The organism is Microbispora rosea (assembly GCF_044460045.1).
Lineage (GTDB): Bacteria > Actinomycetota > Actinomycetes > Streptosporangiales > Streptosporangiaceae > Microbispora > Microbispora rosea.
In genome coordinates, this window is sequence record NZ_JBITJO010000017.1 from 1 (window position 1) to 53,617 (window position 53,617).

At 72.9% G+C, this 53,617-nt stretch carries 59 protein-coding genes and 2 pseudogenes (1 of these 61 cut by a window edge); 31 read left to right on the top strand and 30 right to left on the bottom strand.

Annotated features, from left to right (window positions below):
* Positions 1-186 (top strand): hypothetical protein (locus ACIBK1_RS38805; RefSeq protein ID WP_396740615.1); only part of this gene is annotated, 186 nt, incomplete at its 5' end.
* A 16-nt stretch (positions 187-202) separates the two neighbouring features.
* On the opposite strand, the gene ACIBK1_RS38810 is transcribed toward ACIBK1_RS38805, so the two are convergent.
* Positions 203-1,156 (bottom strand): tyrosine-type recombinase/integrase, encoded by a 954-nt coding sequence (locus tag ACIBK1_RS38810; protein ID WP_396740617.1) that lies wholly within the window; start codon positions 1,154-1,156, stop codon positions 203-205.
* Between the two features lie 97 nt (positions 1,157-1,253).
* On the opposite strand from ACIBK1_RS38810, the gene ACIBK1_RS38815 reads away from it, so the two are divergent.
* A complete protein-coding gene (locus ACIBK1_RS38815) occupies positions 1,254-4,421 on the top strand; it encodes a BTAD domain-containing putative transcriptional regulator (RefSeq protein WP_396740619.1) in 3,168 nt (1,055 codons plus the stop codon).
* A 5-nt stretch (positions 4,422-4,426) separates the two neighbouring features.
* Here ACIBK1_RS38815 and ACIBK1_RS38820 read toward each other — a convergent pair whose 3' ends face one another.
* Complete coding sequence (locus ACIBK1_RS38820; RefSeq protein WP_396740621.1) at positions 4,427-4,855, bottom strand: glutaredoxin domain-containing protein; 429 nt, start codon at positions 4,853-4,855, stop codon at positions 4,427-4,429.
* Between the two features lie 203 nt (positions 4,856-5,058).
* Here ACIBK1_RS38820 and ACIBK1_RS38825 point away from each other — a divergent pair, with 203 nt between their 5' ends.
* The 5 genes and pseudogenes from ACIBK1_RS38825 (at position 5,059) to ACIBK1_RS38845 (ending at position 7,416) form a co-directional block, all read left to right on the top strand.
* Positions 5,059-5,943, top strand: a complete 885-nt coding sequence (locus tag ACIBK1_RS38825) for a DUF2268 domain-containing protein (RefSeq protein ID WP_396740623.1) — start codon at positions 5,059-5,061, stop codon at positions 5,941-5,943.
* 10 nt (positions 5,944-5,953) lie between these two features.
* Entirely contained in the window at positions 5,954-6,712 is a 759-nt protein-coding gene (locus ACIBK1_RS38830; RefSeq protein WP_396740625.1) for a MerR family transcriptional regulator, read from the top strand.
* Positions 6,684-6,788, top strand: a pseudogene (locus tag ACIBK1_RS38835) (mycothiol transferase); the annotation flags it as partial. The gene ACIBK1_RS38830 and the pseudogene ACIBK1_RS38835, both read left to right, overlap by 29 nt.
* Before the next feature lie 117 nt (positions 6,789-6,905).
* A pseudogene (locus tag ACIBK1_RS38840) lies at positions 6,906-7,103 on the top strand (Tn3 family transposase); the annotation flags it as partial.
* A 115-nt stretch (positions 7,104-7,218) separates the two neighbouring features.
* On the top strand, positions 7,219-7,416 hold the full coding sequence (locus tag ACIBK1_RS38845; protein WP_197042865.1) for a Tn3 family transposase: 198 nt from the start codon (positions 7,219-7,221) through the stop codon (positions 7,414-7,416).
* A gap of 42 nt (positions 7,417-7,458) precedes the next feature.
* Here the strand turns inward: ACIBK1_RS38845 and ACIBK1_RS38850 are convergent, their stop codons facing one another.
* From ACIBK1_RS38850 to ACIBK1_RS38865, 4 genes are all read right to left on the bottom strand, one after another.
* Positions 7,459-7,953 carry a TetR/AcrR family transcriptional regulator gene (locus tag ACIBK1_RS38850; RefSeq protein ID WP_396740627.1) on the bottom strand — a complete coding sequence of 165 codons (495 nt, stop codon included), beginning with the start codon at positions 7,951-7,953 and terminating at the stop codon, positions 7,459-7,461.
* 232 nt (positions 7,954-8,185) lie between these two features.
* Entirely contained in the window at positions 8,186-8,749 is a 564-nt protein-coding gene (locus ACIBK1_RS38855; RefSeq protein ID WP_030511265.1) for a carboxymuconolactone decarboxylase family protein, read from the bottom strand.
* Positions 8,750-8,771: 22 nt separating this feature from the next.
* Positions 8,772-9,149 carry a hypothetical protein gene (locus tag ACIBK1_RS38860; RefSeq protein ID WP_396740630.1) on the bottom strand — a complete coding sequence of 126 codons (378 nt, stop codon included), beginning with the start codon at positions 9,147-9,149 and terminating at the stop codon, positions 8,772-8,774.
* 531 nt (positions 9,150-9,680) lie between these two features.
* Positions 9,681-10,337 carry a TetR/AcrR family transcriptional regulator gene (locus ACIBK1_RS38865; RefSeq protein ID WP_396740632.1) on the bottom strand — a complete coding sequence of 219 codons (657 nt, stop codon included), beginning with the start codon at positions 10,335-10,337 and terminating at the stop codon, positions 9,681-9,683.
* 89 nt (positions 10,338-10,426) lie between these two features.
* Between ACIBK1_RS38865 and ACIBK1_RS38870 the strand changes: the two genes are divergently transcribed.
* The 4 genes from ACIBK1_RS38870 to ACIBK1_RS38885 all read left to right on the top strand — a co-directional run bounded on the left by ACIBK1_RS38870 (position 10,427) and on the right by ACIBK1_RS38885 (position 13,843).
* A complete protein-coding gene (locus ACIBK1_RS38870; protein WP_396740634.1) occupies positions 10,427-11,386 on the top strand; it encodes a ketopantoate reductase family protein in 960 nt (319 codons plus the stop codon).
* A gap of 140 nt (positions 11,387-11,526) precedes the next feature.
* Positions 11,527-12,294 carry a TetR/AcrR family transcriptional regulator gene (locus tag ACIBK1_RS38875; RefSeq protein WP_030511261.1) on the top strand — a complete coding sequence of 256 codons (768 nt, stop codon included), beginning with the start codon at positions 11,527-11,529 and terminating at the stop codon, positions 12,292-12,294.
* A 128-nt stretch (positions 12,295-12,422) separates the two neighbouring features.
* Positions 12,423-12,974 carry a DUF2243 domain-containing protein gene (locus tag ACIBK1_RS38880; protein WP_030511260.1) on the top strand — a complete coding sequence of 184 codons (552 nt, stop codon included), beginning with the start codon at positions 12,423-12,425 and terminating at the stop codon, positions 12,972-12,974.
* A 14-nt stretch (positions 12,975-12,988) separates the two neighbouring features.
* Positions 12,989-13,843: a cytochrome c oxidase assembly protein gene (locus ACIBK1_RS38885; protein ID WP_231514111.1), complete on the top strand. Its 855-nt coding sequence runs from the start codon at positions 12,989-12,991 to the stop codon at positions 13,841-13,843.
* A gap of 91 nt (positions 13,844-13,934) precedes the next feature.
* On the opposite strand, the gene ACIBK1_RS38890 is transcribed toward ACIBK1_RS38885, so the two are convergent.
* The gene (locus ACIBK1_RS38890; protein ID WP_030511258.1) at positions 13,935-15,095 is read right to left on the bottom strand and encodes a cation:proton antiporter; all 1,161 of its coding nucleotides are present in this window, start codon (positions 15,093-15,095) and stop codon (positions 13,935-13,937) included.
* 9 nt (positions 15,096-15,104) lie between these two features.
* Positions 15,105-15,587 carry a cation:proton antiporter regulatory subunit gene (locus ACIBK1_RS38895; RefSeq protein ID WP_030511257.1) on the bottom strand — a complete coding sequence of 161 codons (483 nt, stop codon included), beginning with the start codon at positions 15,585-15,587 and terminating at the stop codon, positions 15,105-15,107.
* A 118-nt stretch (positions 15,588-15,705) separates the two neighbouring features.
* Between ACIBK1_RS38895 and ACIBK1_RS38900 the strand changes: the two genes are divergently transcribed.
* On the top strand, positions 15,706-16,320 hold the full coding sequence (locus ACIBK1_RS38900) for a helix-turn-helix domain-containing protein (protein ID WP_396725342.1): 615 nt from the start codon (positions 15,706-15,708) through the stop codon (positions 16,318-16,320).
* Here ACIBK1_RS38900 and ACIBK1_RS38905 read toward each other — a convergent pair.
* The 8 genes from ACIBK1_RS38905 to ACIBK1_RS38940 form a co-directional block, all read right to left on the bottom strand.
* Positions 16,295-17,083, bottom strand: coding sequence for a class I SAM-dependent methyltransferase (locus ACIBK1_RS38905; RefSeq protein ID WP_396740637.1), 789 nt, complete (start codon positions 17,081-17,083; stop codon positions 16,295-16,297). The genes ACIBK1_RS38900 and ACIBK1_RS38905 overlap by 26 nt on opposite strands.
* 63 nt (positions 17,084-17,146) lie before the next feature.
* The gene (locus ACIBK1_RS38910; RefSeq protein ID WP_030511254.1) at positions 17,147-17,998 is read right to left on the bottom strand and encodes an SRPBCC family protein; all 852 of its coding nucleotides are present in this window, start codon (positions 17,996-17,998) and stop codon (positions 17,147-17,149) included.
* A complete protein-coding gene (locus ACIBK1_RS38915) occupies positions 17,991-18,560 on the bottom strand; it encodes a winged helix-turn-helix domain-containing protein (RefSeq protein ID WP_030511253.1) in 570 nt (189 codons plus the stop codon). Before ACIBK1_RS38915 ends, ACIBK1_RS38910 begins: the two co-directional genes overlap by 8 nt.
* Before the next feature lie 80 nt (positions 18,561-18,640).
* Positions 18,641-19,903 (bottom strand): RNA polymerase sigma factor, encoded by a 1,263-nt coding sequence (locus ACIBK1_RS38920; RefSeq protein WP_396740639.1) that lies wholly within the window; start codon positions 19,901-19,903, stop codon positions 18,641-18,643.
* A gap of 109 nt (positions 19,904-20,012) precedes the next feature.
* Positions 20,013-20,384, bottom strand: coding sequence for a YciI family protein (locus tag ACIBK1_RS38925; RefSeq protein ID WP_030511251.1), 372 nt, complete (start codon positions 20,382-20,384; stop codon positions 20,013-20,015).
* Positions 20,385-20,432: 48 nt separating this feature from the next.
* Positions 20,433-21,107 carry a DUF998 domain-containing protein gene (locus tag ACIBK1_RS38930; protein WP_030511250.1) on the bottom strand — a complete coding sequence of 225 codons (675 nt, stop codon included), beginning with the start codon at positions 21,105-21,107 and terminating at the stop codon, positions 20,433-20,435.
* A gap of 228 nt (positions 21,108-21,335) precedes the next feature.
* A complete protein-coding gene (locus tag ACIBK1_RS38935) occupies positions 21,336-22,601 on the bottom strand; it encodes a sensor histidine kinase (RefSeq protein WP_051762427.1) in 1,266 nt (421 codons plus the stop codon).
* A gap of 73 nt (positions 22,602-22,674) precedes the next feature.
* Positions 22,675-23,334, bottom strand: a complete 660-nt coding sequence (locus tag ACIBK1_RS38940) for a TetR/AcrR family transcriptional regulator (RefSeq protein WP_396740642.1) — start codon at positions 23,332-23,334, stop codon at positions 22,675-22,677.
* Positions 23,335-23,518: 184 nt separating this feature from the next.
* On the opposite strand from ACIBK1_RS38940, the gene ACIBK1_RS38945 reads away from it, so the two are divergent.
* The 3 genes from ACIBK1_RS38945 to ACIBK1_RS38955 all read left to right on the top strand — a co-directional run bounded on the left by ACIBK1_RS38945 (position 23,519) and on the right by ACIBK1_RS38955 (position 25,753).
* Entirely contained in the window at positions 23,519-23,656 is a 138-nt protein-coding gene (locus tag ACIBK1_RS38945; protein ID WP_396740644.1) for a hypothetical protein, read from the top strand.
* A gap of 4 nt (positions 23,657-23,660) precedes the next feature.
* Entirely contained in the window at positions 23,661-24,578 is a 918-nt protein-coding gene (locus ACIBK1_RS38950) for a LysR family transcriptional regulator (RefSeq protein WP_197042859.1), read from the top strand.
* Between the two features lie 311 nt (positions 24,579-24,889).
* Positions 24,890-25,753: a pentapeptide repeat-containing protein gene (locus tag ACIBK1_RS38955; RefSeq protein WP_051762440.1), complete on the top strand. Its 864-nt coding sequence runs from the start codon at positions 24,890-24,892 to the stop codon at positions 25,751-25,753.
* A gap of 65 nt (positions 25,754-25,818) precedes the next feature.
* On the opposite strand, the gene ACIBK1_RS38960 is transcribed toward ACIBK1_RS38955, so the two are convergent.
* Positions 25,819-26,667, bottom strand: coding sequence for an NAD(P)H-binding protein (locus ACIBK1_RS38960; protein WP_030511245.1), 849 nt, complete (start codon positions 26,665-26,667; stop codon positions 25,819-25,821).
* An 88-nt stretch (positions 26,668-26,755) separates the two neighbouring features.
* On the opposite strand from ACIBK1_RS38960, the gene ACIBK1_RS38965 reads away from it, so the two are divergent.
* Positions 26,756-27,562, top strand: a complete 807-nt coding sequence (locus ACIBK1_RS38965; protein WP_030511244.1) for a helix-turn-helix domain-containing protein — start codon at positions 26,756-26,758, stop codon at positions 27,560-27,562.
* Positions 27,563-27,623: 61 nt separating this feature from the next.
* Here the strand turns inward: ACIBK1_RS38965 and ACIBK1_RS38970 are convergent, their stop codons facing one another.
* Positions 27,624-29,684 (bottom strand): AfsR/SARP family transcriptional regulator, encoded by a 2,061-nt coding sequence (locus ACIBK1_RS38970; RefSeq protein ID WP_396740647.1) that lies wholly within the window; start codon positions 29,682-29,684, stop codon positions 27,624-27,626.
* A gap of 113 nt (positions 29,685-29,797) precedes the next feature.
* Between ACIBK1_RS38970 and ACIBK1_RS38975 the strand changes: the two genes are divergently transcribed.
* The gene (locus tag ACIBK1_RS38975; protein WP_396740648.1) at positions 29,798-30,676 is read left to right on the top strand and encodes an alpha/beta hydrolase; all 879 of its coding nucleotides are present in this window, start codon (positions 29,798-29,800) and stop codon (positions 30,674-30,676) included.
* A 26-nt stretch (positions 30,677-30,702) separates the two neighbouring features.
* Here ACIBK1_RS38975 and ACIBK1_RS38980 read toward each other — a convergent pair whose 3' ends face one another.
* Together ACIBK1_RS38980 and ACIBK1_RS38985 are read right to left on the bottom strand one after the other, a co-directional pair.
* Positions 30,703-30,882, bottom strand: a complete 180-nt coding sequence (locus ACIBK1_RS38980; RefSeq protein WP_030511241.1) for a DUF3099 domain-containing protein — start codon at positions 30,880-30,882, stop codon at positions 30,703-30,705.
* A gap of 90 nt (positions 30,883-30,972) precedes the next feature.
* Entirely contained in the window at positions 30,973-32,502 is a 1,530-nt protein-coding gene (locus ACIBK1_RS38985; RefSeq protein WP_396740650.1) for an alpha/beta fold hydrolase, read from the bottom strand.
* 275 nt (positions 32,503-32,777) lie between these two features.
* On the opposite strand from ACIBK1_RS38985, the gene ACIBK1_RS38990 reads away from it, so the two are divergent.
* Together ACIBK1_RS38990 and ACIBK1_RS38995 are read left to right on the top strand one after the other, a co-directional pair.
* The gene (locus ACIBK1_RS38990; protein WP_396740759.1) at positions 32,778-33,191 is read left to right on the top strand and encodes a YciI family protein; all 414 of its coding nucleotides are present in this window, start codon (positions 32,778-32,780) and stop codon (positions 33,189-33,191) included.
* The gene (locus ACIBK1_RS38995; protein WP_396740652.1) at positions 33,188-34,432 is read left to right on the top strand and encodes an RNA polymerase sigma factor; all 1,245 of its coding nucleotides are present in this window, start codon (positions 33,188-33,190) and stop codon (positions 34,430-34,432) included. Before ACIBK1_RS38990 ends, ACIBK1_RS38995 begins: the two co-directional genes overlap by 4 nt.
* A gap of 139 nt (positions 34,433-34,571) precedes the next feature.
* Here ACIBK1_RS38995 and ACIBK1_RS39000 read toward each other — a convergent pair whose 3' ends face one another.
* The 3 genes from ACIBK1_RS39000 to ACIBK1_RS39010 form a co-directional block, all read right to left on the bottom strand.
* Complete coding sequence (locus tag ACIBK1_RS39000; protein WP_396740654.1) at positions 34,572-35,276, bottom strand: hemerythrin domain-containing protein; 705 nt, start codon at positions 35,274-35,276, stop codon at positions 34,572-34,574.
* 150 nt (positions 35,277-35,426) lie between these two features.
* Entirely contained in the window at positions 35,427-35,816 is a 390-nt protein-coding gene (locus ACIBK1_RS39005; RefSeq protein ID WP_030511236.1) for a VOC family protein, read from the bottom strand.
* On the bottom strand, positions 35,813-36,586 hold the full coding sequence (locus tag ACIBK1_RS39010; protein WP_396740657.1) for an arsenate reductase/protein-tyrosine-phosphatase family protein: 774 nt from the start codon (positions 36,584-36,586) through the stop codon (positions 35,813-35,815). Before ACIBK1_RS39010 ends, ACIBK1_RS39005 begins: the two co-directional genes overlap by 4 nt.
* Positions 36,587-36,723: 137 nt before the next feature.
* On the opposite strand from ACIBK1_RS39010, the gene ACIBK1_RS39015 reads away from it, so the two are divergent.
* From ACIBK1_RS39015 to ACIBK1_RS39050, 8 genes are all read left to right on the top strand, one after another.
* A complete protein-coding gene (locus ACIBK1_RS39015; protein ID WP_396740659.1) occupies positions 36,724-37,398 on the top strand; it encodes a pyridoxal 5'-phosphate synthase in 675 nt (224 codons plus the stop codon).
* A 71-nt stretch (positions 37,399-37,469) separates the two neighbouring features.
* Positions 37,470-38,756 carry an APC family permease gene (locus ACIBK1_RS39020; protein WP_396740661.1) on the top strand — a complete coding sequence of 429 codons (1,287 nt, stop codon included), beginning with the start codon at positions 37,470-37,472 and terminating at the stop codon, positions 38,754-38,756.
* A gap of 40 nt (positions 38,757-38,796) precedes the next feature.
* Positions 38,797-39,540: a MerR family transcriptional regulator gene (locus tag ACIBK1_RS39025; RefSeq protein WP_396740663.1), complete on the top strand. Its 744-nt coding sequence runs from the start codon at positions 38,797-38,799 to the stop codon at positions 39,538-39,540.
* 72 nt (positions 39,541-39,612) lie between these two features.
* On the top strand, positions 39,613-40,005 hold the full coding sequence (locus ACIBK1_RS39030) for a GntR family transcriptional regulator (protein WP_030511231.1): 393 nt from the start codon (positions 39,613-39,615) through the stop codon (positions 40,003-40,005).
* Positions 40,002-40,892 (top strand): ABC transporter ATP-binding protein, encoded by an 891-nt coding sequence (locus ACIBK1_RS39035; RefSeq protein ID WP_030511230.1) that lies wholly within the window; start codon positions 40,002-40,004, stop codon positions 40,890-40,892. Before ACIBK1_RS39030 ends, ACIBK1_RS39035 begins: the two co-directional genes overlap by 4 nt.
* Positions 40,889-41,947 carry an ABC-2 transporter permease gene (locus ACIBK1_RS39040; RefSeq protein ID WP_030511229.1) on the top strand — a complete coding sequence of 353 codons (1,059 nt, stop codon included), beginning with the start codon at positions 40,889-40,891 and terminating at the stop codon, positions 41,945-41,947. Before ACIBK1_RS39035 ends, ACIBK1_RS39040 begins: the two co-directional genes overlap by 4 nt.
* Entirely contained in the window at positions 41,944-43,386 is a 1,443-nt protein-coding gene (locus ACIBK1_RS39045) for a S41 family peptidase (protein ID WP_030511228.1), read from the top strand. Before ACIBK1_RS39040 ends, ACIBK1_RS39045 begins: the two co-directional genes overlap by 4 nt.
* Before the next feature lie 46 nt (positions 43,387-43,432).
* Complete coding sequence (locus ACIBK1_RS39050) at positions 43,433-44,623, top strand: alpha/beta hydrolase family protein (protein ID WP_396740666.1); 1,191 nt, start codon at positions 43,433-43,435, stop codon at positions 44,621-44,623.
* A 15-nt stretch (positions 44,624-44,638) separates the two neighbouring features.
* On the opposite strand, the gene ACIBK1_RS39055 is transcribed toward ACIBK1_RS39050, so the two are convergent.
* The 4 genes from ACIBK1_RS39055 to ACIBK1_RS39070 all read right to left on the bottom strand — a co-directional run bounded on the left by ACIBK1_RS39055 (position 44,639) and on the right by ACIBK1_RS39070 (position 48,649).
* Positions 44,639-45,595, bottom strand: coding sequence for a phosphotransferase family protein (locus tag ACIBK1_RS39055; protein WP_396740668.1), 957 nt, complete (start codon positions 45,593-45,595; stop codon positions 44,639-44,641).
* A gap of 114 nt (positions 45,596-45,709) precedes the next feature.
* Complete coding sequence (locus ACIBK1_RS39060) at positions 45,710-46,594, bottom strand: fructosamine kinase family protein (RefSeq protein WP_396740670.1); 885 nt, start codon at positions 46,592-46,594, stop codon at positions 45,710-45,712.
* A gap of 77 nt (positions 46,595-46,671) precedes the next feature.
* Positions 46,672-47,484, bottom strand: coding sequence for a putative protein N(5)-glutamine methyltransferase (locus ACIBK1_RS39065; RefSeq protein WP_396740672.1), 813 nt, complete (start codon positions 47,482-47,484; stop codon positions 46,672-46,674).
* 166 nt (positions 47,485-47,650) lie between these two features.
* The gene (locus ACIBK1_RS39070) at positions 47,651-48,649 is read right to left on the bottom strand and encodes a sigma-70 family RNA polymerase sigma factor (protein ID WP_396740674.1); all 999 of its coding nucleotides are present in this window, start codon (positions 48,647-48,649) and stop codon (positions 47,651-47,653) included.
* 64 nt (positions 48,650-48,713) lie between these two features.
* Between ACIBK1_RS39070 and ACIBK1_RS39075 the strand changes: the two genes are divergently transcribed.
* Entirely contained in the window at positions 48,714-49,439 is a 726-nt protein-coding gene (locus tag ACIBK1_RS39075; RefSeq protein ID WP_396740676.1) for an FMN-dependent NADH-azoreductase, read from the top strand.
* Between the two features lie 39 nt (positions 49,440-49,478).
* Here the strand turns inward: ACIBK1_RS39075 and ACIBK1_RS39080 are convergent, their stop codons facing one another.
* From ACIBK1_RS39080 to ACIBK1_RS39090, 3 genes are all read right to left on the bottom strand, one after another.
* Positions 49,479-50,528: a DUF418 domain-containing protein gene (locus tag ACIBK1_RS39080; protein ID WP_396740678.1), complete on the bottom strand. Its 1,050-nt coding sequence runs from the start codon at positions 50,526-50,528 to the stop codon at positions 49,479-49,481.
* Positions 50,529-50,755: 227 nt separating this feature from the next.
* Complete coding sequence (locus ACIBK1_RS39085; protein ID WP_363532575.1) at positions 50,756-51,346, bottom strand: DinB family protein; 591 nt, start codon at positions 51,344-51,346, stop codon at positions 50,756-50,758.
* Between the two features lie 222 nt (positions 51,347-51,568).
* Entirely contained in the window at positions 51,569-51,745 is a 177-nt protein-coding gene (locus ACIBK1_RS39090; RefSeq protein ID WP_396740761.1) for a MiAMP1 family antimicrobial peptide, read from the bottom strand.
* A 357-nt stretch (positions 51,746-52,102) separates the two neighbouring features.
* Here ACIBK1_RS39090 and ACIBK1_RS39095 point away from each other — a divergent pair, with 357 nt between their 5' ends.
* The 3 genes from ACIBK1_RS39095 to ACIBK1_RS39105 all read left to right on the top strand — a co-directional run.
* Positions 52,103-52,723 (top strand): dihydrofolate reductase family protein, encoded by a 621-nt coding sequence (locus tag ACIBK1_RS39095; protein WP_387071127.1) that lies wholly within the window; start codon positions 52,103-52,105, stop codon positions 52,721-52,723.
* Positions 52,724-52,846: 123 nt separating this feature from the next.
* Positions 52,847-53,170, top strand: a complete 324-nt coding sequence (locus ACIBK1_RS39100; protein WP_396740680.1) for a YciI family protein — start codon at positions 52,847-52,849, stop codon at positions 53,168-53,170.
* Positions 53,167-53,617 carry the start of an RNA polymerase sigma factor gene (locus ACIBK1_RS39105; protein ID WP_396740682.1) on the top strand. 791 nt of this gene lie beyond the right edge of the window, so only the first 451 of its 1,242 coding nucleotides appear in the window; the start codon lies at positions 53,167-53,169; its stop codon lies beyond the right edge, outside the window. The genes ACIBK1_RS39100 and ACIBK1_RS39105 overlap by 4 nt, the downstream gene beginning before the upstream one ends.

The window sequence follows — 53,617 nt, forward strand, 5'->3', positions numbered from 1 at the left end:
GAGTCCTTCAAGGTCCTCATCAAGGAGATGCAGTCGCTCTGTCTGAACGTCGAGGTCCTCTCCAGCGACGGCATGTCGATCGAGATGAGGGACACTGACGAGGACGTCTTCCGCGCGGCCGAGGAGCTCGGCATCGACCTGTCCCGGCGTCCCCACGAGGGCGCGATGACCGTCGACGAGGTCTGAGGAACGGCGGGCCCGGTCAGCGGGCGGCGCCGGGGACGCGGAGCCGGTCGACGGCCTCGCGGCGGCGCCGCTCGGGCCGCCGGTCGTAGCGTGCGGTGGTGGCGGGGGAGGCGTGGCCCACCAGGGCCTGGGCGGTGGCGAGGTCGACCCCGGCGTCGAGCAGTTCGCCGATGAACGTGCGCCGGAAGTCGTGCGGCGTACGGGGAGAGGCCCCGGCGGCGGCCAGGCGCCGGGAGACGATGTCGGCGATGGCCTGGCCGGTCATGTGGGCCAGCCGCAGCCGCCCGCCCTTGTTGATCGGGCAGAACAGGGGGCCCGTCGCCCGTCCGCGTACGGCGAGCCAGAGGTCGAGGCGCTCGACGGCCTCCGCGGTGAGGTAGACCAGCCGTTCCTTGTCGCCCTTGCCGCGCACCCGCAGGGAGCGCGCGTGGGGATCGAAGTCGGCCAGGGCGAGCCCGGCGATCTCGGCGCGGCGGCAGCCGGTGGAGTAGAGCGCCGCCAGCATCGCGCCGTCGCGGCGGCCGGCGGGGGAGTGGTCGCCGTCGCACACCTCGAGCGCGGCCGCCAGCGCCTCGGCCTCGACGTGTCGTCCCGCCGGGACCCGGGTGTGCTTGTAGGCGGGCAGGTCGGCGGCCCGCTGGTAGTCCTCGCCGCTCATCAGGCCGAGCCGCCACGCCTCCTTCAACACCCGGCGCAGGGCGACCAGGTGCTTGTTGACGTGGGAGGGCGACCAGCCCTGCTCCCGCATGAGCGTCCGCAGCCGGATCGTGTGCTCGTAGCGGAGCAGTTCCCAGGGCTGGCCTGCGCCGGTCGCCTCCGGGTCGCCGGTGATGAGGCGGGCGATGCGGTCGAGGCAGCCCTTCATCGTGCGCTTGGACTCGGGGCTCTGCAGCGCGTCGAGATACACCCGGTAGGGGTCGCGCTCGGGCCGTGCGGGGGTGTTCCGCTCGGGGACGGCGGGGATGTTCATCGCATCGATCCTACTATGAATCTACATTGTAAAGGCGGTGGGCTGTTGCGAGATCATTCCGCCGCCCGCCAGAACCCTCGACGACAATGAGGGAATCATGCGAATCGGGATTCTCGGGCCGTTACAGGTGGCCGACGGCCACATCAGGGGTACGCGCCTGCGGGTGCTGCTGGTCCGGCTCGCTCTGGAACCCGGCAGAGTGGTCACCTCCGACAGCCTCGCCGCGGACCTGTGGGAGGAGCCGCCCGCCAACCCGGTGGCGGCGCTGCACTCCCTGGTGTCGCGGCTCCGGCGTGAGCTGCGGGAGGGACCGCGCGAGGGGCTGCACGAGGGTCTGCAGGGTGTGGTGGTGTCGCATCCGGCAGGTTACCTGCTCGACGTCCCGCCGCAGGAGGTCGACGCGGTCGAGTTCGAACGCCTGGTGCGTGCGGGCCGGGCCGAGCGCGATCCCGAGCGTGCCGCGGCGTTGCTGCGGTCCGCCCTGTCGCTCTGGCGGGGTGCGGCGCTCGCCGACGCGGCGGACCTGCCGTTCGCAATGGTGGCGGCGGCGCGCCTGGAGGAGCTGCGTCTTTCCACGCTGGAGGCCCGGGTGGGGGCCGACCTCGCCCTGGCGGACGCGGCGGCGGCCGGAGCGCTGGTGGCGGAGCTGGAGGAGATCGTCGCCGCGCATCCGCTGCGTGAGCCGTTCCACGCCCTGCTGATGCGGGCGCTGCGCGCGGCGGGGCGGCGCGGGGACGCGCTGGAGGCGTTCGAACGCGTCAGGCGGCGGCTGGCGGACGAGCTGGGCGTCGATCCCGGGCCGGAGCTGCGCGCGGCGCATCTGGAGGCGCTGCGCGAAGCGCCTCAGGCGAGAGCCGTGCGGGTCGTACGGGGGAACGTGCCGGCGCCGGTGTCGAGCCTGGTGGGGCGGCAGGAGGACGTGGCACGGGTGCGGAGCCTGCTGTCGGCCGCGCGGCTGGTCACGCTGACCGGACCGGGCGGCGCGGGCAAGACCAGGCTGGCGGTGGAGGTCGCGGGCGGGCTCGCCGCCGCTTCGGGTGTGTGGCTGGTCGAGCTGGCCTCCACCGGGGATTCGGCGGGGGTGGTGGCCGCCGTCCGGGCGACCGTACCTTCGGGCGGGCCCGAGCCGGACGGGGACGTCGCCGCGCGGCCGGCCGTGTCGTCGCTCGACGCGCTGGTGCAGGGGCTGGCGGGCCGGGAGCTCGTGCTCGTGCTCGACAACTGCGAGCACGTGGTGGCCGGTGCGGCGGCGGTGGCGGAGGGGTTGCTGGCGGGGGTGCCGGGGCTGCGGATCCTGGCGACCAGCCGGGAGCCGCTGGACGTTTCCGGCGAGCATCTCCACCCGGTGCGGCCGCTGGCGTTGCCCGGCGACGGAGTGGACGCGGCGCGAGCGCTGGAGTTCCCGGCAGTGGCGTTGTTCGCTGAGCGGGCGTCGGCGGCGCGGCCGGGGTTCGTGGTGGACGACTCCGTGGTGGCCGATGTGGTCGCGGTGTGCCGGGAGCTGGACGGCCTGCCCCTCGCGATCGAGCTGGCGGCGGCCCGGCTGCGGTCGTTCACGGTGCGGCAGCTCGCGGAGGCGGTGGGGGAACGGCTGGCGCTGCGCGGTGGCCGTACGGCGGGGCCGCGGCATCGGACGCTGCGGGCGGTGATCGGCTGGAGCTGGGATCTGCTGTCGCCGGAGGAGCGCGTGGCGTTACGCCGGTTGTCGGTGTTCGCGGGCGGGGCGACGGCGGAGGCGGCGCTGCGGGTGTGCGGGGCCGGCCTGGAGACGGTGGCAGGTCTGGTGGACAGGTCGCTGGTCGTCGTGGCCGAGCCGGACGGGCCCGCGGACCGGGCGACCAGGACGCAGGCGGCGCAGAGGCGTCCGGCGCAGGTGCGTTACCGGCTGCTGGAGACGGTCCGGGCGTACGCTGCCGAGCGGCTGGAGGAGGCGGGCGAGGCGCGGGCCGTGCGGGACCGGCATCTGGGCTACTTCCTCGAGACCGCGGAGGAGTCCGAGCCCGGTTTGCGTACGGCCGACCAGCTTGGGCTGCTGGCGATGCTGGACGCCGAGCGGGGAAACCTCGACGCGGCGCTCGGCCATGCCGTGCGGACCGGGCAGGAGCGGCAGGCGTTGCGGCTGTTCATGGCCAGGCTGTGGGCGTGGACGGTGCGGGGGCGGGGCGACGAGGCGGCGGGGTGGGCGCGGGCTGTCCGGCCGGTGCTGGGTGAGGCCGCGCCGCCCGGGCTGGAGCTGCCGCACACGTTGTGCGTGCTGCTGGCGTCCGACGGGCCGTACGCGGCGCCGGAGGCGCTGCGGGTGGTGGAGGAGTCGGGTCATCCCGTGGCGTTGTGGGCCTGGATCGTGGGGGTCAGGCCTTCGGGCGGGGCGGTGGACCACTGGCGCAGGGCGCTGGCGGCGATGCGGGCGTTCGGCGATCACGAGGACCCGTGGGCGCGGGCGACGGGGCTGCTGATGGGCGGAATCGGGGAGTTCGAGTACGGCCGGGGGAGGGCGCGGGCGGCCGAGGGGTGGTTGCGTGAGGCGCTGGCGGGCTACCGCGCGCTGGGGGAGCGGTGGGGGCTGTCCCTGTCGCTGTACTGGCTGTCGCTGGCGGCGGAGAACCGGGGTGACGCGGCGAAGGCGCTGGCGCTGCTGGAGGAGGCGGCAGAGCTGGCGGGGCTGCTCGGGGGGCTTGAGTCGGTTCCCGTTCCGTTGATGCTGCGGGTGCGGCTGGCCCAGTTGCGGGCCCGTACGGGTGATCTGGTGGGGGCGGAGCGGGAGCTGACGTGGGCCGGCGAGGTGGTGGGCCGCACACGGGATTTGGTGGCGGCGGCGCGGGTGCGGCAGGCCGCGGGGGAGGTGGCGCGGCGGCGAGGGGCGCTGGGTGAGGCGGAGGGCCTGCTGGTGGAGGCGCTGGAGCTGGCCGACGGGCAGGCGGGCGTGCCGGGGCAGTTCCTGGCCACGGTCCATGTCGAGCTGGCGCGGGTGCGGGCGGAGTGTGGCGATCGCCGGGAGGCGTGGCGGTCGCTGCGTTCGGCGCTGGAGTCGTCGGGGCGGGCAGGCGACGAGACGGTGCGCGCGATGGTGCTGGAGGCGGTGGCCGAGTGGTGCGCCGCCGGCGGGGACCTGTCGCGTGCCGCGCTGGTCGCGGGTGCGGCGCGGACGCTGCGCGGGCTGGACGGCGTTCCCGACGCCGTTCTCGACGGTGTGCCCGGGGACGTGCCCGGGGTGTGCTCGGGCGGGGGCGCCCCGCGTCCGCAGCCGCGGCTGAGGTTCGGCTGAGGTTCTCAGGGCAGTTGCGCGCGCACCCATCGAGGGTCGGGATTGACGTGCGGCTCGCCCGCCACGACCACGGTGGGCACCGTCTCGTCGCCGCCGGTGGCGGCCCGCACCGCCGCGGCGCCGTCCGGATCGCTCCAGATGTCGACCCAGTGCATCCGGTAGACGTGGCGGCCGAGCCGGGTGCGCAGCCGCATGCAGAAGCGGCAGCCGGGGCGCCAGTAGACGATGGGCCGGCCGTCGGCCGCGCTGCGGCGCAGCGCCTCCGCCGCGCTGACGGACCTCGGGAAGATCAGGGGGGACAGCAGGACGGCGCCGACCAGGAAGATCAGGAGCAGTGTGACTGCGGCGACAGGGGACCCCTGGGCGATCTGCCGCGCCGCTGCGGCGAGCCCGAGGGCCAGGAAGAGGATCGGCAGCATCCATCGGCGCAGCATGGCGATCACGCTAGCGCATCCGCCCGGGGTGTCTGCGGCCGAGGGAGGCCGGTTGATCGACGACCTGCTGGAACGTGCCTCGGCGAAGAGCGCCGCGGGTGCGCGACGACGGTCTCCTCCGGCTCCGCCCACCGGTGCTCCGCCGGCGCCGTGTCCGCCCGGGTTTGACCTTGACGCTGCGTCAACTTCTAGCATCGGTGGCCATGTCGATCACCGTTCTTGACACCTGTTCCGCCATGCGGCGGATCCTGCTGGCCCCGGTCGCGGACCGCGTCGACCTGCTGCGTTCGATGCTGGAGGCCAACAGGGGCATGTACCGCTACCAGCCCGGCGAGGTCGACCTGGTGGCCGTACACCGCGAGACATCCGGGTTTCCCGTCGACCGGGACGAGGAGCGTTGCCTCGACGCGCTCGAAACCCTGGCGGCGGCCGGGGCCTGGGAGCGGATGCAACGCGCGCTCGACCACGCTCTCGCCGTACTGCTGGAGGCGACGCCGGGGCTGCGGGTCCCGGACATCACCGTGCTGCTGGTGCTCGGCGATCCGGGGGACGAGCACTTCATGGGTCCCTGCCTAGGGGTGACGGGGTTCGGCGGCATCTCGGGCCACATCGCCATCACGATGTGGCCCTTCCCGGAGAACGTTGAGCGGCTGGAGGCCACCGCCGTGCACGAACTCCACCACAATCTGCGGTTCGGCCCGGGCGGGGTCGTGTGGGACCCGATGACCGTCACGGTCGGCGAGCACGTCGTCTCCGAGGGCCTGGCCGACGCCTTCGCCCGGCAGCTCTACGGCGACGAGCTCGGTCCCGCCCGCATCGGCGTGCCGCACCTGCACGACGACGAGGTCTTCGGCAAGGTGCTCACCGGGCTCGACGTGACAGGCATGCGGAACCTCACCGCCTGGGTGCACGGCGACCCCAGCGCCGAGCGCTTCGGCCTCACGCCGGTGGGACTGCCGATGGGCGCCGGGTACGCCGCGGGCAACCGGCTGGTCGACACCTACCTGGCGGCGACCGGGCAGACGGCGGCGCAGGCCCTGCACGCCGGCAGTTCGGAGATCATCGCAGCCACGCTCCGCCGCGGGTGAGACTGGGACGATGGAGTGGACGATCCAGGAGCTCGCGGCGAGGGCCGGCGTCACCAGCCGCACGCTGCGTCACTACGACCGGGTCGGGCTCCTGCCCCCGTCCCGGGTCGGCGCGAACGGGTACCGCTACTACAACCCCACCGCGGTCGCCCGGCTCCAGCGGATCCTGCTGATGCGCCGCCTCGGCATGGGCCTGCCGGGCATCGCCGAGGTCCTGGCCGACGAGGTGGACGCCTGTGACGGGCTCCGCGCCCACATCGCCGCGCTGGAAGAGGAGCGGGACCGCGTCGAACGGCAGATCCGGTCGGTGCGCCACACGCTGGAGGCCCTGGAGTCGGGGGCGGAACCGCAGATGGACGTCATGCTGGCGGGGTTCAACGACGGATACAAGGACGAGGTGATCTCACGCTGGGGCGAGCGAGCGTTCCAGGCGAGCAACGACTGGTGGCACGGCAAGACCCTTGACCAGCAGCGGGCCTGGAAGCAGGCCGCCGAGGACCTCGTCGCCGCATGGGTCGCCGCGGCGAAGGCCGGGGTTTCCCCGGCATCGGAACACGCGCAGTCGCTTGCCGCCCGGCACGTCCGGTGGCTGAGCGGGATCCCGGGCACCCCCACGGCGGAGGGCGACCGGGAGCGCTCCATCGAGATGGTGGAATGCCTGGGGGACATGTACGTCGACGACCCCCGCTTCGCGGGCATGTACGACGACGCCGTGGGGGCGACGCTCGTCCGCGACGCCCTGCACGTGTACGCGCGGACTCGGATGTAGCTCCATCGAGGAGACCGCCAGGCACGCCGGTCACCTGGACACCGTCAGAGAACTTCTCGACGGCGAGACAGGGTAAGTGGCTGAGGAACATCCATGTCAGATCGTGCGCTAAGGGTTCGTCGGGCTGTTTGGCGCTTTGCAACGCGCAAATCCGAAGTACTTCGGCCGTCGGGGCGGTGCGACCTGGCTGAACATGATCAACCACCAGGCGGCGGGCCTGGGCGGGAAGGTCGTGGCCGGCACCCCGCGCGACTCCCTGTACGTGCTGGACGTCCTCTACGACCGCGACGGCGGCAAACGCCCGCAGATGATCGTCATCGACACCGCCTCCTACAGCGACATCGTGTTCGGGCTGCTGACCCTGGCCGGGTTCGCCTACGCTCCGCAGCTCGCCGACCTGCCGGACCAGAAGATGTGGCGCATCGACCGTACGGCCCGGCTACGGCGCCTTCCAGGACGCTGCCCGCGGCCGGGCCGGGCAGCTCTACCAGCGCTACCAGGACGGCATGGAGGACCAGATCGGCGCCCTCGGCCTGGTCCTCAACGCGATCGTGCTCTTCAACACCCGCTACATGGACGCCCCCGTCGTACAGCTCCGCGCCGACGGCCTCGAGGTCCGCGACGAGGACGTCGCCCGGCTCTCACCGTTCGTGCGCCACCACATCAACGTGCTCGGCCGGTCTGCGGCCCCTGCGCGCGCCTGATGCGATGCAGGAAGGATGACGCGCATCGATCATCACTACAGTTCAGCGCCGTAGCGCTGCGAGCACAATGTCTCCGTAGCGGCGCCACGTTGCAGGGTCGCGTTCGGTCAACCGCACCAGTTGCAGGGCCGTACCACACAGGACAACCCGCAGATCCATCTCAGTGACGTCTTCACGCAGCTTCCCGGCTGCCCGCGCCCTCTCCATCGCCCTCACCAGGGTTTCCAAGACGGATGCGGCGGCCGGGGAAGTTGCATCCGCAAGCCTCTCCGCGAGGAGACGATCGCGCGCCAAGGCGTCGAAGAGTTCGAGGACATAGAGGTGGAATGCCTCGTAGGGGTCGGCTTCGCGCAGTGCCGAGGCAGTGTGCTGTTCAAGCCGCTCCAAGCTCAGCCCCGTGATCGCCTCCAGCAGGTCTTCCTTGGTAGGAAAGCTTCGGTAGACCGTCGCCTTCCCGACCTGGGCACGCGCCGCGATCTGTGGAACGGATGCCTGCGTGCCGTACTCGCGAAAGATCTCGACAGCAGCAGCTACCACGCGCTCGTGGTTACGGCGGGCGTCCGACCGCCTCGACGTACCGACTGTCCGCTGGTCAGATTCGGAAGCCTTGGAAGGGGACATCTTCGGGGGAAACCTACCTTGAAGTGGTGGACGATCACTTTGACGGCATGAGGTACGCGATGCCGTTGGGCGACCGCGGGCGTGCCCACCGGTGAACCTGGTCTGTGATCCATCCGGCTGAATCCCTGACGGTCTGGCGCAAAAGGATTCAGTCAGAGGTGCTGTCGGTCGGTGTGTTCAGTATTGGTTCGTCGCCGTAGACCTTGGTTACTTCAACGTCTAGGACCGTTGAGATCCGGCCGAATGACCAGTAGTAGCCGATTACCTGCAGTACCTCGACCAGTTCGCGTTCGGTGAGGAACTTGCAAGCCTGCTCGAATGTCTCGTCGGAGATATGGGGGCGCTGCACCACGTCGACCGTGAAGCGGAGCAGGGCGCGGTCGGAAGGCGAAAGCTCGTGACTGTCGATTTGCCTGGCGCGGATCAGCTGCCGCGTCCGCTCGTCGACCCCAGCCGACTGCGACATGGGGCTGTGCTGAGCTGCGACGAACGTGCTGTCGGTGTACTCGGCGACGGTGAGGATCACCAGCTCACGTGAACGGGCCGGTAGTTCCATGGCGGTGAACTGCGCTTTCGCAAGCTGAACGAAGGGCTTCACGGTGCCGGCCGAATGCGACAGCATTTTGACCATGGGGTCGGGCGGCAGGGAAGTGAGGAACTCGCGGACCTCGGCCGGGAACGACGCGGGGTCCGGATCGGTCAGGCGGGGCATGCTTACTCCGATTGTCAGGGAATCAGTGGGTCTCGTCCGCGTCGATGTCGAAACCGGTCTCGCTCAGGTGCTGAAAGCGGCCGTCCTCGGCGAAGGTGCCGAAGATCGCGATTTCGCGGCTCTGGGTGGAGCCGTTCTCGAGGGTGATGTGGAAGACATGGCGCTCGGCATAGGTGGAGCCGTCGCGCAGTTCGTCAAGAACGGTTCCCGCGCCGTTGGTGACCTGGCTCCTCACGCGCGCCACCATCCCCCCGAACTCTTCACGGCTCAGCGTTTTTCCGTCGCTGCGGTGGGTGTAGTCGGGGGCGTAGTACCGGTCGAGGACCTGACGCAGCTCCTCGTTTGGGTCAGGCTCGAAGACCAGAGCCCGGAGAGCTTCGCTGATACGAACGTGGGGCATAGGGAAGTTCCTTGCATGCTGACGGCAACCCGAAGACGGACCCGAGGGTCCGGTAGTAAGAGTACCGGACCCCAGGGTCCGTTTCCAGCCCGGGCGGAGCCGGCCGCGCCGCCGACGGCTGTATGACGGTCCAGCAGCGCGCGGGCCTGCCCGTACGACAGCCGGGCCAGCCCGGTGTCCGGGCACACGTCACGCGGCGCGAGTACCCTGCCGGGACCCGCGCGGCGGTGGGTGACGAAGACCGGGCCCGCGGTGCCGTAGCTGCGGGCGGTGCTCGGGTTGGTGAGCGAGCCGAGGAAGGCATCGCCGGCCGCGCGGACGGTCAGCGCCTTCCCGGCCGGAGCTGGACGACGGCGCGCACCGCTTCCCCCTTGCCACAGATGCCGGGGCCGCTTCGCGCACCGGCGCGGCGGCCGTTATCCGTGGAACGGCTTCAGAAGGGCCCGGTCGCCGACGCTCTGTCAGCCGCCCACCAGGGCCGGCGGATCCTTAGCGCACGATCTGACATGGATGTTCTTCAACCCCCGGGTACTACTGGCCGCCCGCCGGAGGCGGAAGGGGATGCCGCCGGGGGCCCATGCCGGCACCGTCCTGCTCGTGCTCGCGCTGACCGTCGCCCGAGCCCGACCGGCGCAGCCCGTCCAGCACGAGGGTGATGACACCGTCGGCCTCGGCCCGCCAACCGGGGCGGTCATGGGCCGCGCCGATGCCGTGCAGCGCCATCATGACGGCGCCGGCATCCACGTCGTCGCGGACGGCGCCGTCCTTCACGGCGGCGGCCACCAGGTCGGTGACAGCCTGCTCCAGCGCCCGGCTGCCCTCGGCGAGGGCACCCGAGCCGGCGGCCATGAGCGTGGCCAGCGTCCGGGCGAGGCCCTGGTGGGCGTCTATGTGGTCGACCATGCCGCGTAGGAAGGTCGCCAAAGCCTCCGCCGCGGGCAGCGTGGCCTGCAGCCGGCGGGCGCGGTCGCACAGCGCGGCGACTTCCCCGTGGTAGACCGCCTCGGCCAGTGCCTCCCGGGTGGGGAAGTGGCGGTAGAGCGTGCCGGTGCCCACCCCGGCCAGGCGTGCGAAGTCGTCGAAGCGCAGGTCGAAGAAGTCGCCGGCGTCGAAGACCTCTCGTGCCGTGGCGATCAGGACATCGCGGTTGCGTCGGGCGTCGGCCCGCAGCGGCTTGGCGGCGGTCATGGGCTACCTCGCGTTGACAAGTGGAGATGACCTCCATATTTTCAAAGTGGAGATTACCTCCAAATCGATCGTACCCCACGAGGTGCAACGTGAAGATCCTGATGTTCGGCCGAGGCGTGATCGCCACCGTCTACGGCTGGGTCCTGCAACAGGCGGGACACGACGTCGAGTTCTACGTCCGGCCAGGCCGTGCGGCGACGTACGGAGACGCGGTGGACCTCGACCTGATCGATATGCGGCGCCGGGTGTGGGGGCAGCGCGTCGTCGAGAGGTGGCCGGTGCGCTACCGCGAGGCGCTGGAGCCGGACCACGACTTCGACGTGATCGTGCTCAGCGTGCCGCACCATCGGCTCCCGGAGGCGACGGCCTTCCTGTCCCCGCGTGTCGGCCAGGCCACGGTGCTGGTCTTCGGCAATATCTGGACCGAGCCGCTGGCCGCGATCGGCGCACTCCCCGTCGACCGGATCGCCTGGGGCTTTCCCCAGGCCGGTGGCGGTTTCGGTGCGGACGGCGTGCTCCGTGGGGGGCTGCTGCCGTCGGTCGTCTTCGGCACCCTCGACCGGCCGCCGACCGACCGGGAGCGGGCCGTGCGCCGGGCGTTTCGCGAGGCCGGGCTCCGGCTCAAGGAGCAGCCTGACTTCCGCGGCTGGCTATGGGTCCATTTCGTGTCGGATGCCGGTCTGTTCTCGCAGGGTCTGCGGCTGGGTTCCCTGTCCAAGCTGGCCGGGGCGACGCGCGACCTGTGCGAGGGGCTGCTGGCCGGCCGCGAGCTTCTGCCGCTCCTCAAGGCGCGCGGCGTCGACCTGCGACGTCACCGGGGCGGGGTGATGCTGTTCCGCGCGCCCACCTGGCTGACGGCCCCCGTGCTCGCCTGGCTGACCGCTCATTTCGAGCCGGTGCGCGCGAATTTCGCAGCGCACTCCGACCCCGACGCCGAGGAGCCGCGTGAGGTCTGCCGGGACACCCTGGCCGAAGCACGCCGGTTGGGCATCGCGGTACCGCGGCTGGAAGCGGCGGAACCGAGCTTCGCCCGCGAGGTGACAGGCTGAGTGAGCGGGCCCGATGGAGTCGCCGGCGCGCTTCGCGGTCGCAGCCGCCATCGCGGGCCGTGCCGCCGTCCGGGGGCGGCAGCGTGGTGAGCATCCGGACGGCAGTGGTCTTGCCGGGGTGCGCATAGAATTCGCAGGCGATGACGGAGTACAGCTCGCAGGGAGACCCGGCGCGGAGTCTGGCCCTGCTGTGGCGCACGGGGGAGCGGACCGGGCGCAAGGGCAGGCCGGAGATCGGGGTCGACAGGATCGTGCGTGCGGCCATCGAGGTGGCCGACGCCGAGGGCCTGGCCGCGCTGTCCATGCGCAAGGTCGCCGAGCAGCTCGGCGTGGGGACGATGTCCCTGTACACCTACGTCCCGGGCAAGGCCGAGCTGATCGACGTCATGGTCGACACGGCGTACGGCGAGCTGCCCGCGCCCGCGGAGGTGCCGGGCGGATGGCGGGGCAGGCTGGAGCTGATCGCGCGGGAGAACCTGGCGCTCTATCGGCGGCACCCGTGGATGCTGCAGGTGTCGACGGCGACCCGGCCTCCGCTCGGCCCCAACCTCATCGCGAAGTACGACTACGAGCTGCGGGCGGTCGACGGCATCGGCCTGGACGACATCGAGATGGACTCGGTCGTCACGCTGCTGAACGGCTACGTGAGCGGCGCGGCGCGGGGCGCGGTGGAGGCGGCGCAGGCGCCGGGGGACACCGGCGTCACCGACGAGCAGTGGTGGTACGCGCACGCGCCCTACCTGGCCAAGGTGTTCGACCCGGGGCGTCACCCGGTCGCCGCCCGGGTCGGCGCGGCGGCGGGCGAGGCGTACAACGCGGCCTACGATCCCGGCCATGCCTTCGAGTTCGGCCTCCAGCGCGTGCTCGACGGGATCGAGGCGTTCGTCGCCGCCCGCACCGCCGGGTGAGGTGCTGTTCAAAGAGTCGGTAGGCCAGGCGGCGGGTCCGCGCGTGCCTGCGTGACTACGCCCTCGCGTCCGGGGAACCTGCCCTGGCGGAGATCCGCACAGCGGCGCGGGGGGACGGAGGCACGGCGATGGCGACCACCGCGGGCGAGGCCGGGGCCGGTGCGACGCCGGTCAGTCTGCGGCTGCCGGGCATCGTGCTCGGGGTGGGACTCGGCGGGTTCGTCGACGGCATTCTGCTGCACCAGCTCCTGCAGTGGCATCACATGCTGAGCAGCACCAACAGTGACCGCATCGGGCTGAAGTACTACAACCCCCGCACCGTCTCCGGGCTGCAGATGAACACCGTCTGGGACGGCGTCTTCCACGCCGTGTGCTGGCTCGCGGTGCTCATCGGCCTCGCGATCCTGTACTCCAGGGTCACCCGCCACCGGCGCCGGGTGTGGACGTCGCGGGTGCTGTGGGGGTGGATCCTGGCCGGCTGGGGGATCTTCAACCTCGTCGAAGGCGTCCTGGACCACCACATCCTGGCCATCCACCATGTGCACGGCGGCCCCCACCAGCTCTGGTGGGACATCGGTTTCCTCGTCCTGGGCGCGCTGCTGCTCGCCGGGGGATACCTGCTGGCGCGCAGCGGCCGGTCCTTCGATCCCGCCGAAGTCTCCGCAGAGAGCCACGCGTGATGGAGCACCACGGGTTGACGGACCACGACGTGATGGACCACGACGTGATGGACCATGGCGTGATGGAGCACGGCGCGCACTCCGCGGGGTCGCCCGGCGTGCCGGCGCCGGTCCTCGCCCTGATCGTGCTGACCGTGCTGATCGCGTACCTGCACCTGGTCCGGCGGGCGCGCCGCCGCAACCCGGTCGCGGGCTGGAGCCGGTGGCGTGCGGCCTGCTTCGCCACCGGGCTCGCGCTGTCGGCGGTGGCGCTCCTGCCGCCCGTCGCGACGTTCGCGCACACCGACTTCCGCGGCCACATGCTGCAGCACCTGCTCATCGGCATGTACGCCCCGCTCGCGCTGGTGCTGGGCGCTCCGGTCACGCTGCTGCTGCGGACCCTGCCCGTCGCCGGCGCGCGGCGGCTGTCCGCCGTCGTGCACAGCCGTGCCGGCCGGCTGCCGGCCCATCCGGCCACCGCGCTGCTGCTGTCGACCGGCAGCCTGGTGGTGCTGTACTTCACCCCGCTCTACGACGCCGTCACGGCCCGGCCCGCCGGGCACTGGCTGCTGCACGCGCACTTCCTGCTGTCGGGCTGCCTGTTCGCGCACGTCATCGCCGGTCCCGACCCCGCGCCCGCCCGGCCCGGCGTACGGGCACGTCTGGTCTACCTCGGCTGTGCCATCTTCGTGCACGCGGTCGTCGCACAGCTGATGTACGGCGGCTTCTGGGTCGACGTCCACGCGCCCATCGCCGAGGTCCGGGGCGGCGCGGAGATCATGTACTACGGCGGCGACATCGCCGAACTCCTCCTCGCGGCCGCCCTCGTCTCCACCTGGCGTCCGGAACGCCGTTCCCGGCCCGTCGCCGGCCGGGCCGTACGGGCCTGAAACCCGTACGAACCTGAAACTTGTGCGGGCCTGAAACGCGCCGGCCTGCCGCCGCGGTGCGGGGCAGGCCGGTGGGGGGAGTGCGAGGGTGTCAGGCGCGGCTGGCCACGCGCACGAGGAGCGGCTGGACCAGGCGGGCCGCCAGGGGACCGAATGCCGCCAGGATGAGGACGTACGCCGCGGCCAGAGCGCCCAGGTCGGGGTGGGCGCCGGCGGCGACCGCCAGCCCGGCGATGACGATGTTGAACTCACCGCGGGGGATGAGCGCGATGCCGGCGCGGACCCGGCCGGCGCGGGCGATGCCGGCGCGGCGGGCCGCGTAGATGCCGGTCATCAGTTTCGTGATCATCGTCACCAGGGCCAGGCCCGCGGCCAGGCCGGCGGCGGGCAGGATCTTGGTGGGGTCGGTCTGCAGGCCGAAGAACACGAAGAAGACCGCGGCGAACAGGTCGCGCAGCGGCGCGAGCAGCGCCTGGGCGTCTTCGGCCAGCTCGCCCGACAGCGCGATGCCGACGAGGAACGCCCCGACCGCGGCCGACACCTGTAGCTGCTGGGCCAGCCCGGCCACCAGCAGCGCCAGCCCGACCACCTTGAGCACGAGGACCTCGGAGTTGGGGCTGGCGACGAACGCCTCGATGTAGCGGCCGAAGCGCAGCGCGACCAGCAGGACCACGCTCACCGCGGCGAGCGCGATGGCCACGGTGACCGCCCCGGCGACCAGGCTCAGGCCCGCCAGCATGGCGGTCAGGACCGGCAGGTAGACCGCCATCGTGAGGTCCTCGAACACCAGCAGCGACAGCACCACGGGGGTCTCCCGGTTGCCGATCCAGCCCAGGTCGGACAGGACCTTCGCGGTGATGCCGGAGGAGGTGGCGTAGGTGACGCCGGCCATGGCGACGGCGGCGACCGGTCCCCAGCCGAGGAGCAGAGCCAGGACCGCGCCGGGCGCCGCGTTGAGCACGAGGTCGACCAGTCCGGCGCGGGCGTTGCCTTTGAGGCTGGTCATCAGCTCGTCGGCGTTGTATTCCAGGCCGAGGGTGAGCAGCAGCAGGATGACGCCTAATTCGGCGCCGGTGGCGGTGAACTCCTCGCTGGTGGCCAGCGGGAGGATGCCGCCGGTGCCGAAGGCGAGGCCCGCGATGAGGTAGAGCGGGATGGGGGAGATGCCGACGCGTAGCGCCAGTGCTCCGAGGATGCCGAGTCCGAGGACGACGGCGCCGAATTCCAGGAACAGTATCGCGGTATTGTGCACGCGCTGCCCTCAGCCGCTGGCGAAGATGTCGGCGACGGCGGCGGTGCTGTCCTCACTGCCCACCACGACCACGATGTCGTCCCCGGAGAGGATGAAGTCGGGGGCGGGGCTGGCGAACACGTGCCCGGCGCGCGCGACGGCCACGATGGAGGCTCCGGTGCGGGTGCGCACCTGTGCCTCGCCCATGGGCCGGCCGGCGTACGGGGAGTGCGGCGCGATCGGAAGCTGGACGCTGACCAGCCCCTCGACCTCGCGGTGCAGGGCGTTGAGGCGCTGGACGATGCGGGGGGCGCCGAGGAGCTCGACGAGCGCGTCCGCCTCCTCGTCGTTGAGTTTCACCGTCTCACAGGCCCTGTCGGGATCGTCGGGATCGTAGATCACCAGGTCGCGACGGCCGGTGCGATGGGAGACGACTCCGATGCGCCGCCCCGAGCGCGTGGTGAACTCGTGCCGCAGTCCGATCCCCGGCAACACCGTCTGCTCGACATCCACGGCGCTGCTCCTCCGTTTCGATAAGTCAATACTTATCCAGGAACCTACCAACAATGGGCTGAGGTCTCATTTTGGGTCGTCTTGGCACGTGTCGTTGCCGGTATGGCAAGCTGACGGCGTGGACGACGACCTCGAGCACGCACTCGTCTCGGTCGGGCCCAGGCTGCGCGCCCTGCGCAGGCAGCGCGAGACGACGCTCGCCGATCTGTCGGCGGCGACCGGCATCTCGGTGAGCACGCTGTCGAGGCTGGAGTCGGGCGCGCGGCGGCCGACTCTCGAACTGCTGCTGCCCCTGGCCAAGGCGCACGGGGTCACGCTGGACGAGCTCGTGGACGCCCCGCCGACGGGGGATCCGCGCATCCACCTGCGGCCGGTCGTCCGCTACGGCATGACGATGCTGCCGCTGACCCGCCGGGCCGGGGGCATCCAGGCGTACAAGCTGGTGATCGCGGCGGGCAGCGCCAGGAGACAGCCGGAGCCGAAGACCCACGAGGGTTACGAGTGGCTCTACGTGCTGAACGGGCGGCTGCGGATCGTCCTCGGCGAGCAGGATCTGGTGCTGTCACCGGGTGAGGCGGCCGAGTTCGACACCCGGCTGCCGCACTGGTTCGGCGCCGCCGACGACAACGCGGTCGAGTTCCTCAGCCTGTTCGGCAGCCAGGGCGAGCGCGCCCACCTGCGCGCCCGCCCGAAGGCGAAGGGGGAGCCTAGGCGGGACGGCGGGCGAGGGTGAGCATGTGCCCGCTGACCCCGAGCAGCGACGGCACGCGTTCCAGTGTGCGCTGGGCGTCGAGCATGTGCCTGCGGCGTTCGGGGTCGTCGAGCCAGTCGTCCACGTCGCCGTACAGCCAGAAGGCGCCCTCCAGGCCGTAGCGCTCGGCGCCGGGAAGCCCGGCGTCGGCGAACTCCCCGGGCACCTCCTCGGGCTCGTGCAGGTAGGCCGGGAAACCCTGCCCGGGACCCAGCAGGCGGCCGTTCTCCATGGCCTGGCGCGCGGCCAGGCGGTGTTGCTCCTGCTCGTAGACGCCCAGGTAGACCATGTCGTGCACGGCGGCGTAGCGGTTGATGGTGGCGGCGGCCACCAGCCCTCCGGGGCGCACCACGCGGCGCGCCTCGGCCAGGGCGGCCACCCGGTCGGCGCGGTCGGTCAGGTGGTAGAGCGGGCCCAGCAGCAGGACCGCGTCGGCGCTCGCGTCCGGCAGGGGCAGGTCGCGTGCGTCGCCCAGCCGCGCGGTCAACCCCGGCAGGGCCCCGGCCCGCTCGACGTGGAGCGGGACCGGGTCCAGCAGTTCGACCTCGTAGCCGTCGGAGACCAGCCATTCGGCGTGCACTCCGGTGCCGCCGCCGACGTCGAGCACCCGGGCGGGCGGTGACGGCAGTGCCCGGCGCAGCACGTCCTGCGTCCGCCACAGCTCCAGCCGGCCCCGTCCCGTGCGGAGCCTGCCGTCCTCCCTGTCCTGCTCGTAGTAGGCGAGCACTTCAGGGGTCACCGTCATGACCGTTCACACTCCGGTTCGTGTGCGAGAGGGGCGGCGCGGGGCGGTGGTGCGGGGTCCGGGTCAGGCCGCCGGCTCGGCGGGGAGCCAGATCTGGTGGCTGCCGGGCTTCTCATGGTAGCGGCGCAGCGCTGCCAGACCGCTGAGCCATCCGGTCCAGGCGGCGTACGGCGGATTGGCGGTGTCGAAGCCGCTCTGGACGAACGTCAGGCGGGTCTTGCCGCCGCTGTCCTCCAGCTCCCAGGTGACGACGCCCCCCGGTCCCCAGTCGGCCGACATGGTCCTGCCGGGCACCAGGTCGATGATCTTCGCGGGGTGCGGGTCGGCGTCCAGGCCGCCCATGGCGAAGCGCCCGCCGACGTGCGGCTCGATGCCGATGGGGTATCCGAACCAGTCGCTCGCCTTGTCCGAGTCGACCAGGGAGTCGAACACCTGCTCGACCGGCGCGTCGACGACCGTCTCGCCGCGGAAGTCGGCCGAGGTGAAGTCGGGCTGCGGCCCGATCTCGCGCCCCTCGACGTAGTCGGCCAGGTTGGACAGCGCCAGCGACCAGAAGCTCTGCAGCACGCCCCGGATGCTCGCCCCGGTGATGACGTCCTGGAAGTCGAAGTGGCTCTGCGACAGGGTCAGGACGGTCGTGTCCTGGGTCTCCTCCTCCAGCGTGATCTCGGTGGTCGTCTCCACGCCGTCCAGCAGCCAGGCGAAGCGCAGCGTGTGGTCGTCGGCGTGCAGCGGGCGCTGATGGGGGGCGTCGCCCTCGGGGGTGCGGTGGCCCCAGAACGCGTAGCGGTCGGGCAGGTCTGACTCGGCGTGCTCGGCCAGCCACACCCGCATCGCGGCGGGGTCGGTCAGCGCGTGGCGCACCTCCTTCACCGGGGCGGCGAGGCGGACGCGGACGATCATCGGTTCACTCACGGTCGTCTCCCTGGGGATAGTGGGGATAGCAGGCCACGGCGAGTTTGAAGGCGTCGCCTTCCGCGCCGCCGTAGCGGGTGAACAGGTCCTGCAGCGCGGTGCGCAGGTCGGCCATGAACTGCTGGCGTCGTTCCGGTGGCACCCGCACCTCGCCGGACACGCCGACGGACGGCAGCTCCGGCGCGGTCCGGTCGAGGGCGGCGATGTCCGCCTGCACCTCTTCCATGAGGTCGAGCAGGTAGCCGAGGCTGAGCTCGTCCTGACGCCGGCGCAGCCCGCCGATGCGGCCCACCAGGCCCGGCGACAGCCAGTAGGAGCGGGCGCTCGCCTGGTAGATGCCTTCGCTGATGCCGCGCACCCGCCGCTCGGACACCTGCTCGACCAGGCCCGCCTCCACCAGTCGTTTGACGTGGTAGTAGACGCGCTGCGGCGTCTGGTCGAGCACCGCGGCCACCTCCGTGCACGTGCGCGGCTCGGCCAGTTGCCGCAGCACCTCGATGCGCTGCGGCTTGAGCAGTGCCTCGGCCTGCTCGATCTGTTCCAGGTACAGGACGTCTCTCATCGCAAAAACAATGTTGTACGTAAAAACTGTTTTTGTCAATGGGTCGCAGAGGAGGACCGGAAGCGCCGGTCAGGGGTCGGCTATCGGCAGTCGGCGGCACGGGCCAGGAACAGGGCACGCTCCCGCTCGTTGCCGGTCAGGGCCGCCGCCCGTTCGAACTCCCGTCGCGCCTCGTCCGCGCGGCCCAGCCGGGCCAGCAGGTCCCCGCGTACGGCGGGCAGCTGGGGGTAGCCGCGCAGGGCCTTGTCGTCGCCGACGGCGTCGGCGATGTCCAGCCCGCGTGCGGGGTCGCCGGCCATCGCGACCGCGACGGCGCGGTTGAGCTCGACCACGGGGGAGGGCGAGACGTGGGCGAGCACCCGATAGAGCGCGGCGACGCGCTCCCAGTCGGTGTCCTCGGGGCGGGTGGCCCGGGCGTGGCAGGCGGCGATGGCCGCCTGCAGCGCGTACGGCCCGAAGGCCCCGCCGAGCGACTCGGCCCGCTCCAGCGCCTCCAGCCCCCGGCGGATCAGGAGCCGGTCCCACAGGCGCCGGTCCTGGTCGGGGAGCAGGACCGGCGCGCCGTCCTGTCCGATGCGGGCGCGCAGGCGGGAGGCCTGCAGTTCCATCAGCGCGGCCAGGCCGTGCACCTCCGGTTCGCCGGGGAGCAGGCCCGCCAGGAGACGGCCCAGGCGAAGCGCCTCGTGGCAGAGATCGGGACGGGTCCAGTCGTCCCCCGCCGTGGCCGAATAACCCTCGTTGAAGATCAGATAGACGACTTCCAGCACCGACGCCAGGCGTTCCGCCAGGTCGCCGGGGGCCGGCATCGCGAACCTGACCCCTTTGGCGGCCAGGGTGCGCTTGGCGCGGACGATCCGCTGGGCCACCGCCGGCTCGGTGGCCAGGAACGCCCGGGAGATCTCCCCGGTGGTCAGGCCGCCGAGCAGGCGGAGCGTGAGCGCGACGCGCGCCTCGGTGGTCAGCGTCGGATGGCAGGCGGTGAAGACGAGCCGCAGCATGTCGTCGCGGATGTGGTCGTCCATGTCGGCGTCCGGGTCCGGCTGCGGCCTGCTCTCGATGTCTCGGCCGATCTCCTGGAGCTTGCGCTCGTAGCGGCTGCGCCGCCGCAGGTGGTCGATCGCGCGGTGCTTGGCGGTGGCCATGAGCCATGCGCCCGGGTTGTCCGGCACGCCCGCCTCAGGCCACTGCTCCAGCGCGATGAGCAGCGCGTCCTGCGCGAGTTCCTCGGCCAGGCCGACGTCGTCGACGAGGCGCGCCAGCCCCGCGACGAGCCTGGCGGATTCGATCCGCCAGACCGCCTCGATCGCGCGGTGCGCCGCGAGCAGCGCGTCGGTGCCGGTCATCCGGGGTCAGCTCACAGGGGCTCAAACGGCAGGGGTTCGGACAGCAGGAACCCCGGCCGGAGATGCTCGGATCAGGGGTGGGATCGGGATGGCTGGGATCAGGGGTGGATCAGGCCGGCGGGGCGAAGTCCTCGGGGCCGAGCACCTTGACCACCTCGGCGTCGCCCTCCCAGCCCTCCCAAAGGTCGCGGTGCAGGCGCATGAAGCGCGCGGCCCACTCGACCGCCTCCTCCTTCGACCGCACGTCGTACAGGGCGTAGCTGATCAGTTCCTTGGACTCGGTGAACGGGCCGTCGGTCACGCTGAGCCCGCCCTCGGCCAAGCGCACCCGCGCCGCGGACGCGCTGGGGGCCAGCCCGGCGGTGTCGAGCAGCGCCCCGGCGACGGTCGCCTCCTGACCGAGCTTGGCGATGGCCTCCATGAGGTCGGCGGGCGGCGGGGTGCCGGGCTGGGTGGCCCTGAGCAGAACCAGGTAACGCATCGGGTGTCTCCCTCCGGACAATGATCTATCAGGTGAACGTGGGACAGGTCAGGCGTTCCGGTAAGCGTGCACGGCCACGGCGCTGATCCAGGCCCAGCCGAGCACGACGGCGCCGGTGAAGGCGAGGTTGGCCCAGGCCGCCCCCGCCCCCGAGGCCACGGCCAGGAACCCGGCCGCGAACAGCGCGCCGGTCACCCGCGACCCCCACGCCCAGGCCGCCCGCCCGCGACGGGCGAAGCGGCGGGCGAGGACGAAGCAGGCCGCGACCAGGCAGGCGAACCCGATGCCGCCGGAGGCCAGGTGCGCGATGCCGTGCCAGCTCACCTCGCCCGCCGGCACGCCGCGGGGAAAGCCGCCGGCCGGGTCGGCACGGAAGGCTCCGGCCGCCAGCAGGCTCAGCCCGTACGCGGCCAGCAGGCGGGGGGCCCAGCCACCGCCGTGAGCGCGGCGCAGACCCGCGGCGAAGGTCATGGTCATCGCCCCGGCCAGCACGAAGTTCACGATGTGGATCCAGCCGAGGTCGCCGTTGGCCAGCAGGCTCCAGGCGTGCCGGGTCAGGTCGAACCCGTCCCGGGTCAGGGCCTCGGTCAGCGACACCCCGACGTAGACAGGGCCGGCGATCACGCCGTACCCGAGCAGGCTGCGGGTGATGCTGGTCTCACGGTCGCAGGCGCGGGCGGCACCGGTGCCGGTGCGGGCGGTGGCGGTGCGGGCGGTGGTCATCGGGGTTCTCCCTCCGGCGGGGGTCGGTCCCTCACCGGCCCTTCACCCACTCCTCGAACGGGACGCCCCCGGATCGACACGCCTCCCGGATTTTCTTCAAGATTTTTCCCGGCGGCGTCTCCCGGGGGAGCGCCGCGCCCGGCCGAGGCCACGGACGGCCTGGTGAGCGGCGTGATGCAAGGGCGGAGTGGCGCCGCCCGCCGCCGGTCACAGATTACATGTCACAGGTCACAGGTCGTCGGCGGCCCGGCCTGAGATCGTCCGACTGGGGCGGACGAGACGCCGCCCGCCGATCGCGTTCCGGTCGAGGAGCGGCAGCCTCAGGACGAACCGTGCCCCGCAGGGCGAGTCCTCGATCTGCAGTGTGCCCCGGTGGGCGCGGGCGATGTCGCGCGAGATCGCAAGCCCCAGCCCGGTGCCGCCGGCGTCCCGGCGCAGCCCCTCGTCGAGGCGGGTGAACCGCTCGAAGACCCGTTCACGGTCGGCGGGCGCGATGCCGTTCCCGTCGTCGGTCACCGCGACGACCGCCCGGCCGTCATCGGATCCGACGCAGACCGTGACGCCGGTCGCCGCGTGCCGCCGCGCGTTGCTCAGCAGGTTGCCCACCAGCCGGATCAGCTGGATCCGCGAGCCGTGCACCCACACCTCCCCGGTCGTGCAGACCTTCACCGGCGTGCCGCCGACGTAAGCATCCACCTCTTCGGTGACCAGCGCCGTGAGATCGATCGGCTCGTGCGGCGACGGCTGACCGCCGCGTAGCCTGGTCATCGTCAGCAGGTCATGAACGATCGCCTCCAGGCGGCCGGTGGCCGACAGCGCCCCCCGGATGGTGTCGCGGGGGTCGACGTGATCGGGGTTGAGCAGCGCCTCCTCCAGTTGCACCCGCAGCCCGGCGATCGGTGTCCTGAGCTCGTGGGAGGTGACGGAGGCGAGCCGGCACTGCTGCTCGGCCGGGCCCAGCGCCCGGCCGATGATCCACCACATCAGGCGGCCGCCCGACAGGACGAGGAGGAGCCCGGCCCCCCCGACGAGGTATTCGAGGCGGTGCGTCGCGCAAAGGGGCGGCTCGACCGTTCCGGCATAGACGACGGGGGCGTCGGGGGCCGGGGACACTCGGTTGGCCATGAGCAGGAGGCACCGCTCGCCCCGGGGGCACTCGACGCGCCGTTGGAGCCGGTCGTCGGCCGGGGGCCGGAGCCTGCTCAGCCGCGGTCGCCCCGCCGCGGCCGGGCTGGCGACCAGGATCCTGCCCCGGGCGTCCACCAACTGGACCAGGTCGATGGTGCCGGAGGCGGACCCGGAGCGCGGCAGTGCGCCGCCGCGCACCTGCGCGCTCCACTGGGCGACGACCTGCTCGGCCTCGAAGAACACCTGGCCCTCCATCCTGTATCGGATTGCCAGGTCCAGGCTGACGCCGCCCAGGACCGTGAGAAGGAGTAACAGCATCGTCGCCGCTGTCGTGTAGCGCGCCTGCATCGAGTACACAGACGGCATCGGCCTCACCATTCTCCTGCCGCACTCGGTGGGCCACCACCAAGGCAAGTGGACGATTTCGTCCACTTTGCGGTCAGTTGTCCGATTCTGTCAAATCGGCGGCAGGAGTCCTGACGTGGGCTTTCACGTGGTCGAGCGCCATGTCGACGGCGATCAGGAACGGCCGTTCGTCCTGCATGGTCTCGGCGAGCAGGTAGCCGCCCTGCAGGGCGGCGACGACCGCGACGGCGAGTTCCCCGGGTTCCGCGGCGGGGGCGAGTTCGCCGCCCTCCCGAATCCGGGTGAAGCCGTCCGCGAGCAGCCCCTGCCATCTGCGGAAGACGGCCGCGAGGGATTGGCGGGCGTCGTCGCAGCGGCTGGAGAGCTCGCTGGCCAGCGAGCCGATCGGGCACCTGTAGGGCAGGTCGCGCTCTCGAAGGCTCGACACCAGCGAATCGCGCCATCTTTCGAGATCCCGCATCGAGCGCACCCGGTCGAGTTGCGGTTTCTGGGCGGACACCACGAGGTGCTCCCACATCGCGATCACCTCGGCGATCAGCGCGTCCTTGTCGGGGAAGTAGTGATAGAGCTGCGACTTGCTGACACCGCAGGCGTCCACCACCTGATCGAGGGGCGTCGCCGCCATTCCCTGCCGGAACATGAGGTCCGCGGCGGCCGCGACGATGCGCTCGCGAGTGGCCGCGCCGCGCGCGGTGAGCCTCGGAGAACCCTTTCCCGGCCCTCGAACAGCCATGCGACACCCCACCTTCGGGCGCGGGAGCGCCACCGGAGCCATGCCGGAGTACGGTCTTGACAACCACCTCATACCATCACAAACTGGTCGAAACCGTCCAGTCCTTCGCCGAGATTGCGCGCCCGGCGAGCATGTCGCCCGCAGGACGCGGATCGGCCTGCGTCGCGCGAGGGAGGGCACCGAGGTGACGGTCGCCGACGACGGAGAGGGCATCGCCCTGGCCGGCCACGAGCGGATCTTCCACCGCCTCGCGTGGCCGTACGCCGTCCGCGGCCGGGACCGGGGAGGCGCCTGTCCCGGCCGCCGCATCCGTCAGGTGTGATGCCATGAGCGGCATGGAATTGCGGGAACTGCGGGCGTTCGTCGTGGTGGCCGAGGAAGGGGGCATGTCGGCCGCGGCGCGCCGGCTGCACGTCAGCCAGCCCGCGCTGTCGCAGACCGTCGGCATGCTGGAGCGCCGGTTGGGGGTGAAACTGCTGGTCCGCAGCAGCGCCGGAGTCCAGCCCACCGAGGCGGGGATGACGCTGCTCGCCGAGGCGCGCGCCGTACTCGCCCGGCACGACCAGGTGCTGCGGACGATGGCCGCGTACACGAGCGGGGACGGCGGGGTCCTGCGGGTGGGGGTTCCCATTGAGCTGCCGTCCGATCTGCTCGGACCGCCGCTGGAACGGCTCGCGGTGGCCCACCCCGGCACCCGCGTGCAGGCCCGTCATCTGTCCACGGCGGCGCAACTGACGGCGCTGCAGGCCGGTGAGCTCGACGTGGGTCTGCTCAGGGAGCGTCCCGCCGGGCACGAGTTCGACGCGATGCTCGTGTCCAGGGAGAGGCTCGGCGTGCTCCTCACCGCAGAACGGGCGGCCGAGCTGCGCGGACCCGACGGGATCCGCCTGGAGGAGCTCACCGGGCTGGAATGGGTGGGCTTCCCGCGCTCCGGCAGCCCTGCCTGGTTCGACGAGCTGACCGCGATCCTGCGCAGCCACGGCCTGGACCTCGGCCCCGCCGCCCCCGAGGGACAGGAGCTGATCGCGGAGGTCAAGCTCGCCGCCGTGAGCGCGGGCAGGGCTTTCGCGCTGGCACCGCCGAGGTGGCCGCAGCCGCTGCCCGCGGCCGTCGCGTGGTCGGCCCTGGCCGGTCACCCGCTGATCCGGCGCACCTGGGCGGTGTGGCCGGCGACCTCACGCCGCCACGACCTGGCCGGCTTCGTCGCGGGCTTCCGCGACCCGGCCGACGACCGGCCGGGATGACCGCCGGGCTGGTCCACGATGGTCCCGCCGGCTCAGCATGGTCCCGCCGGCTCAGCGCGGCAGGTGAGGACCGATCGGGGGACGGGAGCCCGCACGCGTGAACCGCCGCCCGTCGACGGAGGCCGGCCGCCCTGCACTCGTTCAGTGTGCACTCGTCCGGTGGGATACGTTCTAGCTGGGCGCCGGGACGGCGAGCGACGAGGCGGCGCCGATCGAACACGAGGAGACCAGGCACGTTGCCCCACACGCACGACCGCGGGGACGACCGCGCGGACGACCCGGCCGGCTCCGGCCCCGGAAGGCGGACCGGCCTGCGGGCCGACTGCGCGAACTGCTTCGGGCTGTGCTGCGTCGCGCTGCCCTTCGCCGCCTCCGCCGACTTCGCGATCAGCAAGGACGCCGGGCGGCCGTGCCCCAACCTGCGGGACGACTTCCGCTGCGGCATCCACGCGCGTCTGCGGGACAGCGGCTTTCCCGGCTGCACCGTCTACGACTGCTTCGGGGCGGGGCAGAAGGTCTCGCAGGTCACCTTCGGCCGCAGCTGGCGCGACGATCCGGGGTCCGCGGCGCGGATGTTCGAGGTCTTCCCGGTCATGCGGCACCTGCACGAGCTGCTGTGGTACCTGGACGAGGCGATGTCCCTGCCGGTGACCCGCCCGATCCACGCCGAGCTGCGCGGCGCGTTCGAGGAGACCGAACGCCTGACCACGGGCACCCCCGGCGACCTGCTGGGCGTGGACGTCGCCGCCCACCGCGACAAGGTCAACGCGCTGCTGCTGCGGACGAGCGAGCTGGTGCGGGCGTCGGCCGGGGGCCGTGCCGCCGCCGATCACAGGGGAGCCGATCTCATCGGCGCCCGGCTCAGGGGGGCCGACCTGCGCGGAGCCAACCTGAGGGGCGCCTACCTCATCGGGGCCGATCTACGCGGAGCCGATCTGCGCGGCGCGGACCTCATCGGGGCTGACCTGCGCGGGGCCGACCTCGGCGGCGCCGACCTCACGGGCAGCGTCTTCCTCACCCAGGCGCAGGTGAACGCGGCCAGGGGAGACGACGCCACGAGGCTGCCCCCGGCCCTCACCCGTCCGGCGCAATGGCCGGACTCGGCGGCCGGTCCGGCCGCCGCGCCGGGCCGGGCCTCCACCCGCCGTCCGCGCCCCCGCCGCCGGCGCGGGTAGCCTCCGCTCGGCCGCACGCGCCGGCGGTCTTCCGGCCTGCGGTTTTCCAGCGTATTCCGGGGGATTCAGGCGAACGCGGCGCGGTGATCGTGCGCCCAGTCGGAGAACGTGCGGGGCGCACGACCGAGCACGTGTTCCACGTCCTTGGTGATCGTGGCGTTGCCGCCCTGTGCGACAAGCCTGGAGCCGTTGACCGCGGTCTCGGCGAAGGCGGGATCGACGCCGGCGGCGAGCATCCGCTTCTTGTAGACCTCAAGCGGCACGTCGGCGGTCGTGACGCGGCGCCCGACGGCCCCGCCCAAGATCGCGGCCTGGTCGGGGACGCTCAACAGTTCCGGCCCGGTCAGCGTGAGCACGCCGCCTGCGTGATCACTGGACGTCAACGCCCGCACGGCCACTTCGGCGACGTCACGGGGGTCGACGACGCCCTGCCTGCCGGTCCCCGTCGTGTTCGGGATCGGCTCTCCACGGCGGATGTGACCGGCCCAGCGCAGCGCGTTGGAGGCGAAGCTGGACGGGCGCAGTATCGTCCATCGCAGTCCGCTCGCTCGTACGGCCCGCTCTCCCGGCAGATGCCAGTCTCCGACCCCGGCCCCGGTGCTCCGGCCTGCGCCGATGGCCGACACCTTCACCACCGTGCCGACACCGGCGGCACACGCCGCGGCCAGCATCGCCTCGTCATGCTCGACCAGCTGGGGGCCCGGGGCGCTGAGCAGGAAAAGTGCCTCCGTTTTGTCCGCCGCCCGCGCCAGGGAATCCGGCTCGCCGAAGTCGCCCCGCACGACCTCCACGCCCGGGGGAGGCGTGATCGCCGCGGGGTTTCTGGTCATCGCCCGCACCCGCTCGCCCATGGCCGCCAGCAGGCGAACCGTCTCACTGCCGATGGTGCCCGTCGCACCCGTCACGAGGATCATGGCCATCACCATGTCAGCGCCGACGCCGTGATCCATAGGAACTTTCGGCACGGTCGGCGTGCCGAGCGCCGCCGGGTAACGTGAGGCCATGCCCCTCGAAGTCCCGGTGACCGTGCCTGCCCCACTGCGGTGGCTGGTCAGCGAGATCACATCCATGAGGGCCTGCGCGCCGGCTGAGCGGCCGCCGCTCGTCCACGTTCCCGACGCCGACACCTCGCTGATCTTCCGGACGACGTCGGCGCGGCGCAGCGCCCTGCTGGTGGTCGGGCCGCGTACCCGCGCCTCCTACCATGTGGGCAAGGACTTCCCGCTCTGCCTCCGGCTCAGGCTGCGCCCCGGCGCCGCCCGGCTCCTGCTCGGAGTCCCGATGACCGAGCTGGTCGACCAGGTCGTCGGCCTCGAGGAGCTGTGGGACGACGCAGCGCTGTGGGACGGCGCAGCGGGGCTGACCGCCGCGCCGGCTCCGCCGGGAGACGACGTGAGGCGCGTCCTCGGGCGTCTTCAGGCGGCGTTGCCCGCCAGGATCGCCGCCCGGTCCAATGCGGACCTGGCCCGCAGCGAGCTGGTGCGCGCAACCGCGCAGGCCCTGCGCGACCAGGCCGGGCAGCAGCGCGAGCCCGTCGCCGCCATCGCCCGGCGGCTGGCGGTCAGCGAGCGCCATATGCGCGATGTCGTCCGCGACGGCATCGGCGTGCCGCCCAAGCGCTTCGAGCGGATCGAACGCGTGCGCCGGGTGCTTGCCCGCGGCAGGGCCCACACCGCGCGATGGGCGCAGCTCGCCGCGACCGCCGGGTTCTACGACCAGTCCCACATGGCCGCGGAGTTCCGCACCCTGATGGGCGTGCCTCCGGCGGCCTTCTTCGCGGGCCGCTTCCCCTCGCTCCAGCCCTGCTGACCGACGATCCGCAGCGGGGAAATCAGGGTCGCGACCGGCTCGGCGCGACTCCCGCCAACCTTCACAGCGCGGCCGACAGGTCGTCCAGGTGCGCGGACACCGGGCCCAGCGTCAGCACGCCGCTGCCCGCCCCGGCCAGTTCGCCCGCGGCGGGCAGCAGCGCGGCATAGGCGCGTCGCATCGTCGTGCGGTCGCCCAGCGTGAGGGCCGCACGGGCCGCGAGGCACCACAGGGCCTCCGTCAGCAGGTCGTGCGGCGGCTCGGGCAGGGCGCGCAGCGCCGCCGCCGCCTCGGCTCGGCGGTCGCGCGCGAGCAGCACCAGAGGCCGGGCCCACGGCGCGTACGGCCCCCAGTCGATGTGCTCGGCGACCTGCTCCGCGACTTCCTCGCCGGCGGGATCGGCGCCGGGCGGGGGCTGCCCGTGCCGCAGGCGCAAGCACAGCAGCGCGAGCGGCAGCAGGCCGCGCTCCACGCCCGGCATGCCGGCGCCGTCCAGCCGGGCGGCGGCCTCCCGATAGGCGGCCTCGGCCTCCTCCAGCGGCGCAGGGCCGGTCGCGTCCAGGCGCAGCGCCCGATACCACGCGGTGAACACGCCCGCCAGGGGCCGCTCGTGCCGTACGGACAGGCGTTCGGCGGCGGCGGCGTGGGCGTCGGCGGCCGTGAAGTCCGCGAGCGCCGACCGTGCCTGCATCCGGACCAGATGCCCGAGCACCTCGAAGGTGACCAGGCCGTGCCGGGCGGAAATGTCCACGAGTTCGGCGCCGATCTCGTCGCGTCGGGCGGCCAGGCCCGTCCGGTGGAAGGTCTGCATGAACAGGCCGCTCAACGCGAACGCCAGCAGCGCGGGGTCGTTCAGGCGGCGGGCGATCTCCTCGGCCTGCCGCGCCGCCCGCGGCCCGTGGCAGGAGCGGTCGCCGCGCGACTCCAGCGCGATCGTGGCCAGCAGCCGGGCCCGGGCCGCCTCGTGACCAGTGACCTTGTGACCAGTGACCTTGTGACCTGGGGCGTCGTGACCTTGGGCCTCGTGATCGGAGGGCAGCGCGGCCAGGGCGGTCAGCGTGCGCCCGGCCGCCGCCACGATGCGCGCCGCCTGCCCGGGGTCGTCGGACCGGGTCCAGATGGCCGGGACGTCGAAGGCGCCGATCACCCGTGCGGTCAGCTCCGCGTCGCCGAGTTCCTCGGCCGCCTCGACGGCGGCCACGCGGTGCTCGCGCGCCGCCTGCAGGCCGCCGCCCCCGGTCGTGGCGAGGTCGCGCAGCAGTCCCGCCGTCGACTCCAGGCGGGCCTTCGCCCCTGAGGCGACCGCGCGGTCGTAGGCGGCGGTGGCCTGGGCCCACACGCGCTCGGCCGCGCCGCCCGCCGAGGAGTCGAGATGATCGGCCTGGCGCAGGATGTCGGTCTCCAGGCGGCGCAGCCCCGGACCCGGGTCCACTCCCAGCTCGTCGACGAGCAGTGCCCGCGCCCGGCGCAGCACGGCGAGCGCGTCACCCTGCCGCCCGCTGCGATACAGCGCGAGCGCCAGCAGCCGCCATGCCTCCTCCCGCCAGGGGTGCCCCGACGCGTGCGCGTCCAGGTCGGGCACCGCCTCGGCCGCTCGCCCCAGGGTCAGCCGCGTCTGCGCGTGCCGCTCGACCGCGTGCAGCCGCAGCTCGGCCAGGCGGGAGCGCTCGGCGCGGGCCCAGTCCTGGTCGGCGAACTCCGCGTAGGCGGGGCCGCGCCACCACCCCAGCGCCTCCTCCAGCCGGGCGAGCCCGTCTTCGGGGGGCAGGTCCGCGGTGGCGGCCACCGCGTGTTCGAAGCGCCAGGCGTCCACCGCGTCGGCGCCGGTCCGCAGCGCGTACCCCGGCCCCTCGGTGACCAGCAGTCGCGCGGGGGTGCGGGGCGGCCGGTCGGGCTCCAGCGCGCGGCGCAGCGCCGCCACGAACGTCCGTACGGCTCCGGCCGCGCCCGCCGGAGGCTCGTCCCACAGGTCGTCGATCAGGCGGGTGACCGGGACGACGCGGCCGCGGGCGACGATCAGCCGGGCCAGCACCGCACGGTGCCGCGGCCCCTTCAGCGCGATCGCGCAGCCGGTGCCGTCCCAGGCCGTCACCGGCCCCAGCACCCCGAACGCGATCCCCACCGTCGGCTCCCCTCCAGGTCACGGCACCTGTCACGGTAGCGCGCTGACCGGATGCTCATTCACGCCCGGCAGCCTGGGGACACATCCGATCCCGCCTAGAAAGGGAGCGCGTCATGGCGCCTGTCCTTCCCGGTTTCGACTACCTCCGCGTGCCGGTCGCCGACGGCGTGTCGCTGAACGCGGCCGTCGCCGGCTCGGGGAGCCCGATCGTGCTGCTGCACGGCTTCCCCCAGACCCACCTGATGTGGCGGCACGTCGCCGCCGACCTGGCCGCCGGCCACACCGTGATCTGTCCCGACCTGCGTGGCTACGGCGCCAGCGACAAGCCGGCCGAGGCCGGTCGCGACACCTATTCCAAGCGCACGATGGCCGCCGACGTCGTCGCCCTGGCGCGGGCGCTCGGACACGAGCGGTTCGCGCTGGCCGGGCACGACCGCGGCGCGCTGGTCGCCTTCCGCGCCGGGCTCGACCACCCGGCGGCGATCAGCCACCTGGCGTGCCTCGACGTGCTGCCGACGCTGGACATGTGGGAGGTGATGCACGGCGCGGGCGCCGCCGTCGGCTTCCACCTGTATTTGATGGCCCAGCCGCCCGGCCTGCCCGAGCAGATGATCGGCGCGAGCGCGGACGCCTTCTTCGGCCACTTCCTCGACGTCTGGACCCTCGACCGGGGGGCGATCCCCGACGGCGTACGCGCCGCCTATCTGGACGCCTGCCGTACGGCGGTGCCCTCGATCGTGGCGGACTACCGCGCGTCGGCGGGGATCGACGTGGAGCACGACCGGAAGGACCTGGAGGCAGGGAACCGGCTGCGGATGCCGGTGACCGTGCTCCAGCAGGACTGGGGGGCCGCCCTCGGGTACGACGCCGGGGCGCTGTGGGGCGCCTGGGCCCCCGACCTGGTGCACGAGACGGTCAGGTGCGGGCACTTCATGGCCGAGGAGGACCCGGCCGGTGTCGCCGCGGCCCTGCGCGCCCTGCTCGCCCGCTGATCGAGGCGCCCGCCCGCGGGCTCACGTCAGTCGCGCCGGTCGTTGCGGTTGCCGATGATGACGGCGAACGGCGGGATCACCAGCGCCACCGCGGACATCACCAGGGCGGCCACGGGCGAGACCTCCCGCACGACCGTTCCCGCCAGGACGAACAGCGTGAGGCACGTGGTCATCATGATCAAGTATGTCCGCTTGCGACGCTGCACGACATCCAGCCTATTTCCGCGTCCAGCCTGTTTCCGCGGAGTGGCGGCGCGCCGTGCCAGCCTGTGCCGGGCCGGGCCGGGCCGACGGGGTCAGCAGGCGACGTCGGCGGGCGGGAGCGTCCCGGTGGTGAGGAACGCGCCGACCTCCCCGTTGAGGCAGGCGTCGCCGAAGGCGGGGTACGGCGCGTGGGTGTGCGCGTCGACGGTGACCATGCGCGAGCCCGGGATGCCTGCCGCCACGGCGCGGCTGTTGGCCACGGGCACCGCCACGTCCCGCAGCGCGGCGGTCACCAGGACCCCCGGCGCCCGCCCGGCCGGCCGCCGCACCGGCTCGTCCTCGGTCCGCGGCCAGAAGGCGCACGGCGTGATGTTGGCGTTGGCCGGGCCGAACAACGGATATCGCGCGCTGTAGGAGGCGAGGTCGCGCCGGTAGTCGTGGAGCTCGCGGGGCCAGGGGCCGTCCCCGCACCGATAGGCCATGTTGGTCGCCGTGTGGTTGTCGGCCGGGACGCCGGGCACCCCCGCGGGCGGCACCGGACGGACCGGAAACGGCACGTAGGGCTCCCGCCCGGCGGCGATGTCGGCGAACGCCGCCGCGACCAGCCCGAAGGAGCGCTCGTCGTAGATGCCCGCCACGAGCAGCGTCCCCAGCTCGCCCGACGTCCAGGCGTGGCCCGCGACGACGACCGGGGCCGTCGCGGCGCGCCGGATCAGCTCCGCGACGGCGTCGGTGACCTCCTGAGCCGTGCCGCCGAGGCCGTACTCGGCGTCACGCTCGGCCGTCCAGGCGGCGAAGGCCGCCGTCCCGGCCTCGAACGCCGGGGTGCGCCCGAGCTCGTACGGCCGCCACGCCGTCTTCGGGTCGACCGGGCTGTCCAGCACGAACCTGTCCACCCTGCCGGGGAACAGGGCGGCGTAGACCGCCCCGAGCATCCCCGCGTACGATCCGCCGAGGTAGGAGATCTTCTCCTCGCCGAGCGCGGCCCGGATGACGTCCATGTCCCTGGCGGCGTTCGCCGTGGTGGCGTACGGCAGGGCCCACCCGGCGGCGCGCTCGCAGTCGCGGGCGTACGCGCGGGCCTCGGCCGCGTCGGCCGGGAGGCTCCCGGGGGTGGCCGTGCGGACCCGGTAGCCGCCGGGCTCCTCCACCTCCTGCCCGCACCCGATGGGCGTGCTCCGCTCCACGAACCGGATGTCGAAGCCGATCAGGTCGTAGCGCGCCCGCACCTCGGGGGGCAGCAGAGGGGCCAGGCTCGACGGCAGCGGCACGCCCGGCCCGCCGGGGCCGCCTCCGGTGGTGAGCAGCACGCCGCGGCGCAGGGCCGGGTCGGTCGCGGGCAGCCGTGAGATCGCGATCGTGATCGTCCGGCCGCGGGGGCGGCGGTGGTCGAGCGGCACGGTGATCTCCGCGCAGCGCAGGGCCGGGTCGCCGACCCCGGCGCAGTCACCCCAGCGCAGCTCCTGCGGGGGACCATGCTGCGGATTCCGGTTCGATGAGAGGGCCGCCGCGTCCACCACGTCCACCACGCCTGCCGCGCCCGCCGCCGGGAGCGCCGGCGAGAGCAGCACGATGGACGCCACGACGGCCGCGATCCGCGATGCGCCTGCCCGGTTCGTCATGCCGCACACACTGATCAACGGGAGGCGGGCACGCCACCGGCCGGGTTACGCGTGCCCTCCAGCGGGGGAGTGCGCGCTGCTCCCGGGCGCGACCCCTGGCTCCGGCGCGTGAAACTTTCCCGATGTTCCCTCGCTTGACAGGGCCCGCCGCCGCTCCGGCACAGTGGCCGGGCGTCTTTCCTCCCCGAGAGTGTCCGGATCCGGGGGCCGGCTTCGACGTCCCGGGTGAAGCGGCGCGGAGGACGCCCGCAGGAGAGGAACGAACCGTGAAATACATGATCATGCTGTACGGCTCGCAGCGGGACTACGACGCCCTGGCGGGACGGCCGGGCGACGGGCCCGCCTGGTCGGCCGAGGACGCCGCGGCCATGCACGCGTTCATGACCGAGTGGAACGACGACCTGGTGAAGTCGGGGGAGTTCGTCGACGCGCAGGGACTGACCGCCCCCGTCCACGCCCGCAGGATCCGGCTGCGTGAGGGCGTCCCCGTCGTCACCGACGGCCCGTACGCCGAGACCGAGGAGGTCCTGGCCGGCTACACGATCGTCGAGTGCGACAGCTTCGACCGGGCGACGCAGATCGCCGCGCGCCTGGCGCACACCCCCCATCCCGAGAGCGTGACGCCGGCCCGCGAATGGTACGTGGACGTGCGCCCGATCGACGAGTGGCAGGCCGAGCCGGAGCTGTGACGACGCCTCGCGGCGAGACCGAGGACCTGCTGCGCCGCCTGGCGCCGCAGGTCCTCGGCGCGGTCGTGCGACGCTACGGCCACTTCGACACGGCCGAGGACGCCGTGCAGGAGGCGCTGCTCGCCGCCGCCGTCCGCTGGCCGCAGGACGGCCTGCCGGACAACCCGCTGGGCTGGCTCGTCACCGTCGCCGCCCGTAGGCTCACCGACCTGCTGCGCAGCGAGCAGGCCCGGCGCGAGCGGGAGGACGCCGCCGGCCGGCGGGCGCTTCCCGAGTGGCGGCTCGCTGCCGACGCGGACGCGCCCACGGCCGGGGCCGACGACACGCTGATCCTGCTGTTCATGTGCTGCCATCCCGCGCTGTCGCCCGCGTCCCAGATCGCCCTCACCCTCCGCGCGGTCGGCGGCCTGACCACCGCGCAGATCGCCCGGGCGTTCCTGGTGCCGGAGGCGACCATGACCCGGCGCATCACCCGGGCCAAACACCGCATCAGGGACAGCGGCCTACCGTTCGGCATGCCTGCGGGACCCGACCGCGACGCGCAGCTGCGCGCCGTCCTCCACGTGCTCTACCTGGTCTTCACCGAGGGGTACGCCGGGGAGGCCGGGCTTCGCCGGGAGGATCTGACGGCCGAGGCGATCCGGCTGGCCCGCATCGTCCACCGGCTGCTGCCGGACGACGGCGAGACGGCCGGGCTGCTCGCGCTCATACTGCTCACCGACGCCCGCCGCGCCGCGCGCACCGCCCCCGACGGCACGCCGATCCCGATGGCCGAGCAGGACCGCGCCCGGTGGGACGCCGCCCGCATCGCCGAGGGCGTGGCGCTGGTCGAGGCGGCACTGTCGCGAGGCGCGCCCGGGCCGTACCAGGTCCAGGCGGCGATCGCCGCCCTGCACGACGAGGCGCCGAGCGCGGAGGCGACCGACTGGCCGCAGATCGCCGCGCTGTACGAGGTGCTGACGGGGATGTCGGACAACCCCGTGACGCTGCTGAACCACGCGGTCGCGGTGGCGATGAGCCGGGGTCCGCGCGCGGGGCTGGAGCTACTCGACGGGCTGGAGGGCGATGAACGGCTCGCCCGCGACCACCGCCTGCCCGCGGTGCGCGCGCACCTGCTGGAGATGGCCGGACAGCGGGCGGCGGCCCGCGAGGCCTACCTGGCGGCGGCCCGGCGGGCGGCGGCCCTGCCGCGCCGGCGCTACCTCAACGCCCGCGCCGCCCTCCTCGGTGACGACGCCTGACGGGCACGAGTCCTGGCGGGCACGAGGCCGGCGACCAGGGGTGACAAAGGATGGCCCGTTCGCCACCCTTTCACCCGGTCGTGTCAGGAGGCGGCGCATGCCACCGAGCGCTGCCGGCGAGCCGGTCGAGGTCCGTCCGTCATTCGCCGGGAGTGAAGCGGGACAGGTCGTAGATGCCGAGCGCCTTCTCGATGTCGGCGACCTGGTCGACCACGCCTTCGAAGCCGCGCGGCCCGAAACGCCGGTGCTCTTCGTCTTCGAAGACCTCGGCCAGGCGGAGGAACTCCTTGGCGGGGACGACCTCACGGAAGGCGGGGAACACCACCGTGTCCTCCCGCGCCTCGTGCGGCTCGTACATCCGCACGAACGCCGTCATGTCGGCGACCAGGGGGTGGGCGGCCCTTGCGCCCCTGGAACGCCCGGTGGCGGTGAGAATGCGCCCCGTCAGCTCGCGTCCTCGGCGGTGTTGCAGCAACAGGACCGAGACGGTGCCGGTGAGCCTGCCGGCCTCGCGTAGCCGGGGAAAGACGTACCTCTCCTCCAGGTGCTCGTGGTAGTCCTCGATGAAGCCGCGGATGATGCGGGCGGCGGCGTTCAGCGGCTGCGCGGGAGGCCGCTCGCCGCCCTCGATCCGTCGGATGCCCTCCCGGTAGACGAGCAGGAGACGTTTCAGCACGCCGTGCTCGCGCATGAGGTCCTCGGGCGGAGTCACCTCCGCCTCCTCCTCAGGGGTTTTCGGCGCGGCCGCCGCGGGGGCCGCGACCGTCACCGCCCCGGCGAGGGCGGCGGCGGACAGGTTGAGCAGGTCGCGGCGGCGCACCGCCGGTGAATCACGATCGTCCACGCCGTCTCCGTCCTCCGCCCGGTCGTCGGGCTCCGCCCGCGTGCTCGTACGCGATCGGAGACTCCCCCGTACGGCCGGAGGCCACGCGGGGGCGCCGGTAAACGCTTGGCCTGGCGATCCGTGTCACGCGATCGGCCTGGCCGGCCGGCGTCAGGGCCGATGGGCGGCGGGCTGGAACAGTTCGACGAGATTGCCGGCGGGGTCGGGGAGCAGGATCTGCCGCCCGCCGGGGCCGGTGACGACCTCGCCGTGGAACGGCATGCCCGCGGCGTGCAGCCGGTCGATCTCCGCGTCCAGGTCGTCGACGACCAGCTGGATGCGGTTGCGGCCCGTGCCGGTGGCCTCGGCGGGGGTGGCCCGGGCACCGGAGCTGGCGGGTCCCGACAGCAGCAGCCGCAGCGGCCCTCGTACCACGTCGGCGAAGGCGGGCGCGGCGCTGCTGTTCAGGGTGAAGCCGAGGTGGGTGGTGTAGAAGCCGACGGCCGCCTGGACGTCGTCGACGAGGTATCGGACGCTGGCGTAGTGGTCGGTCGCCGTCATGAGTGAGCCTCCGGAGTCTGAGCCAGGACGGGCAGTAGGTGACGGATGCGCGTGTCGATGTCCGCCGTCGCCCGGCCGAGCGCGGCATGGACGTCCTGCTCCGACCGGCCGGCAGCGGCCGGGTCGGGGGTGCTCCAATGGATCCACCGCGCGTGGTCGCCGAACTCGGGACAGGATTCGCGGACCTTGTCGCACAGGGTGATGACGTAGTCGAACCGGCGATCTCGAAGCGTGTCCAGATGGCGGGGCCGCCGGTCGGCGATGTCGATGCCGTACTGCTCACGCAGCACGCGTACGGCGTGGGGATTCATCCGTGCCGCGGGCCTGCTGCCGGCACTGGTCACGGTCACCTGACCGGCGGTGTGATGGCGCAGCAGAGCTTCGGCGACCGGTGAGCGGGCGCTGTTTCCCGTGCAGGCGAACAGCACCGAGAGACGGGGCCACCGCGGGGGAGGCGCCGGCGGCTCGGGAACGCCGCGCAGTGCGGGATGCAGGGCGGCCCCGGCGCCTGCCAGGGCCTGGGCGCAGCGGTCCAGGTCGAGCCGGTAATAGCTGTCGCGGCCGTCGTGACTGCTTCGTGTGGCGGTGACCAGGCCGCCGTCGCGCAGCAGCCGCAGGTGGTAGGAGACCAGGTTCTGCGGTGCCCCGACCAGTGTCATCAGCTCACGGACCCGCAGGTCGCCCACCGCGAGCTCGGTCAACAGCCGCCAGCGCAGCGTGTGGGCGGCCAGGCGCACGAACGCCGGAAGGGCTTGCTCGGACGACGCCATGACCCGGACAATACATCAAATGCATTTGATGGAACACTGTCGAGGAGGCGGGCCCGCGGCCGCGGCCTCGTGGCGTATCGGGACCAGGCGCCGGGCTCGCGGTGGTGAGCACGGCGGCGCGAAGTGGAGGAGTGATCGTGGGGGAGAACGCTGTGGCGGGTTCGATTCGTGATCTGTTGCGGGGGCTTCCGGTCTTCGACACCGCGTTGCCGGAGTTCGACGTCGACGCCGCGCCGTCCGACCCGGCCGCCCTGTTCATGGAATGGCTGACCTCGGCCGTCGAGGCCGGGGTGCGCGAACCGCACGCGATGTCGCTGGCGACCGCCGACAGCCGCGGACGGCCGTCCTCCCGTGTGCTGATCTGCAAGGACCTCGCGGCGGACGGCACCTGGTATTTCGCGACGAGCGCGGGCAGCCGCAAGGGACGGGAACTGGCCGCCACGCCGTACGCGGCTCTGTGCTTCCACTGGCCCGAGCAGGGCCGTCAGATCCGGGTGCGGGGCGTGGCCGTCGCGGCGGACGCCGAGCGCGGCGCGGCCGACTTCCTGGCGCGTTCCCCCGGTGCCCGCGCCGACGCGCTGACCGGCCGCCAGTCGCAGGTCCTGGACGACCCCTCCGACCTCGAAGCCGCCCTCCGCGCGGCACACGCCGCGATCGAGGCCGATCCCGGCGTGGTCGCGCCGGGATGGACCCTGTACGGCGTGCGCGCCGAAGAAGTCGAGTTCTGGCAGGCCGACCGCGACCGCCGGCACACCCGCCTGCGCTACACGCGCGAAGAGGCCGCCTGGGCGCGGCACCGCCTGTGGCCCTGAGACGACACGCCGGCCAGGCCCGAACCCTCGGCCGGAAAGCACGGTGATCGATGTCGGGATCGGAGGTAGTCGTGGGAACACCCGCCCGCGCAGGGGAGGGGCCGCTGGAGCGCCGGCTCGGCCTGGCCGACGCCGTGACGATCGGGCTGGGTTCGATGATCGGCGCGGGGATCTTCGCCGCCCTGGCGCCGGCGGCGCGGGCGGCCGGGTCCGGGCTGCTGCTCGGGCTGGCCGCCGCGGCGGTGGTCGCCTACTGCAACGCGACCTCCTCGGCCCGGCTGGCCGCGCGCTACCCCGCCTCCGGCGGCACCTACGTGTACGGCCGGGAGCGGCTGGGGGACTTCTGGGGCTACCTGGCGGGGTGGGCGTTCGTGGTCGGCAAGATCGCCTCGTGTGCGGCGATGGCGCTGACCGTCGGCTCCTACGTGTGGCCGGAGCGGGCCCACGCGGTGGCGGTGGCGGCCGTGGTGGCGCTGACCGCGGTGAACTACGCCGGGATCCACAAGAGCGCCTGGCTCACTCGGGTCATCGTCGGGGTGGTCCTCGCGGTGCTGGCCGTCGTGGTGGTCGCCGGTCTGACCTCCGGCGCCGCGGACCCGGGACGGCTGGACGTCGGATCCGACGCCACCGCCGGAGGGGTGCTGCAGGCGGCGGGTCTGCTGTTCTTCGCCTTCGCCGGCTACGCCCGCATCGCCACCCTCGGTGAGGAGGTCAGGGACCCGGCGCGGACCATCCCCCGTGCGATTCCGCTCGCACTCGGGATCACCCTGGTCGTCTACGCGGCGGTCGCGGTGTCCGCGCTCGCCGTGCTGGGCGGCGGGGGACCGGGTGACGGGGGACTGGGTGACGGGGGACTGGGTGACGTGGTCGCCCCCCTGGCCGCCGTCGTGCGGGAGGCCGGGCATCCCGGGCTGGCCCCGGTCGTACGGGCGGGCGCCGCGGTCGCCGCGACCGGCTCGCTGCTCGCGCTGATCCTCGGGGTGTCCCGCACCACGCTGGCCATGGCCCGCGACCGGCACCTGCCGCACGCGCTGGCCGCCGTCCATCCGCGCTTCGCGGTGCCCCACCGCGCCGAGCTGGCCGTCGGCGCGGTCGTGGCGATCCTGGCCGCGACCGCGGACCTGCGCGGCGCGATCGGGTTCTCCTCCTTCGGCGTGCTGGTCTACTACGCCCTCGCCAACGCCAGCGCGTGGACCCTCGGCCCCGAGGAGGGACGGCCGCCGCGGGCCGTGCCCATCGCAGGCCTGGCCGGGTGCCTGGTCCTGGCCTTCGCCCTGCCGCTGTCGTCGGTGGTCTCCGGGGCCGCCGTGCTGGCGGCCGGCGCCGCCGTCTACGCCCTGCGCCGGGCCGTCACCTGACGAGCGGGGCTTGAGACTCGCGGGCCGTTACCATGAGCGGATGCGACCCGAAGCCTCAAGTCCGGTGAGCCGCAGGACGCTGCGCCCGGTCGACCTGGCGCGGGAGGCGGGGGTCTCCACCCAGCAGATCCGCAACTACGCCGACACGGGGATTCTCCCGCCCGCGGAGCGGACGGCCGCCGGCTACCGCAGGTTCGACACGCGGCACCGCGAGGCCCTGCTCGCCTACCGGGCGCTGGCCAAGGGATACGGGTGGGAGGCCGCCCGGTCGATCATGCTGGCGGTGCACGACGGCGACCTGACGGGCGCACTCGCCCTCGTGGACGCCTGCCACGCCGCGCTGCACAGGCAGCGGCTCGCCCTGCGGGCGACGGGGGAGGCGCTCGAAGCGGTGGCCGGGCAGGATCCCGGCGGCCCGGCCGCGCCGCAGTCCGCGCTGCGCATCGGGGAGGTGGCCGCCCTCCTCGGCGTACGCGCCTCGGCGCTGCGGGTGTGGGAGGCCGCAGGACTGCTGACGCCGCAGCGCGAGCCCGGCACCGGCTACCGGTGGTACGGCCCGGCCGAGGTCCGCGACGCCCGCATGATCCACATGCTCCGGCAGGGGCGTTATCCGCTGACGCGGATCGGGGACGTGCTCGACGGCCTGCGCGCCACCGGCAGCACCGAGGCGCTGCGCGCCGCCCTCGCGGAACGCGGCGCCGCCCTCGCCGCCACGGCCGTCGCCATGCTCGAAGGATCGGCCCGCCTGCACGACTACGTCGCCGGCGCACGCCGACAGGCCTGATTCGGTGATCCTTACGGTCTCTTAACAACTACACTCCTAAAGTGCTAGGAACCTAGTTGAATAGAGGTTGCAATGATCGAGTTCTACCTGGACGGCCGGTCCGGTCTCTCGCCGTACCTGCAGCTCGTCCAGCAGGTGCGGCACGCGCTGCGGCTGGGCCTGCTGCGTGAAGGCGATCAGCTTCCGACCGTCAAGGACGTGGTGGCGCGCCTGGCGATCAATCCGAACACGGTGCTCAAGGCCTACCGGGAACTCGAGCACGAGGGCCTGGTGGCGGCCCGGCCGGGGGTCGGGACGTTCGTGACCAGGACGCTGACCGACGCCTCACTGGCCGCGCACGGCAGGTTGCGGCAGGACCTGCGCCGATGGCTGACCAAGGCCCGCCTGGCCGGCCTGGACGACGAGAGCATCGAGGCCCTGTTCATGACCACCTTCCGCACCGCCTCCCAGGAGGACATCGCGTGAGCGCCGTCCTGCGGGCCCACGACCTGGGCAAGAAGTACGGCAAGCGATGGGCGCTGCGCGACTTCACCGTCGACATCCCGGCCGGCCACGTCGTCGGGCTGGTGGGCCCCAACGGCGCCGGCAAGACCACCCTGCTCAAGCTGGCGGCCGGTCAGCTGACGCCGACCTCGGGAACCATCGCCGTGCTCGGCGGCCGTCCCGAGGCAGAGCCGGCGCAGCTGGCCAGGATCGGGTTCGTCGCCCAGGACACCCCCGTCTACGCGGGGTTGAGCGTGGCCGACCATCTGCGGCTGGGCGCCCGGCTCAACCCCGGATGGGACGCCGCGCTCGCGCGCGACCGCCTCGAACGGCTCGGTCTCGATCCCCGGCATCGGGCCGGGAAGCTGTCGGGCGGGCAGCGCGCCCAGCTCGCCCTCACGCTGGGCCTGGCCAAACGGCCCGAGTTGCTGATCCTGGACGAGCCGGTCGCCGCGCTCGACCCGCTGGCCCGGCGCGAGTTCCTGCAGGGCCTGATGGAGGCCGTGGCCGAGCACGAGCTCAGCGTGGTGCTCTCCTCTCACCTGGTCTCCGACCTGGAACGGACCTGCGACTACCTGATCGTCCTGGTCGGCTCGCGGGTGCGGGCGGCGGGGGAGGTCGAGGAACTGCTGGCCACCCATCACCGGCTCACCGGCCCGCGCCGGGACCCCGATCGCCTGCCCGCCGGGCAGCATGTCGTGTCCGCCCGCCACACCGACCGGCAGAGCACGCTCATCGTCCGCACCGACGCCCCGATCCACGACCCCGCCTGGAGCGTCAGCCAGGTCACGCTGGAAGACCTCGTCCTGGCCTACATGGACGAACCCGCCCCTGCCCCCCTGAGACCGGTCCTGGAGGTCAAGCGATGATCTGGCTGACCTGGCGCCAGTTCCGCCTCGCGGCCGCGGCGACGGCCGCCGCGCTCGTCGTGCTCGCCGCCGTCCTGGCACTGACGGGCCCCGGCCTGGCTTCCGGCTACTCCGCCGGGATCACCGCCTGCACCCGAAACGGCGACTGCCCACGCTTCTTCGACCACTTCTTCGACGACTACCAGACGCCGTTCCTGGCCGTGGCCGTCGTCGTGCTGATCCTGCCGGCCCTGCTCGGTCTCTTCTGGGGGGCGCCGCTGATCACCCGTGAGCTGGAGGCGGGCACCCACCTGCTGGTGTGGAGCCAGAGCATCACCCGCACCCGCTGGCTGGCCGTCAAGCTCACGTTCACGGGCCTGGCCGCCGTGGCCGCCGCCGGAGTGTGCAGTCTCGTCGTGACCTGGTGGTCCACTCCTCTGGACAGGTCCGCCGCCCCGGGCTTCACGCTCATGGACCCCCTGGTGTTCGGCGCGCGCGGCATCGTCCCCATGGCCTACGCGGCGTTCGCCTTCGTGCTCGGCGTGACCGTGGGGATGCTCGTCCGCCGCACGGTGCCCGCCATGGCCGTCACCCTGGCCCTTTTCGCGGCGGTTCAGATCGTCATGCCGCTGGCGGTCCGGCCCCACCTGCTGCCTGCCGTCAGCGCCTCCTTCGAGCTCGGCCCGGAGAACGTGGACTCGTTCAACAAGCTCAGCGACCAGGAGTTTCCGCAAGTGATCCTGGATGCGGCGATACCCGGGCAAAGGGGCGCGTGGGTGCTGTCCAGTCGCCTCACCGATCCGTCGGGACGCGTGGGCGGCGACGGCGCTCCCGTCACCGTTCGCGTGTCCACGACATCAGGACCGTGCGCGCCGTCCCAGCATTCCCAGGGTCCGGGCAAGGGCTTCGACACCTGCATCGCCGAGATCAACCGGCTGGGCTACCGGCAGGAGGCGGTTTATCAGCCGTTCGAGCGGTTCTGGCCCTTCCAGTGGATCGAGACCGGGATCTACGTCCTCGTCACCGCCGGCCTCGCCGGTCTCTGTTTCCGGTGGATCCGCAGGCGTCTGTCATGACCGCCAAGTCCACGGTGGCCGGGCTCGTGCTCCTCCTGACGGTCGCCTGCACGGCGACGACCCCGCCGCGGACCCAGCCCGCCACGGCGACCGCCGCCGGATCCCCCGTCTGCGCCGAGCCCCGGGGGAATCCCCCGCCGGAGACGCCCACCACGATCGACGTCGTCGAGCAGGCGTACTTCTGCATCCTCGCCAACTACTACAGCGGGGCCACGCTGGACGCACGCTCGCTGCTGACCGCGGGATTCGCGGCCTTCGTCCAGGAGCTCAACCGCGGCGGACGCGACGTGCCCGAGGCCACGATGCCGGCGTTCACCGGGGACCGGACCACCGACTGGGCCGCGTTCGAGACGGTCTATCGGCGCGTCACCGGCCGGTTGCCGGACGACGCCGAACTCCGGGGGAAGCTCGCCGCCGCCACCCTCCAGGCCGTCGTGGCCGCCCTGGACGACGACCACGCGCGCTGGAACCACGCAGGCCGGCGTCCGCCGGACTCCTACGACGGGGACCAGTACGGCCTGGGTCTCCACGCCAACCTCGGCCGGACCGCAAACCCCGAGACCGCCCTGCCCCCGCTGTTCGTCACCACCGTGCCGGGCGGTCCGGCGAAGGAGGCCGGGCTGCGCCCCGGCGACGTCATCGAGTCGATCGACGGATCGGCGCCCTTCGCCGGCGGAGAGGTCACCCCGGCCGCCGTCGCCGCGCTGTATCCGCACTACCCGGAAGCCGGAGCGGTCCGGCTCCGGATGCTGCGGCAGAAGACCGGCAGGCGCTGGACCGTGACGCTGAAGCCGAGGTTGTACCGGCCTGATCCGGCCACCCTGCAGGTGGTGACACCGGAGCTGCTAGGCGACGGCATCGCCTACGTACGGCTGAGCGGGTTCGCGCCCGACGCCGCGGACCGGGTGTTCCGCGCGATCTCCAGGCTGCGCGCGGGCCGCACGCTCACCGGCGTCGTGCTCGACCTGCGCGGCAACGGCGGCGGCAGCCCCGACGAGGCGATCCGGCTGCTGAGCGGGTTCGCCCATGGCAAGGTCACGGCCTACCAGTGCGCGGCCTCCCCGAACACCGGGGACGGCGCGTGCGACCCCATGCGCACCGACGACAGCGTGCCGCTGCTCGGCCTGCCCCTGGTGGTGCTCACCGACCGCGGCTGCGCCTCGGCCTGCGAGCACTTCAGCTCCGCCGTCAAGGACCTGCGTCTCGGACAGCTGGTCGGGACGCGAACCGCGGGCGCCGTCTCGGGTCCGGCGCGGCCGTACCTTCTCGGCGACAACACCACCCTGACCCTCCCGTCGACGCACCACCTGGCGCCCGGCCGCGAGGTGATCGACCGGGTCGGCGTGGCACCCGACCACTACGTCCCACTGACCCCGCAGGACGCCGCCGCCGGGCGCGACCCCGCGCTCGACGAAGCCCTCAACCTGCTGCACACGTGACCGGCGCCCACGGAGACGTGCGCCGCGGGAAAGGACGGACCGCTTCATGAGTCACGCCGTCAAGCACCTGGCGGTCGCCGGGCTGATCGGCCTCGCCGCGGCCGCCTGCACCGCGCCACCCCCGCCCAGGACCGTCGCCGCCGCGGCCACCGCCCCGGCGGCCGCACCCACCGGCGCCGCGGCCCTGCCCGCGCCCACCGGTTCCCACCCGGTGGGCGCGACCACCCTGTATCTGAAGGACGCCTCCCGCCCCGACCCGTGGGTGCCCGAAGTGAAGGCCAGGGAGCTCATGATCACTCTGTGGTATCCGGCTCGGGCGGGGGAGGGGCGGCGGGCCCCCTACATGACCGCCAAGGAGTCCGAGCTCACGCTGCGGGGCAAGAAGGTGACCGGCGTGCCGTACGACGTGCTGAGCCGCACCCGCACCAACGCCGTCGATGACGCGAAACCGGCCGGGCGCACGGGCAGCCTGCCCCTGGTGGTGCTCTCGCCGGGGTTCACCATGCCGCGGAGCACGCTCACATCACTGGGCGAGGAACTGGCCAGCAGGGGATATGTGGTGGCCGGCGTCGACCACACCTACGAGAACTACGCGACGACCTTCCCGGACGGGCGGGTCGCCGAGTGCGTCGCGTGCGACAGCGACACCGACCCCGGCTTCGGCGCGAAGGTGGCCGACGTCCGCGCGGCAGACGTCTCCTTCGTGCTCGACCAGCTGACCGGACCGCACGCGAAGTGGGAGGGCTCCTCCTTGATCGACCCGTCCGAGATCGCGATGGCGGGCCACTCGATCGGCGGGGCCGGCGCCGTGGCGGCCATGCTGAAGGACCCGCGGGTGCGCGCCGGGATCGACATGGACGGCACCACCTACGCCCGGATCCCGAAGAGCGGGCTGTCGCGGCCGTTCCTGTTCATGGGCTCGGCCGGACACGAGCCCGCGGGCCGCGACAACTCCTGGGACCGCGACTGGAAGCTCCTGACCGGATGGAAGCGCTGGCTCGTCCTGCCCGGCGCGGACCACCAGTCCTTCACCGACGTGCCGCTCCTGGCCGGCGCTCTCGGCATCGCCGTCCCCGGCGACCTGTCCCCGGACCGCTCCGCGGAGATCACCCGCACGTACGTCCGCGCCTTCCTCGACCGGCACCTGCGTCACGAGCCGCAACCCCTGCTGGACGAGCCGTCGCCGCGCTACCCCGAGGTGCGCTTGTGCACCCCGGGCGGGGCCGCCTGCCGGTAGCCCGCCGCCCCCGGTCTACAGAGCCCACCAGTGCGCGGCCAGGCAGTCAAGGGTGGGCCGCGGCGGCACGGGCAGCCGGGTCAGATACCAGGCGAGGCTGCTGTAGCGGTGCAGCAGGGCGTAGGCCAGCAGCCTCCTGCTCAGCTCCTCGCCCAGGTCGCACTCGCGGTAGCCGTACGCGAGGAGCAGACGGCGCAGGATATCCGGCTCTGCGCAGGAGAAGAACAGCCCCACTGAAGCGAACTCGTACTCCCGCGCGCCCCGCATCGCCGGTTCGAAGTCGAACAGCCCCGACAGTCGCCAGCCGTCGCCGTCCCGCACCACCCTCAGATGCTCGCGCATCACCTCCGTGTGCAGCAGTACGGGCGCGGACGGCGGGAGCTCGACGCTGTCGAGGAAGCCCGGGATCTGCGCCAGCCACACCTCGTCCAGCCCGTCGGCCCGGTGGTGGGCCACGCACTCCTGCCGCCGCGTACGGAGGAAGCCGTCCCAGTCGGGCGGGCCCACGGCGGCGTCGACGGCGGGGGAGGAGACCGAATGGAGCGCCGCCAGCGTCTCACCCACGATGGCGGCGAGCTCCATCCGGTCGTCTCGTGGGATGTGCGGCCAGGCCCCGGCGAGGCTCTCGCCGCGCAGGCGGGTCATCAGGATGTAGCTCCACCCCTCGAGATGCTCCGCCCCCATGACTCGCGGTGTCGGGATCGGCAGGCGTCCCTCGACGGCCCGCAGGACGGTCAGCTCCGTGTCGTACTCCTCAGGCAGGTAGACCTCGGGGTAGAGCTTGAGCACATGCCGGTCGCCCACCGCGTAGACAGGCAGCGACCCGTCGGCGAAGCGCTCGACGCGTTCGCCGCCGAGCCCGAGATGTTCCAGCAGGGCCGACACGGCCGGGCCGAGTCGGGACTCGTCCCGCCGGACGGCCATGAACTGCTCCTGGGTCTCGGCCTGAGGCAGCCGCACGTCGGATAGCACGGCCCCGACGATAGACGGGGGCGCCCGAAGCCGATCAACTGGTTTTCCCGCGGCGACCGCCCCTGCGCGGCCTGCTGCGCGTCGAGGAGCAGTCCCTCGTGTCCTCGGCTGAGCTCACGACCTCCGCCGGAACGGGGCGAGCGTGGCCCGCACCAGGTCGGCGGCGCCCCAGTCGGGGTCGAACTGGGCGATCACCGCCAGGTGCTGGCGCAGCTGGAGGATCGGCATGCGTTCACGCCAGTCGCGGTCGAGCCCGGTCAGCTCGGCGTACAGCTCGAAGAACACCTGAGCCTCGGGCGGCGGCGCCGTCGTCCAGAGGTGCGCCAGGTCGACCTCGGCCCACGTGTACGACACGGCCGGATCGATCAGCGCGGGCCGCCCATCGGGGGTGGCCATGACGTTCAGCGCCCACAGGTCGCCGTGCGTCAGGCACGCGGGCCTGACCGGCAGCAGCTCGGGCAGCCGGTCGCACAGCCGCTCCAGTGCCGCCCGGTCCGCGGTGTCGAGCGCCTCCCGGACGCGAGGTTCGCCGAGCCAGCGCAGCAGACGGTGCCGGGCGAAGAACTCGAACCCGTCGTCATTCCAGGTGTTGACCTGGCGGCGACGGCCCAGCCAGTTGTCCCGGTGCCATCCGAATCGCGGGGACCGCGTGGTGGTGTGCAGGTGGGCGAGCGCGTGCGCGAACCGCTCCCAGAAGGCCCCGGTGTCCGGGCGGGGCTCCAGCACGGACAGCACGAGCAGGTCCCGGTCCGCGAGGATGATCTCGGGTGTGGCGACGCCGCCCGCCTCGCGCAGCACCGTGAGCCCCTCGGCCTCCGCGGCGAAGACGTCGTCCGAGGGCGACTCGCCGAACGCCTTGACGAACACCGGCGTGCCGTCGCCGCGGCGTGCGAGCCCCGCCGTCGCGGCGAGGCCGCCGGTGGCGGGCTCGACCGCGACGACGTCGGTCAGGCCGGCCGCGTGCAGGCGTTCCAGCAGGAAGGACGTCGTATTTGTCACGGGTGAGCTCCTCTACTCCCCGGGGGCCCGGACTCGGGCGCCCGGACCGATCAACCGGTTTCCGCCGCCCCGGCCGCTCAGCCGGCGCGGCTCGGCCTGGTTCCGATCACGGTCGTCGCGTCCAGTTCCTCGTCGTACGTCAGGCGTGCGGTGAGCCGCGCGCGGGACACGGCGTCGGTGGTCGCCCGGGCCTGGCCCTCGCTCGTCTCCACCAGCAGGTGGCCGCCGGGCGCGAGCCAGGCGTCAGCCTCGTCGACGACCCGCCGTACGATGTCGAGCCCGTCCGCGCCGCCGTCGAGCGCGACCTGCGGCTCGTGCACACGCGCCTCCGGCGGCAGCAGCCCGATCGCGCCGGTGGGCACGTACGGCGGGCTGGCGAGCAGGACGTCCACCCGGCCCCGCAGGTCGGCCGGCAGGGCCTCGTACAGGTCGCCCTCGTACACCCCGCCTCCCATGACCCTGCCACCGGTCGCGGCGAGGTTGCGGCGGGCGCAGCGTACGGCGGCGGGATCGACGTCCACGGCATGCAGCTCGACCGGCCCGACGGCGGCGGCCAGCGCCGCGCCGAGCGCGCCCGAGCCGCAGCACAGGTCGACGACGACGGCGCCCGGCCGGGCCAGTGCGGCGGCCTGGCGGACCAGGAACTCGCTGCGCGGCCGGGGCACGAAGACCCCCGGGTCCACGGCCAGCCGGAGACCGCAGAACTCGGACCACCCGAGGACATGCTCCAGGGGAAGGCCGCGGGCGCGCCGGTCCACCATGTCGTCGAGCTCGGCGGGTGTACGCGCGGCGGAGACCAGCAGACGGGCCTCGTCCTCGGCGAACACGCATCCGGCGGCGCGCAGCCGGGCCACGATCGGAGAAGGAGCGGGGGAGAAGGACAGTGACAAGGGAGAGCCTTTCGGTGTGCAGAGGGCGCTCCCGCGGTCGCCTGCCTCTACGCGACCGAACGCATGGGGAGAAGGGAGCACCCGACCTGTTCAGCGGTAATGGGGCTCACCTCCTCGCGTCGTCGCCGCCGTGAGCGGCACCCTACACCAGGCCGCGGGCGCACCCTCACATCGCGGGGCCCGGAAAGGCGGGGCTCAGAGAAGCAGGATCCAGGAAGGCAGGATCCGGGAAGGCAGGGTCCAGAAGGGCAGGGTCGAGAAGGGCGAGATCCAGCGCGTGCAGGCGCGCGGGGTCGGCCACCACGTCGATCTCGGCGATCCGCTCTCCTTCCACCGCCAGGGCGAGAGCGAGCAGCAGCCGGCCGTGCGGCGCCACCACCACGCCCACGGCCCCGTTGACGAGCGCCGGTTCGGCGAACCGGGCCCGCCGGCCGAGGACGACGGTCTCCTGCGCGACCGCCCGCGCACCGCGCACCACCGCCGGCAGACCCGGGGGCAACGCGGCTGGATCGGCCCTGCGAACCACTTCGGGCGCCAGCACCGCCATCAGCGCGTCCATGTCGCCCTCGCGCGAGGCGATGAGGAAGGCGTCCACGACGCGCCGGTGCCGCGCGGCCTCAGCGCCCGCGGCCTCCGGTCTGCCCCGCAGCCGGTGGCGTGCCCGGCTGGCGAGCTTCTTGGCGGCGACCGGCGACCGGCCCACGATGGGGCCGATCTGGTCGAACGGCACGGCGAAGACGTCGTGGAGCACGAACGCGACCCGTTCGGCGGGAGGCAGCGTGTCGAGCACCACGAGCAGCGCCCGGCCCACGGAGTCGGCCAGCACCGCCTCCTGCTCGGGGTCGCCCCCGCCGTCCCGTGCCCTGCCGTCCCACGCGCTGCCGTCGACCGCCTGGCCGTCCCACCCCCGGTCGTACGGCCGCGGCGCGGCCTCCTCCCGGCGGGCGCGGGCGCGCAGCATGTCGAGGGACACGCGAGAGACGACCGTGGTCAGCCATCCGCCCAGGTTGGCGACCCCGCCGACGTCGGAGCAGCTCAGCCGCAGCCAGGTCTCCTGGACGGCGTCGTCGGCCTCGCCGCCGGTGCCGAGCATCCGGTGGGCGACCGCGCGCAGATGCGGACGGTAGGTCTCGAACAGCTCGGCCAGCCCGTCGTGCTCGCCCATCGGTCACCTTTCCCCCGCCCGCCTCGTCACCACCATGACGTACACGAGGCAGAAGAGGTGACAGGTGACGTCATTGCTGCATGTCGATTCCAGCGCGAGCCTCGCGGGCGATTCGGTCACCCGGCGGCTGACGGCGTCGTTCGCCGATGCCTGGTGCCGGCGGCACGGAACGAGCGGGTACCGCTATCGGGATCTGACGGCCGACCCCGTGCCGCTGGTGTCCCATGCCTACACGACCCTCGGCCGCCGGGTGGAGCGGCACAGGGTCGTCCCGCTCGCGCGGGTGACCGCGATGACCGGCGGCCCGGCCGAGGAGCGCGAATGGGCGCTGACGCTGCCGCTGATCAGGGAACTGCTGGAGGCGGACACCGTGCTGGTCGGCGTCCCGATGTACAACTTCACGGTGCCGGCCGCGCTCAAGGCGTGGATCGACCGGGTGACGTTCCCGGGAGCGTACGTCGATCCCGCCACGGAGACCGGCCGCCTGCGCGACACGACGGTGGTCGTGGTCGCCGCCAGGGGCGGCGCCTACGGTCCCGGCACCCCGCGGGAGGGCTTGGACTTCCAGACGCCCTACCTGCGGACGTACTTCCGCGAACTCGGGGTGGCCGAGGAGAACCTGCACGTCGTGCAGGCCGAGATGACCCGCGCCGGGGACGTCCCCGCGCTGGCCCGCTTCCGCGAACTGGGCGACAGGTCGCTCGCCGACGCGTACGCCGCGGTGCGCGCGCTGGCCGGCGGCGGGGAGGGCGACCGGGCGTTCCCGCAGGATCTCGGCTCACGCCTGTGACGCGGTCGACCTGTGACGCCGTCGGATCCGTGACGCCGTCTACTCCCGGCGCAGGGGCGGCCGGCGGGACCAGGTGGCCCAGCGCCACAGCCATTCCAGCGGGCCCTGCCGGTAGCGGCGCAGCCACAGGGTGGACCACACCCATTGGACGGCGAGGATGACGCCGGCGATCAGGGGCACGGCCGCGGCCGGCCAGGTGTGCGGCGGGCCGCCGAGGGCGCGGCCCGCCACCAGCACGAGGACCGTCGCGGACAGGTAGTTGGTCAGCGCCATCCGCCCGAGCGGCGCGAACACGGCCCGCAGCACCGGACGCAGCGGCGTCCTGAGCACAACCAGCAGGGCGCATACGTACACCCCGGCGATCAGCAGTCCGGCCCCGGCCAGTGAAATGCCGAAGGCGCGGCCGGCCGGGTCGGACCGGGTCTGGAGCCACAGCACGGGTGCCGCGGCGGCGGCAAGGACCAGCCCGAGCCTGGTCGGCACCCGCGCCGACTGCTCCAGCCTGTCGATCACGCCATACCGGACCAGCGCCGAGCCCAGCAGGAACAGTCCGGCGATCAGGGCGAACCGGTCGCCTCCGACGAGCAGCGACACCGCGACGAACGCGGGAGCGAGGGCGGCGACGGCCAGACGGGGCAGCCAGGTCGAGGGCAGCAGCACCAGCAGGCCGATGACGGCGTAGGTGCTCAGGATGTCGCCGTGCCACAGCAGCAGGAAGTGCGCCACGCCGAGCGCGAGCAGCGCCAGGAGCCGTCGCAGCAGGACCACCCGCGGGCGGGCGGCGCGGGCGGCCGCGGAGTCCAGCAGCAGCGAGAAACCGACGCCGAAGAGCAGGGAGAAGATCGGGAAGAAGCGCTGCTCGACGAGCACTCCGAGCCAGGCGGCCTCGCTTCCCCCGGGGGTGGACGGCGGGACGAACGCGCCGGTCGCGGCGATCGGCTGGACGTTGGCGAGCAGGATCCCGCAGAGGGCGAACCCGCGCACGACGTCGAGTGCGGCGATGCGCGGGCGGCCCGCCGAGGTGGTGGCGTGGCCGCCCTCGCCGGGCCGCAGGTGCACGGCGGGGGAGGTGACGTTCTCACGATGCATGGGGCCTCATCCTGCGGGCGGCTGCCCTTCGCCGTTATCGGCCGGAAGCATGGTTCCGGCCGCCCGCGACCGTACTTTCGGCCAGTTCCGGAGGCCGGGCTCGGCGCGGCGGCGCCGGGGGTGCGCCCTGACGTCCCTCGTGCCGCTCGGCGGGGCCGCCCGGCACGCCGCCGGGCGCCGGTCAGGGGCTCCCGGCGCCGCGACGATCGGAGTGACGTGGTACGCGCTCAGCCCCGGCCGGCTTCCCGCGCCGTCTGCTCCAGCCGGTTGCGGTAGTCCTCCCACCACTTCTGATCACCGGAGGGCAGGTTGAGGTTGCCGTCCCGCAACCCGGCCTCTCCGTCGATGAGCTCCCTGACGATGTCGGCGTGGCCGGCGTGCCGGTTGGTCTCGGCGATCACGTGCACCAGGATCTGGTGCAGCGTCACCTCGCTCCGCTCGTCCGGCCACCACCGCACGCGCCCGGTCGCGTCGAGCGCCAGCGCGGCGATCGTGGTGTCCGCGTGCTGCCACACCCGGCGGTACAGCCCGGCGATGTCGTCACGCGACTCGTCGGCGGTCGCCCACATGTCGGCGTTGTCCTCGGCGTCGTCCGCTATCCACGGCAGCGGTTCGCCGAACGGCCGCCCGAAGGTCTCGCCGAAGTAGCCCGCCTCCACTCCCGCGAGGTGCTTGACGAGCCCCAGGAGGTTGGTGCCGGTGGGCGTCAGCGGGCGGCGGATCTCATACTCGGAGAGCCCGTCGAGCTTCCACAGAAGAGCGTCACGGGCGGCTTGCAGATAGCGGTGCAGGTCATTCTTCGGTTCCCATGCGGTCATCCGCGCAGTCTTTCAGGAGGCGCCTGCAGCACGCACCGGCGTTTTCCGGGGGAGCGGTCGTCCTCATGTCATGCGGTCGCCCTCGTGCAGCGCGGTCGTCCTCGTGCAATGCGGTCGTCTTCGTGCAATGCGGTCGTCTTCGTGCAATGCGGTCGTCCTCGTGCAATGCGGAAACGTCCCGCCCCCGGCGGGCACCGGGGGCGGGACGCGGCGGAGCCGGGGTCAGCAGCCGATGAAGATGCTCTTCCAGCCGACCGGAGTCCGCTGCTCCGCGTTCCTGTCGGCGGCGAGTGTGAAGTGGGCGACGCCCTGCGCGTCGGGCTGGTTGTACATCCGGCCGCTCTGGCCGTCGCCATACCAGCGGTAGGACCCGTGGAAGGGATGTTGGACACGCCGCAGCGGTCGATGACCACCGACCTGCCGCTGAAGCCGGGCCCCTCATAGGCGACGTACTGGGAGGCGTAGGCGGCGCCGGCGCTGATCACGATCGTCGCGGCCGTCAGGGCGGGGACGAGGACGAACCTTTTCATGACACTCCTTCGGCCCGCCTTGGTTCTACCCTCAGTAATCGAATGGTAACCCTCTGTACTCACCTCGTCACCCCCCGGGCTTGGCGGGAGCTCGGGTGATCGCCGGCGTCGTCGCCCGTGAAGTTTGGAAAAATCCGGAAGGCGGGTGTCGGATCGAGGCGGCGGTGTTCGTAGCAGGGGTGTAGCCGCCCACGAGGGGCGGCGCCCAGGAGAAGGAAGCACGATCATGAAGCTGACGACCATCACCCAGATCACCCTCGACGGAGTGACGCAGGGGAACGGCGGCGCGTCGGACGAGGACCGCAGGAACGGATTCGAGCGCGGCGGATGGGCCCTGGGCAAGGGCGACGACGAGACCCACGCGTTCATCAACCAGACCTACCAGCACGCCGACGCGTTCCTGTTCGGCCGGCGGACCTACGAGCTGTTCGCCGGCTCGTGGGGGACCATGACGGTCCAGGACGCCCCGGGCTGGGAGCCCGTCGTGCGGGCGTTGAACACACGGCCCAAGTACGTCGCGTCGGCCACACTCGCCGATCCGGCCTGGTCGGGCACCACCGTTCTGTCCGGCGACCTCGCGACGGCCATCGCGGACCTCAAGGCCAAGCCGGGCGGTGAGCTGCAGGTGCACGGCAGCGGCACCCTGATCCGGTGGCTGCTGGAGAACGATCTGGTCGACGAGATGACGCTGATCGTCGTTCCCGTCATTCTCGGCCAGGGCGCGCGGTTGTTCCCGGACGCGGGCCCGGATCGTGCGCTCGACCTGGTCGAGTCGCGTGTGGACTCCAAGGGTGTGACGATCCAGGTCTACCGGCCGGCGGGGCGCCCGCAGTATGCGACGGCGTGAAGTGCCCGACCGGCACGCCCGCCAGTCTTGACACCACCGTCTTGACATCGCTGTCTGACACCACTGTGCGGCACCACTTGTTCTGGCACCACTTGTTACGGCACTCAAGGAGACGATCCTCAGATGCAGTACCTGCTTTCCGTGATCCACGACAAGGCCGGTCTCGCCACCCCGGAGGAGGACGCCGCGATCGACGTGTTCAACGACCGGCTCCAGGCCGAGGGCCACTGGGTCTTCGCCGGCGGCCTCGCCTCGCCCAGCACGGCCACCGTCATCGACAACCGGGGCGGGGAGGCGATGGTCACCGACGGGCCCTTCCTGGAGTCGAAGGAGTACCTCGCCGGCTTCTGGATCATCGAGGCCGCCGACCTCGACGTGGCGCTCAGGCTGGCGACCGAGGGGTCCGAGGCCTGCAACCGGAAAGTCGAGGTGCGACCGTTCCTGTGAGCGGGATCGACGTCCGCGAGGCGATCACCCAGGCCCACCACGAGGAATGGGCACGGGTGGTCGCCGCCCTGACCAGGCGGTTCGGCGACCTCGACATCGCCGAGGAGGCGGCCGCCGAGGCGTTCGCGACCGCCGTCCAGCGGTGGCCGGCCGACGGCGTGCCGCCCAATCCCGGCGCCTGGCTGACCACCACCGCCAACCGAAAGGCCATCGACCGGATCCGGCGCGAGAGCAGACGCGACGACAAGCACAAGGAGGCTCAGATGGTCTACGACGACGACCCGCGCGAGCCCGTCGGCGCCATCGACGACGACCGGCTCCGGCTGATCTTCACCTGCTGTCACCCGGCACTGGCGATGGAGAGTCGCGTGGCGCTGACGCTGCGCATGGTCGCCGGCCTGACCATGCCCGAGATCGCCCGCGCCTTCCTGGTGGCCGAGAGCGCCA

What these genes read in the sequence shown, in the direction of transcription:
- ACIBK1_RS38820 (WP_396740621.1), bottom strand. Translation starts at nt 4,855, where the DNA reads ATGCTGCGCCGATGGATGCTGCCGATCCTCTTCCTGGCCCTCGGGCTC.
- ACIBK1_RS38985 (WP_396740650.1), bottom strand. Translation starts at nt 32,502, where the DNA reads ATGACGAACCGGGCAGGCGCATCGCGGATCGCGGCCGTCGTGGCGTCC.
- ACIBK1_RS38815 (WP_396740619.1), top strand. Translation starts at nt 1,254, where the DNA reads ATGCGAATCGGGATTCTCGGGCCGTTACAGGTGGCCGACGGCCACATC.
- ACIBK1_RS38950 (WP_197042859.1), top strand. Translation starts at nt 23,661, where the DNA reads ATGAGCGGCATGGAATTGCGGGAACTGCGGGCGTTCGTCGTGGTGGCC.
- ACIBK1_RS39095 (WP_387071127.1), top strand. Translation starts at nt 52,103, where the DNA reads ATGAAGCTGACGACCATCACCCAGATCACCCTCGACGGAGTGACGCAG.
- ACIBK1_RS38965 (WP_030511244.1), top strand. Translation starts at nt 26,756, where the DNA reads ATGCCCCTCGAAGTCCCGGTGACCGTGCCTGCCCCACTGCGGTGGCTG.
- ACIBK1_RS39070 (WP_396740674.1), bottom strand. Translation starts at nt 48,649, where the DNA reads ATGGGCGAGCACGACGGGCTGGCCGAGCTGTTCGAGACCTACCGTCCG.
- ACIBK1_RS38880 (WP_030511260.1), top strand. Translation starts at nt 12,423, where the DNA reads ATGGCGACCACCGCGGGCGAGGCCGGGGCCGGTGCGACGCCGGTCAGT.
- ACIBK1_RS38810 (WP_396740617.1), bottom strand. Translation starts at nt 1,156, where the DNA reads ATGAACATCCCCGCCGTCCCCGAGCGGAACACCCCCGCACGGCCCGAG.
- ACIBK1_RS38990 (WP_396740759.1), top strand. Translation starts at nt 32,778, where the DNA reads ATGATCATGCTGTACGGCTCGCAGCGGGACTACGACGCCCTGGCGGGA.
- ACIBK1_RS39005 (WP_030511236.1), bottom strand. Translation starts at nt 35,816, where the DNA reads ATGACGGCGACCGACCACTACGCCAGCGTCCGATACCTCGTCGACGAC.
- ACIBK1_RS38960 (WP_030511245.1), bottom strand. Translation starts at nt 26,667, where the DNA reads ATGATCCTCGTGACGGGTGCGACGGGCACCATCGGCAGTGAGACGGTT.
- ACIBK1_RS38825 (WP_396740623.1), top strand. Translation starts at nt 5,059, where the DNA reads ATGTCGATCACCGTTCTTGACACCTGTTCCGCCATGCGGCGGATCCTG.
- ACIBK1_RS38915 (WP_030511253.1), bottom strand. Translation starts at nt 18,560, where the DNA reads ATGAGAGACGTCCTGTACCTGGAACAGATCGAGCAGGCCGAGGCACTG.
- ACIBK1_RS39030 (WP_030511231.1), top strand. Translation starts at nt 39,613, where the DNA reads ATGATCGAGTTCTACCTGGACGGCCGGTCCGGTCTCTCGCCGTACCTG.
- ACIBK1_RS38935 (WP_051762427.1), bottom strand. Translation starts at nt 22,601, where the DNA reads ATGCCGTCTGTGTACTCGATGCAGGCGCGCTACACGACAGCGGCGACG.
- ACIBK1_RS39045 (WP_030511228.1), top strand. Translation starts at nt 41,944, where the DNA reads ATGACCGCCAAGTCCACGGTGGCCGGGCTCGTGCTCCTCCTGACGGTC.
- ACIBK1_RS39025 (WP_396740663.1), top strand. Translation starts at nt 38,797, where the DNA reads ATGCGACCCGAAGCCTCAAGTCCGGTGAGCCGCAGGACGCTGCGCCCG.
- ACIBK1_RS38975 (WP_396740648.1), top strand. Translation starts at nt 29,798, where the DNA reads ATGGCGCCTGTCCTTCCCGGTTTCGACTACCTCCGCGTGCCGGTCGCC.
- ACIBK1_RS39010 (WP_396740657.1), bottom strand. Translation starts at nt 36,586, where the DNA reads ATGGCGTCGTCCGAGCAAGCCCTTCCGGCGTTCGTGCGCCTGGCCGCC.
- ACIBK1_RS39050 (WP_396740666.1), top strand. Translation starts at nt 43,433, where the DNA reads ATGAGTCACGCCGTCAAGCACCTGGCGGTCGCCGGGCTGATCGGCCTC.
- ACIBK1_RS38845 (WP_197042865.1), top strand. Translation starts at nt 7,219, where the DNA reads ATGGAGGACCAGATCGGCGCCCTCGGCCTGGTCCTCAACGCGATCGTG.
- ACIBK1_RS38940 (WP_396740642.1), bottom strand. Translation starts at nt 23,334, where the DNA reads ATGGCTGTTCGAGGGCCGGGAAAGGGTTCTCCGAGGCTCACCGCGCGC.
- ACIBK1_RS39100 (WP_396740680.1), top strand. Translation starts at nt 52,847, where the DNA reads ATGCAGTACCTGCTTTCCGTGATCCACGACAAGGCCGGTCTCGCCACC.
- ACIBK1_RS38865 (WP_396740632.1), bottom strand. Translation starts at nt 10,337, where the DNA reads ATGACCGCCGCCAAGCCGCTGCGGGCCGACGCCCGACGCAACCGCGAT.
- ACIBK1_RS38860 (WP_396740630.1), bottom strand. Translation starts at nt 9,149, where the DNA reads ATGCCCCACGTTCGTATCAGCGAAGCTCTCCGGGCTCTGGTCTTCGAG.
- ACIBK1_RS38920 (WP_396740639.1), bottom strand. Translation starts at nt 19,903, where the DNA reads ATGACCGGCACCGACGCGCTGCTCGCGGCGCACCGCGCGATCGAGGCG.
- ACIBK1_RS38875 (WP_030511261.1), top strand. Translation starts at nt 11,527, where the DNA reads ATGACGGAGTACAGCTCGCAGGGAGACCCGGCGCGGAGTCTGGCCCTG.
- ACIBK1_RS38905 (WP_396740637.1), bottom strand. Translation starts at nt 17,083, where the DNA reads ATGACGGTGACCCCTGAAGTGCTCGCCTACTACGAGCAGGACAGGGAG.
- ACIBK1_RS38855 (WP_030511265.1), bottom strand. Translation starts at nt 8,749, where the DNA reads ATGCCCCGCCTGACCGATCCGGACCCCGCGTCGTTCCCGGCCGAGGTC.
- ACIBK1_RS38925 (WP_030511251.1), bottom strand. Translation starts at nt 20,384, where the DNA reads ATGCGTTACCTGGTTCTGCTCAGGGCCACCCAGCCCGGCACCCCGCCG.
- ACIBK1_RS39040 (WP_030511229.1), top strand. Translation starts at nt 40,889, where the DNA reads ATGATCTGGCTGACCTGGCGCCAGTTCCGCCTCGCGGCCGCGGCGACG.
- ACIBK1_RS39080 (WP_396740678.1), bottom strand. Translation starts at nt 50,528, where the DNA reads ATGCATCGTGAGAACGTCACCTCCCCCGCCGTGCACCTGCGGCCCGGC.
- ACIBK1_RS38830 (WP_396740625.1), top strand. Translation starts at nt 5,954, where the DNA reads ATGGAGTGGACGATCCAGGAGCTCGCGGCGAGGGCCGGCGTCACCAGC.
- ACIBK1_RS39085 (WP_363532575.1), bottom strand. Translation starts at nt 51,346, where the DNA reads ATGACCGCATGGGAACCGAAGAATGACCTGCACCGCTATCTGCAAGCC.
- ACIBK1_RS38930 (WP_030511250.1), bottom strand. Translation starts at nt 21,107, where the DNA reads ATGACCACCGCCCGCACCGCCACCGCCCGCACCGGCACCGGTGCCGCC.